This window comes from Hydrogenophaga sp. T66 (assembly GCF_057219855.1).
This window is the reverse complement of the sequence record NZ_JBXVVX010000001.1, coordinates 881,504-937,515: the sequence shown is the minus strand read 5'-3', so window position 1 is coordinate 937,515 and position 56,012 is coordinate 881,504. Positions and strand designations below refer to the sequence as shown.

The 56,012-nt window shown below is 68.8% G+C and carries 53 protein-coding genes and 1 other RNA gene (2 of these 54 running past the window's edge); 32 read left to right on the top strand and 22 right to left on the bottom strand.

What is annotated here, in order from left to right:
- Window positions 1-642: the 5' portion of a hypothetical protein gene (locus AC2D80_RS04390; protein ID WP_484631756.1), read on the bottom strand. It extends 87 nt beyond the left edge of the window; 642 of the gene's 729 nt are visible here — the first part of the coding sequence; its start codon is at window positions 640-642; its stop codon lies beyond the left edge, outside the window.
- Between the two features lie 41 nt (window positions 643-683).
- On the bottom strand, window positions 684-1,364 hold the full coding sequence (locus AC2D80_RS04385) for a DsbA family oxidoreductase (RefSeq protein ID WP_484631755.1): 681 nt from the start codon (window positions 1,362-1,364) through the stop codon (window positions 684-686).
- An 84-nt stretch (window positions 1,365-1,448) separates the two neighbouring features.
- Between AC2D80_RS04385 and aroE the strand changes: the two genes are divergently transcribed.
- The 4 genes from aroE to AC2D80_RS04365 all read left to right on the top strand — a co-directional run bounded on the left by aroE (window position 1,449) and on the right by AC2D80_RS04365 (window position 5,836).
- Complete coding sequence (gene aroE, locus AC2D80_RS04380; protein ID WP_484631754.1) at window positions 1,449-2,270, top strand: shikimate dehydrogenase; 822 nt, start codon at window positions 1,449-1,451, stop codon at window positions 2,268-2,270.
- A 25-nt stretch (window positions 2,271-2,295) separates the two neighbouring features.
- Window positions 2,296-2,745 carry a type II 3-dehydroquinate dehydratase gene (aroQ, locus tag AC2D80_RS04375; RefSeq protein WP_484631753.1) on the top strand — a complete coding sequence of 150 codons (450 nt, stop codon included), beginning with the start codon at window positions 2,296-2,298 and terminating at the stop codon, window positions 2,743-2,745.
- 102 nt (window positions 2,746-2,847) lie between these two features.
- The gene (locus tag AC2D80_RS04370; protein ID WP_484631752.1) at window positions 2,848-4,851 is read left to right on the top strand and encodes a hypothetical protein; all 2,004 of its coding nucleotides are present in this window, start codon (window positions 2,848-2,850) and stop codon (window positions 4,849-4,851) included.
- A 94-nt stretch (window positions 4,852-4,945) separates the two neighbouring features.
- The gene (locus tag AC2D80_RS04365; protein ID WP_484631751.1) at window positions 4,946-5,836 is read left to right on the top strand and encodes a DMT family transporter; all 891 of its coding nucleotides are present in this window, start codon (window positions 4,946-4,948) and stop codon (window positions 5,834-5,836) included.
- On the opposite strand, the gene AC2D80_RS04360 is transcribed toward AC2D80_RS04365, so the two are convergent.
- Genes AC2D80_RS04360 through AC2D80_RS04350 form a run of 3 tightly spaced genes read right to left on the bottom strand, consistent with a single transcriptional unit; the run spans window position 5,793 to window position 8,600 of the window.
- The gene (locus tag AC2D80_RS04360; protein WP_484631750.1) at window positions 5,793-6,971 is read right to left on the bottom strand and encodes an MFS transporter; all 1,179 of its coding nucleotides are present in this window, start codon (window positions 6,969-6,971) and stop codon (window positions 5,793-5,795) included. The two genes, AC2D80_RS04365 and AC2D80_RS04360, sit on opposite strands and share 44 nt — an antisense overlap.
- A gap of 45 nt (window positions 6,972-7,016) precedes the next feature.
- Window positions 7,017-8,117: a chorismate synthase gene (aroC, locus tag AC2D80_RS04355; protein ID WP_484631749.1), complete on the bottom strand. Its 1,101-nt coding sequence runs from the start codon at window positions 8,115-8,117 to the stop codon at window positions 7,017-7,019.
- Between the two features lie 9 nt (window positions 8,118-8,126).
- Window positions 8,127-8,600 carry a CBS domain-containing protein gene (locus AC2D80_RS04350; RefSeq protein WP_484631748.1) on the bottom strand — a complete coding sequence of 158 codons (474 nt, stop codon included), beginning with the start codon at window positions 8,598-8,600 and terminating at the stop codon, window positions 8,127-8,129.
- Window positions 8,601-8,696: 96 nt separating this feature from the next.
- On the opposite strand from AC2D80_RS04350, the gene AC2D80_RS04345 reads away from it, so the two are divergent.
- Genes AC2D80_RS04345 through AC2D80_RS04335 form a run of 3 tightly spaced genes read left to right on the top strand, consistent with a single transcriptional unit; the run spans window position 8,697 to window position 12,131 of the window.
- Window positions 8,697-10,007 carry an O-acetylhomoserine aminocarboxypropyltransferase gene (locus AC2D80_RS04345; protein ID WP_484631747.1) on the top strand — a complete coding sequence of 437 codons (1,311 nt, stop codon included), beginning with the start codon at window positions 8,697-8,699 and terminating at the stop codon, window positions 10,005-10,007.
- A complete protein-coding gene (locus AC2D80_RS04340) occupies window positions 10,007-10,828 on the top strand; it encodes an alpha/beta fold hydrolase (protein WP_484631746.1) in 822 nt (273 codons plus the stop codon). The genes AC2D80_RS04345 and AC2D80_RS04340 overlap by 1 nt, the downstream gene beginning before the upstream one ends.
- A gap of 58 nt (window positions 10,829-10,886) precedes the next feature.
- On the top strand, window positions 10,887-12,131 hold the full coding sequence (locus AC2D80_RS04335; protein WP_484631745.1) for a cytochrome P450: 1,245 nt from the start codon (window positions 10,887-10,889) through the stop codon (window positions 12,129-12,131).
- Here the strand turns inward: AC2D80_RS04335 and AC2D80_RS04330 are convergent.
- Complete coding sequence (locus tag AC2D80_RS04330; protein ID WP_484631744.1) at window positions 12,118-13,416, bottom strand: YihY family inner membrane protein; 1,299 nt, start codon at window positions 13,414-13,416, stop codon at window positions 12,118-12,120. The genes AC2D80_RS04335 and AC2D80_RS04330 overlap by 14 nt on opposite strands.
- A gap of 35 nt (window positions 13,417-13,451) precedes the next feature.
- On the opposite strand from AC2D80_RS04330, the gene AC2D80_RS04325 reads away from it, so the two are divergent.
- Genes AC2D80_RS04325 through AC2D80_RS04300 form a run of 6 tightly spaced genes read left to right on the top strand, consistent with a single transcriptional unit; the run spans window position 13,452 to window position 18,419 of the window.
- Window positions 13,452-13,904 carry a DUF2069 domain-containing protein gene (locus AC2D80_RS04325; protein ID WP_484631743.1) on the top strand — a complete coding sequence of 151 codons (453 nt, stop codon included), beginning with the start codon at window positions 13,452-13,454 and terminating at the stop codon, window positions 13,902-13,904.
- On the top strand, window positions 13,901-15,325 hold the full coding sequence (locus AC2D80_RS04320) for an FAD-binding oxidoreductase (RefSeq protein WP_484631742.1): 1,425 nt from the start codon (window positions 13,901-13,903) through the stop codon (window positions 15,323-15,325). Before AC2D80_RS04325 ends, AC2D80_RS04320 begins: the two co-directional genes overlap by 4 nt.
- 25 nt (window positions 15,326-15,350) lie before the next feature.
- Window positions 15,351-16,196, top strand: a complete 846-nt coding sequence (locus AC2D80_RS04315) for a thymidylate synthase (RefSeq protein WP_484631741.1) — start codon at window positions 15,351-15,353, stop codon at window positions 16,194-16,196.
- 9 nt (window positions 16,197-16,205) lie between these two features.
- Window positions 16,206-17,114, top strand: a complete 909-nt coding sequence (locus AC2D80_RS04310) for a DMT family transporter (protein ID WP_484631740.1) — start codon at window positions 16,206-16,208, stop codon at window positions 17,112-17,114.
- A 17-nt stretch (window positions 17,115-17,131) separates the two neighbouring features.
- Window positions 17,132-17,635 carry a dihydrofolate reductase gene (locus AC2D80_RS04305; RefSeq protein ID WP_484631739.1) on the top strand — a complete coding sequence of 168 codons (504 nt, stop codon included), beginning with the start codon at window positions 17,132-17,134 and terminating at the stop codon, window positions 17,633-17,635.
- 16 nt (window positions 17,636-17,651) lie between these two features.
- Window positions 17,652-18,419, top strand: a complete 768-nt coding sequence (locus tag AC2D80_RS04300; protein WP_484631738.1) for an exodeoxyribonuclease III — start codon at window positions 17,652-17,654, stop codon at window positions 18,417-18,419.
- A gap of 101 nt (window positions 18,420-18,520) precedes the next feature.
- Here AC2D80_RS04300 and ntrC read toward each other — a convergent pair whose 3' ends face one another.
- From ntrC to AC2D80_RS04270, 6 genes are all read right to left on the bottom strand, one after another.
- Complete coding sequence (gene ntrC, locus AC2D80_RS04295; RefSeq protein WP_484631737.1) at window positions 18,521-20,020, bottom strand: nitrogen regulation protein NR(I); 1,500 nt, start codon at window positions 20,018-20,020, stop codon at window positions 18,521-18,523.
- 49 nt (window positions 20,021-20,069) lie between these two features.
- Window positions 20,070-21,131, bottom strand: coding sequence for a nitrogen regulation protein NR(II) (gene glnL, locus AC2D80_RS04290; RefSeq protein ID WP_484631736.1), 1,062 nt, complete (start codon window positions 21,129-21,131; stop codon window positions 20,070-20,072).
- The gene (locus tag AC2D80_RS04285) at window positions 21,128-21,634 is read right to left on the bottom strand and encodes a hypothetical protein (RefSeq protein WP_484631735.1); all 507 of its coding nucleotides are present in this window, start codon (window positions 21,632-21,634) and stop codon (window positions 21,128-21,130) included. The genes glnL and AC2D80_RS04285 overlap by 4 nt, the downstream gene beginning before the upstream one ends.
- Window positions 21,635-21,794: 160 nt before the next feature.
- Window positions 21,795-23,210, bottom strand: coding sequence for a type I glutamate--ammonia ligase (gene glnA / locus AC2D80_RS04280; protein WP_484631734.1), 1,416 nt, complete (start codon window positions 23,208-23,210; stop codon window positions 21,795-21,797).
- Window positions 23,211-23,461: 251 nt separating this feature from the next.
- The gene (locus AC2D80_RS04275) at window positions 23,462-24,283 is read right to left on the bottom strand and encodes a competence/damage-inducible protein A (protein WP_484631733.1); all 822 of its coding nucleotides are present in this window, start codon (window positions 24,281-24,283) and stop codon (window positions 23,462-23,464) included.
- A gap of 5 nt (window positions 24,284-24,288) precedes the next feature.
- Window positions 24,289-25,185 carry an EI24 domain-containing protein gene (locus AC2D80_RS04270; RefSeq protein ID WP_484631732.1) on the bottom strand — a complete coding sequence of 299 codons (897 nt, stop codon included), beginning with the start codon at window positions 25,183-25,185 and terminating at the stop codon, window positions 24,289-24,291.
- 56 nt (window positions 25,186-25,241) lie between these two features.
- Here AC2D80_RS04270 and AC2D80_RS04265 point away from each other — a divergent pair, with 56 nt between their 5' ends.
- Window positions 25,242-26,045, top strand: a complete 804-nt coding sequence (locus AC2D80_RS04265) for an alpha/beta fold hydrolase (RefSeq protein ID WP_484631731.1) — start codon at window positions 25,242-25,244, stop codon at window positions 26,043-26,045.
- Window positions 26,046-26,182: 137 nt separating this feature from the next.
- The gene (locus AC2D80_RS04260) at window positions 26,183-26,920 is read left to right on the top strand and encodes a DUF2726 domain-containing protein (RefSeq protein ID WP_484631730.1); all 738 of its coding nucleotides are present in this window, start codon (window positions 26,183-26,185) and stop codon (window positions 26,918-26,920) included.
- Between the two features lie 52 nt (window positions 26,921-26,972).
- Here the strand turns inward: AC2D80_RS04260 and AC2D80_RS04255 are convergent, their stop codons facing one another.
- Window positions 26,973-27,701, bottom strand: coding sequence for a pseudouridine synthase (locus AC2D80_RS04255; RefSeq protein ID WP_484632643.1), 729 nt, complete (start codon window positions 27,699-27,701; stop codon window positions 26,973-26,975).
- Window positions 27,702-27,725: 24 nt separating this feature from the next.
- Here AC2D80_RS04255 and AC2D80_RS04250 point away from each other — a divergent pair, with 24 nt between their 5' ends.
- Window positions 27,726-28,340 carry a DUF2062 domain-containing protein gene (locus AC2D80_RS04250; RefSeq protein WP_484631729.1) on the top strand — a complete coding sequence of 205 codons (615 nt, stop codon included), beginning with the start codon at window positions 27,726-27,728 and terminating at the stop codon, window positions 28,338-28,340.
- Window positions 28,341-28,377: 37 nt separating this feature from the next.
- Here AC2D80_RS04250 and AC2D80_RS04245 read toward each other — a convergent pair whose 3' ends face one another.
- Window positions 28,378-29,586, bottom strand: coding sequence for a urate hydroxylase PuuD (locus AC2D80_RS04245; RefSeq protein WP_484631728.1), 1,209 nt, complete (start codon window positions 29,584-29,586; stop codon window positions 28,378-28,380).
- A 250-nt stretch (window positions 29,587-29,836) separates the two neighbouring features.
- Between AC2D80_RS04245 and AC2D80_RS04240 the strand changes: the two genes are divergently transcribed.
- Entirely contained in the window at window positions 29,837-30,916 is a 1,080-nt protein-coding gene (locus AC2D80_RS04240; RefSeq protein ID WP_484631727.1) for a calcium/sodium antiporter, read from the top strand.
- A 20-nt stretch (window positions 30,917-30,936) separates the two neighbouring features.
- Here the strand turns inward: AC2D80_RS04240 and AC2D80_RS04235 are convergent, their stop codons facing one another.
- The 5 genes from AC2D80_RS04235 to ompA form a co-directional block, all read right to left on the bottom strand.
- On the bottom strand, window positions 30,937-32,106 hold the full coding sequence (locus tag AC2D80_RS04235; RefSeq protein WP_484631726.1) for a nucleotide sugar dehydrogenase: 1,170 nt from the start codon (window positions 32,104-32,106) through the stop codon (window positions 30,937-30,939).
- Window positions 32,107-32,269: 163 nt separating this feature from the next.
- Window positions 32,270-32,646, bottom strand: a transfer-messenger RNA (tmRNA) gene (ssrA, locus tag AC2D80_RS04230).
- Window positions 32,647-32,660: 14 nt separating this feature from the next.
- Window positions 32,661-33,341 (bottom strand): HAD family hydrolase, encoded by a 681-nt coding sequence (locus AC2D80_RS04225; protein ID WP_484631725.1) that lies wholly within the window; start codon window positions 33,339-33,341, stop codon window positions 32,661-32,663.
- Window positions 33,338-34,048: a bifunctional 2-polyprenyl-6-hydroxyphenol methylase/3-demethylubiquinol 3-O-methyltransferase UbiG gene (ubiG, locus tag AC2D80_RS04220; protein ID WP_484631724.1), complete on the bottom strand. Its 711-nt coding sequence runs from the start codon at window positions 34,046-34,048 to the stop codon at window positions 33,338-33,340. Before ubiG ends, AC2D80_RS04225 begins: the two co-directional genes overlap by 4 nt.
- A gap of 70 nt (window positions 34,049-34,118) precedes the next feature.
- Window positions 34,119-34,760, bottom strand: coding sequence for an outer membrane protein OmpA (ompA, locus tag AC2D80_RS04215; protein ID WP_484631723.1), 642 nt, complete (start codon window positions 34,758-34,760; stop codon window positions 34,119-34,121).
- A 248-nt stretch (window positions 34,761-35,008) separates the two neighbouring features.
- Here ompA and gyrA point away from each other — a divergent pair, with 248 nt between their 5' ends.
- The 9 genes from gyrA (at window position 35,009) to lapB (ending at window position 46,578) form a co-directional block, all read left to right on the top strand.
- Window positions 35,009-37,654, top strand: coding sequence for a DNA gyrase subunit A (gene gyrA / locus AC2D80_RS04210; RefSeq protein ID WP_484631722.1), 2,646 nt, complete (start codon window positions 35,009-35,011; stop codon window positions 37,652-37,654).
- Window positions 37,654-38,745, top strand: a complete 1,092-nt coding sequence (gene serC / locus AC2D80_RS04205) for a 3-phosphoserine/phosphohydroxythreonine transaminase (RefSeq protein ID WP_484631721.1) — start codon at window positions 37,654-37,656, stop codon at window positions 38,743-38,745. The genes gyrA and serC overlap by 1 nt, the downstream gene beginning before the upstream one ends.
- A gap of 3 nt (window positions 38,746-38,748) precedes the next feature.
- Entirely contained in the window at window positions 38,749-39,852 is a 1,104-nt protein-coding gene (gene pheA, locus AC2D80_RS04200; RefSeq protein ID WP_484631720.1) for a prephenate dehydratase, read from the top strand.
- 36 nt (window positions 39,853-39,888) lie between these two features.
- Window positions 39,889-40,764: a prephenate dehydrogenase gene (locus tag AC2D80_RS04195; RefSeq protein ID WP_484632642.1), complete on the top strand. Its 876-nt coding sequence runs from the start codon at window positions 39,889-39,891 to the stop codon at window positions 40,762-40,764.
- Window positions 40,765-40,772: 8 nt separating this feature from the next.
- The gene (locus AC2D80_RS04190) at window positions 40,773-42,815 is read left to right on the top strand and encodes a bifunctional 3-phosphoshikimate 1-carboxyvinyltransferase/cytidylate kinase (protein WP_484631719.1); all 2,043 of its coding nucleotides are present in this window, start codon (window positions 40,773-40,775) and stop codon (window positions 42,813-42,815) included.
- A 172-nt stretch (window positions 42,816-42,987) separates the two neighbouring features.
- Window positions 42,988-44,673: a 30S ribosomal protein S1 gene (gene rpsA / locus AC2D80_RS04185; RefSeq protein WP_484631718.1), complete on the top strand. Its 1,686-nt coding sequence runs from the start codon at window positions 42,988-42,990 to the stop codon at window positions 44,671-44,673.
- Between the two features lie 75 nt (window positions 44,674-44,748).
- Window positions 44,749-45,075, top strand: a complete 327-nt coding sequence (locus AC2D80_RS04180; RefSeq protein ID WP_484631717.1) for an integration host factor subunit beta — start codon at window positions 44,749-44,751, stop codon at window positions 45,073-45,075.
- Between the two features lie 41 nt (window positions 45,076-45,116).
- Window positions 45,117-45,443 (top strand): lipopolysaccharide assembly protein LapA domain-containing protein, encoded by a 327-nt coding sequence (locus AC2D80_RS04175; RefSeq protein WP_484631716.1) that lies wholly within the window; start codon window positions 45,117-45,119, stop codon window positions 45,441-45,443.
- Window positions 45,433-46,578 carry a lipopolysaccharide assembly protein LapB gene (gene lapB, locus AC2D80_RS04170; protein ID WP_484631715.1) on the top strand — a complete coding sequence of 382 codons (1,146 nt, stop codon included), beginning with the start codon at window positions 45,433-45,435 and terminating at the stop codon, window positions 46,576-46,578. The genes AC2D80_RS04175 and lapB overlap by 11 nt, the downstream gene beginning before the upstream one ends.
- Before the next feature lie 103 nt (window positions 46,579-46,681).
- On the opposite strand, the gene AC2D80_RS04165 is transcribed toward lapB, so the two are convergent.
- Together AC2D80_RS04165 and AC2D80_RS04160 are read right to left on the bottom strand one after the other, a co-directional pair.
- Complete coding sequence (locus AC2D80_RS04165; RefSeq protein ID WP_484631714.1) at window positions 46,682-50,272, bottom strand: hydantoinase B/oxoprolinase family protein; 3,591 nt, start codon at window positions 50,270-50,272, stop codon at window positions 46,682-46,684.
- A gap of 5 nt (window positions 50,273-50,277) precedes the next feature.
- Window positions 50,278-50,832: a winged helix DNA-binding protein gene (locus AC2D80_RS04160; RefSeq protein WP_484631713.1), complete on the bottom strand. Its 555-nt coding sequence runs from the start codon at window positions 50,830-50,832 to the stop codon at window positions 50,278-50,280.
- A gap of 158 nt (window positions 50,833-50,990) precedes the next feature.
- Here AC2D80_RS04160 and AC2D80_RS04155 point away from each other — a divergent pair, with 158 nt between their 5' ends.
- The 5 genes from AC2D80_RS04155 to crcB all read left to right on the top strand — a co-directional run bounded on the left by AC2D80_RS04155 (window position 50,991) and on the right by crcB (window position 55,265).
- On the top strand, window positions 50,991-51,965 hold the full coding sequence (locus AC2D80_RS04155; protein ID WP_484631712.1) for a TRAP transporter substrate-binding protein: 975 nt from the start codon (window positions 50,991-50,993) through the stop codon (window positions 51,963-51,965).
- 100 nt (window positions 51,966-52,065) lie between these two features.
- Window positions 52,066-52,569, top strand: a complete 504-nt coding sequence (locus tag AC2D80_RS04150) for a TRAP transporter small permease (RefSeq protein WP_484631711.1) — start codon at window positions 52,066-52,068, stop codon at window positions 52,567-52,569.
- Window positions 52,562-53,857 carry a TRAP transporter large permease gene (locus tag AC2D80_RS04145; protein ID WP_484631710.1) on the top strand — a complete coding sequence of 432 codons (1,296 nt, stop codon included), beginning with the start codon at window positions 52,562-52,564 and terminating at the stop codon, window positions 53,855-53,857. The genes AC2D80_RS04150 and AC2D80_RS04145 overlap by 8 nt, the downstream gene beginning before the upstream one ends.
- Window positions 53,858-53,925: 68 nt before the next feature.
- Window positions 53,926-54,897: a recombination-associated protein RdgC gene (locus AC2D80_RS04140; RefSeq protein ID WP_484631709.1), complete on the top strand. Its 972-nt coding sequence runs from the start codon at window positions 53,926-53,928 to the stop codon at window positions 54,895-54,897.
- 2 nt (window positions 54,898-54,899) lie between these two features.
- On the top strand, window positions 54,900-55,265 hold the full coding sequence (gene crcB / locus AC2D80_RS04135; protein ID WP_484631708.1) for a fluoride efflux transporter CrcB: 366 nt from the start codon (window positions 54,900-54,902) through the stop codon (window positions 55,263-55,265).
- Between the two features lie 4 nt (window positions 55,266-55,269).
- Here the strand turns inward: crcB and AC2D80_RS04130 are convergent, their stop codons facing one another.
- Window positions 55,270-55,695, bottom strand: a complete 426-nt coding sequence (locus tag AC2D80_RS04130) for an OsmC family protein (protein ID WP_484631707.1) — start codon at window positions 55,693-55,695, stop codon at window positions 55,270-55,272.
- A gap of 160 nt (window positions 55,696-55,855) precedes the next feature.
- On the opposite strand from AC2D80_RS04130, the gene AC2D80_RS04125 reads away from it, so the two are divergent.
- Window positions 55,856-56,012 carry the beginning of a PRC-barrel domain-containing protein gene (locus AC2D80_RS04125; protein ID WP_484631706.1) on the top strand. 257 nt of this gene lie beyond the right edge of the window, so the window shows 157 of its 414 coding nt (coding positions 1-157); it begins with the start codon at window positions 55,856-55,858; the stop codon falls past the right edge of the window.

Genomic DNA, 56,012 nt, shown 5'->3' with positions numbered 1-56,012 from the left:
GCCGCGGGTTTCGCGCGCCACCCAGCGACCCAGCGCGGGCGCCCACCACAGCGTGTCGTCGCGGGTGGTGGTGGCACGGCTGTGGTCGTCGTGCTGCAGGCGGATCAGGCGGTCGACGCGCCAGGTGTCGAAGGTGCCGGCCGGCACGGACACGCGCTCACGGCCCGCCACGACCAGCGAGGACTGGATCCAGAAGGCGAACGAGCCGCCGTCCATGCGGTAGCGGGTGTGCTCGGTGGGGCGCCGGCCGGGGCGCTGCGGGTCGGTCACCCACAGCGCCAGCGGCTGCTCCAGGTTGAGCGGGTAATCCCACACGGCTTCGCGCTGCACGCGGCCCCAGCCAGCGTGGATCTCGGCAGGCAAAGCCTGGCCGCTGAGCGCGGAACGGCGGTCGATCACCGCGCGCTCATGCATGGCGCCCGCTGCACTCACCGTCTCGACGATCTCGTCGGTGACGGCGCTGTTGAACGCGTTGAGCCGCCGGTAGCGCCACCGCTGGCCAACGGCCGGCGCCCGCAGCACGGCATCGCCCGCCGCCGTGTCCAGCGGCCGGCGGTCCAGCGGTGGCAGGGGTTGCAGGGCGCAGCCGGCGGCGGGCAGCGCGGCGGTGGCGATCAGCAGGTGTCGGCGGGACACGGTCATGGCGTTCTCCCCGGGAAGGATGGTGGTGCGCCCGCGGGCGCTCAGGCAGCCCCGGCCGCGATCTGGCGCAGCGCCTGCTCAAACACGGCCGCGGGTTGTCCGCCGCTGATGAGATGGCGTTCGTTCACGATCACCGCCGGTACCGAATGGATGCCGTGGCTGGTGTAGAAGTTCTGCCGCTCACGCACGGCCTGCACGTATGCGCCGCTGGCCAGCACCCGCGCGGCCTCGTCGGCGTCCAGACCGGCCTCGCGCGCGCAGGCCACGAGCACGGCCGGGTCGGCCATGGGTTCGCGCCGCGTGTGGCAGGCCGCGAGCAACGCTTTCTTGAGCGCGCGCTGCTGACCGGGTGCGCCGGTCACGGCGGCCCAGTGCAACAGGCGGTGCGCGTCGAAGGTGTTCCAGATGCGACCGCGACCATCGGGGTGGAAGGCAAAGCCGACCTCGGCGCCGCGGGCCCGGATCGTGTCGCGGATCTGCGCCTGCTGGGCCGGGGTGGAGCCGTACTTGCGCGTGAGGTGCTCGCCAATGTCTTCGCCCGCAGGGCCCATGGCCGGATTCAGCTCGAAGGGCTGGAAGGTGAGGGTCGCGTCCACCTCACCGGCGAGCGACTGCAGCGCCTGCTCCAGCGCGCCCAGCCCGACCGCGCACCACGGGCAGGACACGTCGGAGACGAAATCGATGGTCAGGGAAACAGGCTCAGAGGGGGACGGCGTATTCATGCGCCGATTCTCGCGCTGCGGCGCGCCCGAGCGGTCCGTGGGGTCGGTGACAATCGACGCTCCCCCACCGATCCGCCCGCCCGCATGACCGACCGCTACGCCGTGATTGGCCACCCGATTGGCCACAGCAAATCGCCCCAGATCCACACCGCGTTCGCCGCGGCAACCGGACAAGACCTTCGTTACATCGCGGTCGAGGCGCCGGTCGACGGCTTTGCCGACACCGTGGCGCGGCTGCGGTCGGAAGGCTTCCGCGGCGTGAACGTGACCCTGCCCTTCAAGCTGGAGGCGCGGGAGCTGGCCACGTACCCGAGCGAGGCCGCCGTGCTGGCCGGCGCGGCGAACGCCCTGCGCTTCGAGGGAGGGCGCATCGAAGCGGAGAATTTCGACGGGGTGGGTCTGGTGCGGGACATCGGTGTCAACCTCGGCCACGCGATCGCCGGGCGTCGTGTGCTGCTGCTGGGCGCGGGTGGCGCCACGCGCGGCGCCATCCTGCCGCTGGCGGCGGCGCGCCCGGCGGTGCTGGCGGTGGCCAACCGCACCGCCGAGCGGGCCCACGCCCTGCGGGCCGACTTCGCGGGCCACGTCGCCCTGCGGACGGGTGGCTTCGACGACCTCGCCGGCCACGCCTACGACATCGTGATCAACGCCACTGCGGCCGGCCTCAGCGGCGACGCCCTCGCGCTGCCCGATGGCGTGTTCGCTCCCGGCGCGCTCGCCTACGACATGGTGTACGGCAAGGGCCTCACGCCCTTCCTGCGCCAGGCGCGGGCAGCGGGCGTGGCGGCGGTGGCCGACGGCGTGGGCATGCTGGTCGAGCAGGCGGCCGAGGCCTTCGCCTGGTGGCGCGGCGTGCGGCCCGCCACACCGGCGGTGATCGAGCAGATCCGCGTGCCGCTGGTTTAAGCTGTTTGACTTCGGAGATCCGCCCATGCCCGCCATCCTGTTGCTCAACGGCCCCAACCTCAACCTCCTCGGCACCCGAGAGCCCGCGGTGTATGGCGCCACCACGCTGGCCGACGTCGAGGCCCGCTGCCGCGACACCGCACAGCGGCTGGGCTTCACGCTGGAGGCCCTGCAGAGCAACCACGAAGGCGCGCTGATCGACGCGCTGCACGCCGCCGGGCGCCGGTTCCAGGCTGGGGAGCTGGCCGGCGTGGTGTTCAACCCCGGCGCCTTCACCCACACCTCGGTGGCCTTGTTCGACGCCATCAGCGGCGTCAAGCCGATGCCGGTGATCGAGGTCCACATCAGCAACGTGCACGCCCGCGAGGCCTTCCGCCACCATTCCTACGTGTCGCCGGCAGCCGCCGGCATCGTGGTGGGCTTCGGCGTCGATGGCTACCGGCTGGCCATCGAAGGGCTGGCGGCTCGCACCTGAGCCCCGGCTCGCGCCACGCGGCGCATCCGCCACTGGGCTCACGAACTGATGGCCGTCGGTGGGCGGTGGGCAGAGGATCGGGACCTCTGCCCCTCCACCATCATGTACGCCCAACTGACCTACGCCCCGCAGCAGCCGCTGCCCTGGATCGCCCAGTTCTTCGCGATCACCGACGTCACGACCCATCTCGACCAGGGTGCCGCCGGTTACCGGAAAAAGCTGATCCAGGTGATCCTCGCCACCGATTACCCGGGGCTCGATGCCGCGGAACGCACCCGCATCGACGGGGAGGCTGCGGCGTTGCTGTGCAGCCTGCCGGCGGAGGGCAAGAAGCCCGGCATGCGCGAAGCGCTGCAATTTGAGGCTTACCTGGCGCTGGCCCATTTCAGCGAACCGCCGGCGTTTCGCGCGCAGCGGGAGCAGGCCATCCAATCGATCGTGGATCGATACCTGGGATGGCAGGGCGACCAGGTGTTCTATCCCCGAGCGCCGCAGGCCGGCAGGGAAAGCCTGCTGACGCAGCTCCGGCAGCACATCGGCGCACTGGCCCGGCATGCGGTGCTGGTCCCCGATGCGCTGCAAGACATCATGCTGCAAACCGTGGTGCTCGAGGCGGGTTGCCAGAACGTGTGGATAAACGAAGCGCACGCCTTTCCCAGCCTGTTCGAGGTCATCGCGCCCCTCCAACGGCAACTCGGCTGGGGGATCAAGACACCGACCGGCCAGGTGCTGTACGAAACCGCCTTGTCGCTGGAACACGCGCCGTCGGCGGACTACCTGAACACGCTGCGCGCCCTGACGCCCGCCGTCATCAAGCGGATCGTGGAGGAGTCCATGACGCAACTGACCGCACGACTGGCCACCCACCTGCCCGCGACGCGCTGCGCGGTTGTCTGGCGCAGCCTGCAGGCGGTCAACGCCCTGGGCGCGGGCGCGGTCGCGCAGGCGGACGATCGGGAAGATGTCGTGAGGAAAGCGGTCGACGACGAGCTCAGCCTCGTGCAGCAGCGACTCAAGGCGGTCGCCAGCGCCAGCTTCGCGGCCCTGGCACGCGGTGTTCGCATGGACGCAACCACCCTCAAGGCCAACCGCCAGAGCGAACAGCGGTGGCGAAACGACATCGCACGCGCCGAGCGGGACGGCCCACCGCGCACCCAGGCATCGCCACACGCGCCAGCCGGCGCCTCCGGAGCCCCCACGCCGACGGCGCTGGCATCGTCCCCGTCGGATCCGGTTCACGCACGGTCTGTCGAATGGCTGGTGCGCTGGATCAGCCAGGATGACGCGCCAGACGGCGCGCGCAGGCCCCTGGACAGGCCGCGGATCGCGGCGGCGGTGAATGCCACGCGGCGGGCGCGGCGGACCGCGCCAGCGGCACGCGCCGAGCCCCAGGCCAACCCACCACAGGAAGCGGACAGCGCCGCCGATGACTGGACCGACGCCGACGTCGAGGAGGTGATCGATGAGGGACTGCGAGACACCGTCCGGTTCGTTCGGGATGAGCTGCGGGACACCCTCGAACGCGCCCAGCTGCTCGGCGCGGCTCCCGCTGCGCTGGCCGACTGCCAGGCGCACCTGGAACGCCTGAGCCCATCGATCGAACAGCCTCGCCTGGATGAAGTCAGTGCCCGGCACGATGTGGCCGCCGCCGAGGACGCGCTCAGGGCGCTGCGCGCCGACCTGCGGGCGATCGTCGTGGCCCAGCAGTTCCGTCAGCGCTTCGACCGCGCGCTGCGGGAGGCGCTGCGCTCCGAGGCTTTGATCTGCGGCAAACGGGTGGGCGGCGTGATCAAGTGCCGCGTACCCGACGAGGCCTGGGCCTGGGTGAAGGACACCTACGGCGCGACCTTCCTGCCCGTGGACAGACTCGACTTCGGCGACGGCCTGCCCGCGCCCCTGGGTGACGACCGGGCGCTGGCGCTGTATGTCACCGGCAGCAGCACCAGCGGCTATTCGTTCAACGTGTCGGTCCACCTGTGGATACGGCGGGCCGGACGACCAGGAAACGCCAGCGCGCAGGCGGTCTGGGGATCGCCGATGAACCACACCGACTGGGTGGACACCCGCGTCCCCTGCGCCGTGCTGCACGTCGAGCGGATGCACTGAGTTCACCGGCCCCCGGCCGGGCCGGCCGGCGCCGCGTCCGCCGCGCGACACCCCGGGGGACACGTGTCCCCCGACGCGCCGGGACAATCGGGCGGTGCACACCCGCCATTTCGTCCAGCTGCTCGGTCTGTCTGCCCTGTGGGGCGCGTCCTTCCTGTTCCTGCGCATCGCCAGCCCCGCGCTGGGGCCGTGGGTGCTGGCCGGCGGGCGCATCGCGCTGGCCACGCTCACGCTGGCGCTGATCATGCGCGCCTTGCGACACGACTGGCCCTGGGCCCAGTGGCGCGAACTCACGCTGCTCGGGCTGCTCTCGGTGGCCGCGCCGTTCCTGTTGTACGCCTGGGCCGCGCTGCGGCTGCCATCGGGCTACAGCGCGTTGCTCAACACCACGGTGGTGCTGTTTTCCTGCCTCGCCAGCGCGGCGCTGGGCGAAGACCGCCTGCGGCTGCGGCAAGTGCTGGGCTGCGCCTGCGGCTTTGCCGGCGTGGCGCTGATTGTGCGGCTGGGTCCGGTGCAGCCCGACACGCCCACGTTGCTGGCCGCACTGGCCTGCCTCGGCGCGGCCGCGTGCTACGGCCTGTCCACGCCGCTGATGAAACGCGCCACGACGCGCCTGGCCCCCCTGTCGATTGCGGCTGGCATCCATGCCGCGTCGCTGGTCGTGGTCACACCGGGTGCGCTGTGGATGCTGCCGGCCGCCCAGCCCACGCCACTGGCCCTGGGCGCGATGGCGGTGTTGGGCGTCGTGACCTCCGGTCTGGCGTACTGGATCCACCTGCGGCTGATCCGCCACGTCTCGCCGGTGGCAGCCGCCAGCCCGGCCTTCCTGATCCCGGTGTTCGGCGTGACCTGGGGACACTGGCTGCTGGGCGAGGCGGTGTCGCCGGGCATCTTTGCCGGTGGCGCGCTGGTGCTGCTGGCCACCGCGCTGGTGACCGGCTTCATCCCCTGGCGCCGAAGCGGCGCTGCAGCGCCCACAGCCTGAGCGCGCACATCGCCGCCACCACCGCGCAAGCCGCGGCCAGCCAGAAGACGCTGGCCAGCCCGGCGGCCGAACTCAGCAGTCCGCCGCCCACGCCGCCCACCACGCCCGGCAGGCCATAGCCCACCACCGTGTACAGCGCCTGCCCGCGGCCGCGCAGCGTGCCCGGGAAATGGGCGGTGATCCAGGCGATGCAGACCGTGTGGTGCGCGGCGAAGGTGATGGCGTGCAGCGCCTGCGCCAGCACCAGCACCCCCACCACCTGCGGCCAGCCCGCGGTCATGCCCATGCGCAGCGCCATCAGCGCCGCGGCCAACACCAGCCAGCCGGGCAGCGTGAGCCGCGGCAGCCAGCGGCCCTGCGTGAAGAACCACGCCACCTCGATCGCCACCGACAGCGCCCAGAGCAGGCCGATCACGGTCTTGCTGTAGCCCAGCGAGTCCAGGTAGAGCGACAAAAAAATGTAGATGAAGATGTGGGCGAGGATGTGGAAGAACACCGCCGCGAAGAACCAGCGCACCCGCCGCTGGCGCAGCACCGGCGCGATGCGCGCGCGCTCGTGCACCGGCACCACGGGTTCGCGCGCCGACGGCAGGGCCCAGGCGCTGAGCGCCACCGCCGCCAGCGTGGCCAGCGTCCAGCCCGGAAAGCCGCCCAGGCCGAAGTGCTCGAACCACGCACCTGCCAGCACCACCGTCACCAGAAACCCCAGCGATCCCCACACCCGCACGCGCCCGTAGCGGGCGGCGTCGAACGCGCCTTCGCGGCTGACCACGGCGGCCAGCGCGGCCTCGCTCATGGGCATCATGCCGCTGGTGTGGGCGAACATAAGCAGCAGCACGACGAACACCCCGGTCATGCCCAGGTCGAACCACAGGCCCAGCGACACCACCAGCGCCGCGGTGGCGCCGTACCGCAGCAGCCGCACGCGGTCGCCCGTGTGATCGCTCAGCCACCCCCAGCCGTAGGGCGCAAACAGGCGCGTGGCCGATTGCACCGAGGTCAGCACGCTGATGGCCAGCAGGCTGAAGCCCAGGTCCTTGAGCCACAACGGCAGGTAGGGATTGAAGAAACCGATGTGCGCGAAATAGCTCGCGCTCAGGGCCGAAAAGGCCAGCAGATGGTGACGCTGCGTCACGCGCGCTCCCGAGAAGCCCGACGGCGGTGTCGACGCGCCCGTGGCTCAGCCGCGGCCGCGGGCGGCGATGTCGGGTGTGGGCGGCGTCACATCGCCGCACTGCGCGCGGTGGCGCAGCGCGTGGTCCATGACCACCAGCGCCAGCAGCGCCTCGGCGATCGGCGTGGCGCGGATGCCCACACAAGGGTCGTGGCGACCCTTGGTGATGACCTCCGTGGCCGTGCCCCCGGTGTCGATGGTGTCGCGCGGCACCAGGATCGAGCTCGTGGGCTTGATGGCGATCGACACCTCCAGGTCCTGGCCGGTGCTGATGCCACCGAGCACACCGCCGGCCTTGTTGGCCGCGAAGCCATCGGGCGTGAGGCTGTCGCCGTGGGTGCTGCCGAGGTCGGTCACGCTGGCGAAACCGGCGCCGATCTCCACGCCCTTGACCGCGTTGAGACCCATCATCGCGTGGGCGATGTCCGCGTCGAGCCGGTCGTAGAGTGGCTCTCCGAGGCCCAGCGGCATGCCGGTGGCGGTCACGCGCAGGCGCGCGCCGCAGGAGTCGCCGCGCTTGCGCAGGGCGGTCATGTAGTCCTCCAGCGCCGACACGTCGGCCACCGGGGCAAAGAAGGGGTTGTTGGGCACGTGGTCCCACGACTCAAAGGGAATCGCCACCTCGCCGATCTGCGTCATGCAGCCGCGGATGTCGACACCGAAGCGCTCGCGCAACCACTTGCGCGCCACCGCGCCGGCCGCCACGGTGGGCGCGGTCAGCCGCGCCGAACTGCGTCCGCCGCCGCGCGGGTCGCGGATGCCGTATTTCTGCCAGTAGGTGTAGTCGGCGTGGCCCGGGCGGAAGGTGCGCAGGATGTCGCCGTAGTCCTTGCTGCGCTGATCCGTGTTGCGGATCAGCAGGGCGATGGGCGCGCCGGTGGTGAGCCCCTCGTAAACGCCGCTGAGGATCTCCACGGCATCGGGCTCGTTGCGCTGGGTGACGAACTTGCTGGTGCCGGGGCGGCGGCGGTCCAGATCGGTCTGGATGTCGGCCTCGGTCAGCGAGAGGCCCGGTGGGCAGCCGTCGATCACGCAACCGATGGCCGGGCCATGGGATTCACCGAAATTGGTGACGCAAAACAGGGTGCCGAGTGTGTTGCCGCTCATGCGGCCCGATTATCCCCGAGCGCCAGGTGCCGTCTCGCCCGCCGGCTCTTCCTCGGGCCAGTCGCGGATGTAGGCCTTGAGCATCTTGTTCTCGAAGTTCTGGCTGTCCACGACCGCCTTGGCCACGTCGTAGAAACTGATCACGCCCATCAGCATGCGGTTGTCCATGACCGGCATGTAGCGGGTGTGTTTCTCCAGCATCATGGGACGCACCTGCTCCAGCTCCGTGCCGGGCGTGCAGCTCATGGGGTGGTCGTCCATCACCGTACGCACCACCTTGCCGCCGAGCTGGCCGCCGTTGCGGGCCAGGGTGTGGATGACCTCGCGGAAGGTCAGCATGCCCACCAGCTCGCCGTGCTCCATCACGGCCAGCGAGCCGATGTCGTACTGGGCCATCGTCTCGACCGCCCGTTCCAGGGTTTCATCGGGGGACACGGTGTAGAGCGTGCCGCCCTTGACGCGCAGGATGTCGCTGACTTTCATGTGGTGCTCCTCGGGGCCGCGGTGTCGCCCGCGCAAACGATGGGGAGGCCAATATAGCCCACAATAAAACGCAAAACCACACCGAGGAACCCCGCCATGGCAGGCCACGCCGACCCCGGCTTTGACACGCTCGCGCTTCACGCGGGCGCCAGCCCCGACCCCACCACGGGCGCGCGCGCCGTGCCCATCCACCTCACCACCTCGTTCGTCTTCGAATCGAGCGACCATGCCGCGGCGCTGTTCAACCTGGAACGCGCCGGCCACGTCTACAGCCGCATCAGCAACCCGACCAACGCGGTCTTCGAGCAGCGCATGGCGGCCCTCGAAGGCGGCATCGGCGCCATCGCCACGGCCAGCGGCCAGGCGGCGCTGCACCTCGCGGTGGCCACGCTCATGGGCGCCGGCTCGCACATCGTGGCCAGCACCGCGCTGTATGGCGGCAGCCAGAACCTGCTGCACTACACGATGCGCCGCTTCGGCATCGAGACCACCTTCGTCAAGCCGGGCGACATCGACGGGTGGCGGGCGGCCGTGCGGCCCAACACCAAGCTGTTTTTCGGCGAGACGGTCGGCAACCCGGGACTGGACGTCCTGGACATCCCGACGGTCGCGCAGATCGCCCACGAAGCCCGGGTGCCGCTGCTGGTCGACTCGACCCTGACCACGCCCTACCTCGTCAAGCCGCTGGAGCTGGGCGCCGACCTCGTCTATCACTCGGCGACCAAGTTCCTCAGCGGCCACGGCACGGTCATTGGCGGCGTGCTGATCGACGGGGGCAGCTTCGACTGGGAAGCCGCCGGCCACTTCCCCGAACTCAGCCAGCCCTACGAAGGCTTCCACCACATGGTGTTCACCGAGGAATCCACGGTGGGCGCCTTTCTGCTGCGGGCCCGGCGCGAGGGCCTGCGCGACTTCGGCGCCTGCATGAGCCCCCACACCGCCTGGCTCATCCTGCAAGGCATCGAGACGCTGTCGCTGCGCATGGAGCGCCACATGAGCAACACCGAGAAGGTGGTGCAGTTCCTGGCGAGCCACCCGCTGGTCGGCCGCGTGGGCCACCCGCTGATCGAGTCGCACCCGAGCCACGCGCTGGCCAACCAGCTGCTGCGCTTCGGCGCGCGCGGCGCGGGCTCGGTGTTCAGCTTCGACATCCGGGGCTCGCGCGCTCAGGGCCGCGCCTTCATCGAAGCGCTGAAAATCTTCAGCCACCTGGCCAACGTCGGCGACTGCCGCTCGCTGGTGATCCACCCCGCCAGCACCACCCACTTCCGCATGAGCGACGAGGCCCTGGCCGGCGCCGGCATCGGCCCGGGCACCATCCGGCTGTCGATCGGGTTGGAAGACGCGGACGACCTGATCGACGACCTCAAACGCGCGCTCAAGGCGGCGGAAAAGGCAGGTGCGTGATGGAACTCACCGTCAATGGCGCCACCACCTACTGCTACACCGGCGGCAAGCCTTTCGACGCCGCCAAACCCACCGTGGTGTTCATCCACGGCGTGCTCAACGACCACAGCGTCTGGATTCTGCAAAGCCGCTACCTTGCCCACCACGGCTTCAACGTGCTGGCGGTGGATCTGCCGGGGCATTGCCGCAGTGGCGGCGAGGCGCCGGCGTCGGTGGAAGCCGCAGCGGATTTCATCGGCGCGCTGCTGGACGCCGCGGGCGTGGCGCGCGCGGCGCTCGTGGGCCACAGCTGGGGCTCGCTGATCGCGCTGGAAGCCGCCGCGCGGCTGGGCGAGCGCATCACCCATCTCGTGCTGGTGGGCACCGCCTTCCCGATGAAGGTATCTCCGGCGCTCATCGAGGCGTCGCTCCATGAGCCGGAGAAGGCGCTGCGCATGGTCAATGTGTTCAGTCGCAGCACACTGGCAGCGCCCCCCTCTGCCTTGGGTCCGGGCACCTGGGTCTTTGGCGCCGGCATGGCGCTGGGCCGGCGGGTGCTTCGCAGCAACCCGGTGGTCAACGTGTTCCACCGCGGCTTCGTCGCTTGCGACAGCTACGCCAATGGCGAAGCCGCGATCGCCGCCGTCGCCTGCCCGGTCCTGTTCGTGCTGGGCGAGCAGGACCAGATGACCCACCCCAAGGCCGCACAAAGCCTGATCCGTGCCGCGCAGTCCGCGGGACGGCGGTTCACCGTCGCCACGGTGCCGGTGGGTCACCACCAGATGACCGAGGCGCCGGACGCCACGCTGGCCGCGCTGCTGGCTTTCCTTCGGCAGGGTTGACGGGGTGGCAGACAGCGGCGACCGCGGGCCGGTGACCGCTGGCGCGATCACCCCGCCGATGAGCGCGCGCCGGGCCGCCGTCATCGCGCAAGACTTCGACCTGCGCGCCCTGCCGGCGGACTTCCTGGCCAACCCGTACCCCGTGTACGCCGCGCTGCGCGAGCGCAGCCCGGTGCGGACGCTGCCCGACGGCTCGGTGTTGCTGACGCGCTGGGCCGATCTCGTGGCCGTGTACCGCGACGCGGCCACCTTCGTGTCCGACAAGCGCGAGGAATTCGCGCCCAAGTACGGTGCCGGCTCGCCGCTCTACACCCACCACACCACCAGCCTGGTGTTCAACGATCCGCCGCTGCACACCCGCGTGCGCGGCCTGATCATGGGCGCCCTTACGCGCCGCGCGATCGCCGACATGGAGGACGGCCTGGTGGCGCTGGTCGACCGCCTGCTCGACCGCCTCGCGATGCAGGGCGGCGGCGACCTGATCGAAGACTTCGCGGCGGCCATCCCGGTGGACATCATCGGCAACCTGCTCGGGGTGCCGGTGGACGAGCGCGGCCCGCTGCGCGAATGGTCGCTGGCCATTCTGGGTGCGCTGGAGCCGACGCTCACACCCGCCCAGGCCGACCGGGGCCACCGCGCCGTCACCGACATGAGCGACTACCTGCGCACGCTGGTGGCGCGGCGCCGGCGCGCCCCGGGCGACCCGCGCCACGATGTGCTGACCCGCCTGATCGAGGGCGAGTCAGGCGGCGAGCGCCTGAGCGAGACCGAGCTGCTGCAGAACTGCATCTTCCTGCTCAACGCCGGGCACGAGACCACCACCAACCTCATCGGCAATGCCCTGGTGGCGCTGGCCGAACACCCCGCAGCGCAAGCCCGGTTGCAGCACACCCTCGCCGAGGCCGACCCCACCGCCGCCCTGGACCGGGCGGTCGACGAGTTCCTGCGTTTCGAGTCGTCGAACCAGCTGGGCAACCGCCGGGCGGCGCGCGACGCCGTGGTCGGTGGCGTGGCCTTGCCGGCGGGCACGCGGATCACGCTGGGCATTGGCGCGGCCAACCGGGACCCCGCGGTGTTTGACGAACCCGACACGCTGCGCCTGGACCGCGAGCCCAACCGGCACCTCGCGTTCGGTTTCGGCATCCACCAGTGCGCCGGCCTGAGCCTGGCGCGGCTGGAGGGGCGGGTAGCGATCGGGCGGTTCCTCGCCCGGTTCCCGGGCTGGCGGCTCACCGCCACGCCCACGCGCGGCGGCCGGGCGCGCTTCCGGGGCTTTCTGGCGGCGCCGTTCAGCGCGGGATGACCGGCGCCGCGGCAGCGTCAGCCTGCGCCCGTGGCGGCGCGTCCGGCGGCAGCAGGCCGGTGGTGATCGCCTCGGCCAGCGACAAACCGGTCCACTGGCTGCGATCCCAGAAGCGCAGGGTGCTCGGTTGTCGGGCCAGCAGCAGTCGTTCCACCAGCGGCGCCACCGGCGTGTCCACCGGGTCCACCAGCAACACATAACGCTCGCCCGGCTCATCCAGCCGGCCCAGCCAGTCCAGCGCCACCATCACCGCCACCGGCTCCTCGAGCTGCAGCGCGTCCACGCGCAGGGCCTGTGCCAGCGCGGCCAGACTGAGGCCGCGCGGCGCATCCGTGCCCCCCGGCCGGAGGCGCTCCACCACCTCCAGCGCCAGCTGAAAGCGCCAGCCCGGGGTGTCGCCGCGCCGCGCCACGCCGGTGAGCAGGCTGGGCAGGTAGGCCGAGACGACCGCACCCAGCAGCACGATCACCCACGCCACGTAAAACCACACCAGCAGGATCGGCACGGTCGCGAAGGTGCCGTACACCACCGAAAACGTGGGCACTTGTTTGATGTACCAGGTGAGCGCGCCCTTGGCAAACTCCAGCGCCACCGCCACAAACCCACCGCCGACCAGGGCGTGGGTCCATTGCACCCGCGTGTTGGGCACATAGCGGTACAACGCCGCCACGCCGCCGGCCACCAGCACAAACTGCAGCGAATCCAGCAACAGCCGCGCGGTGCCGGCAAAACTGCCATTCACGCTGCGCGAGGCCGTGAGCGCGTAAGAGGTGACCGCCACACTGCCGGCCAGCAGCAGCGGCCCCAGGGTGAGCACCGCCCAATACACCAGCACGCGCTGCGCCAGCGGCCGGGGCTGGCGCACGCGCCAGATGTCGTTGAGTTTGCGGTCGATCGTGAGCACGAGCGCCAGCGCGCTGATCAGCAGCACGATAGCGCCAGCCGACCCCATCTGCCCCGCCTTGGCCGCAAACTGGCTGAGGTAGGTGAGCACCTGCCGCGCGATGTTCTCCGGCACGAGGCTCTGCACCAGCCAGCGCTGCAGCGTGATCTGCAGCCGGTCAAACACCGGGAAAGCGCTGAACACGGCCAGCACCACGGTGAACAGCGGCACCAGCGCGATGGTGGTGGTGAAGGTCAGGCTGCTGGCGGTCACCCCCAGCTGGTCTTCGCGGAAGCGCTCGCGCAGCGTGAGCGCGGTGTTGCGCCACGGGAAATTCAGGGCATTGCGCCAGAAATCGCGCAGCAGGGATTCGGCCGCGGCGCGCCGCTCGGACAGGTTCATCCCGGTATCATGCCAGCCCACTTTACGAGGCTTTGATGACCGCCACGCCCGCCACCCCGCCCGCCGCGCCCCCCGCGTCTGTCCACACCACCCGCTGGCTCGCGGTGGGCAGCCTGCTGGGCCTCATCGCGGTGGGTCTGGCCTGGGAAATGTGGGTGGCGCCGCTGCGCCCGGGCGGCTCGTGGTGGGCGCTCAAGGTGCTGCCGCTGGCCATTCCGCTGGCCGGCCTGCTGAAGAACCGGATGTACACCTACCGCTGGGTCAGCCTGATCGTGTGGCTGTACTTCACGGAGGGTGTCGTGCGGGCCACCAGCGGCGAGAGCGCGCCGTCGGTGTTGATGGCGCTGCTGCAGACGGCGCTGTGCATCAGCCTGTTCGTGGCCTGCGCGCTGCACGTGCGCATCCGCCTGAAGGCCGCCGGGCGCGACGCGGTCGCTGCCGATGCGGCGGCCGCCGCCGAGGCCGCGGAGCGGGCGGTCCAGCGATGAGCACCCCTGGCGACCTGATCGACGCGCTGCGCGCCGCGCTCGGCGCCGATCACGTGCTGACCGCCGACCGCCACGACCTGACGGGCTTCGAGCAGGACTGGCGCCACCGCGCCCGCGGGCGCGCGCTGGCCGTGGCCCGGCCGGGCACCACGGACGAGGTGGCCGCGGTGGTGCGGGCCTGCGCCGCGGCCGGCGTGAGCCTGGTGCCGCAGGGCGGCAACACCGGGCTGGTGGTCGGCTCCGTGCCGGACGACAGCGGCCGGCAGGTGGTCCTGAGCCTGCAGCGGCTCAACCGCGTGCGGGCGCTGGACCGCGCCAACCTCACCCTCACGGTGGAGGCCGGCTGTGTGCTGCAGGCCGTGCAGGAAACCGCCGAGGCCGCCGGCCTGCTGTTCCCGCTCAGCCTGGCCGCCGAGGGCAGTTGCACCATCGGCGGCAACCTGGCCACCAACGCCGGCGGCACGCAGGTGCTGCGCTACGGCAACGCGCGCGACCTCTGCCTGGGGCTGGAGGTGGTGACGGCGTCGGGCGATATCTGGCACGGCCTGTCCGGCCTGCGCAAGGACAACACCGGCTACGACCTGCGCGACCTGTTCATCGGCAGCGAAGGCACGCTGGGCGTCATCACCGCCGCCACGCTCAAGCTCTTCCCGCGCCCCGCGGCCACGCTCACCGCCTGGGCCGCCGTGCCGTCGATGCAGGCCGCGGTCGATCTGCTGGGCCTGGCGCAGCAGCGTCTGGCCGCCGGGCTGACCGGCTTTGAGGTGATGGGCCGGTTTGCCCTCTCGCTGGTGGCGCGCCACCTGCCGCAGCTGCGTGTGCCGCTGTGGCAGGACCATCCTTATTGCGTGCTGCTGGAAAACAGCGACAGCGAGGGCGAGGCGCACGCGCGCGGCGCCTTCGAGGGCCTGCTTGAGGCGGCGCTGGAGCGCGGACTGGTGAGCGACGCCGTGGTCGCCGAATCGATGGCGCAGGCGCAGGCGCTCTGGCACATCCGCGAAGGCATCCCGCTGGCGCAGGCCGAGGAAGGCCTGAACATCAAACACGACATCAGCCTGCCGGTCTCGCGCATTCCGGCGTTCTGCGACGAGACCGACGCCCGGCTCTCGCGCGAGATCCCCGGCGTGCGCCTGGTGAACTTCGGCCACCTGGGCGACGGCAACCTGCACTACAACGTGCAGGCGCCGGCCGGTGGCGACGCGCGCGCCTTTCTCGCCGAACAGGAAGCCCGGGTCAACCAGCTGGTCTACGACGCCGTGGCTGCCCACGGGGGCTCGATCAGCGCCGAACACGGCGTGGGGAGCCTCAAGGCCGCCTGCCTGCCCCACTACAAAGACCCGGTCGCGCTCGACATGATGCGCGCCGTCAAGGCCGCGCTCGACCCGGCCGGTCGGCTCAACCCGGGCCGCGTGCTGGCCTGACCGGGCACCGTCCCCCCCCACCACCATGACCGACACCCTCGCCCACCGCCCCGTGCGCTCGCAGTACGAAGACTTCATGCGCCACGTCTACACGACCGGCGTCACCAAGACCGACCGCACCGGCACCGGCACGATCAGCGTGTTCGGCCACCAGATGCGCTTCGACCTGCGCGAGGGCTTCCCGCTGGTGACCACGAAGAAGGTCTTCACCAAGGCCATCATCGTGGAGCTGCTGTGGTTCTTGCGCGGCGACCGCAACGTCAAGTGGCTGCAGGAGCGCGGCTGCACCATCTGGGACGAGTGGGCCGGCCCGGACGGCGACCTTGGGCCCGTGTACGGCGTGCAGTGGCGCAGCTGGCCGACGCCCGAGGGCGGCCACATCGATCAGATCGCCGAGGTGGTCAAGCAGCTCCAGACCACACCCGACTCACGCCGCATCATCGTCAGCGCCTGGAACGTGGCCGACCTGGGCAAGATGGCGCTGATGCCCTGCCACGCGTTCTTCCAGTTCTACGTGGCGCCGCCGACCGCGCCGGGCGGCCGGGGCACGCTGAGCTGCCAGCTGTACCAGCGCAGCGCCGACATCTTTCTGGGCGTGCCGTTCAACATCGCCAGCTACGCGCTGCTGACCCACATGCTGGCGCAGCAGTGTGATCTCGACGTGGGTGAGTTCATCTGGACCGGCGGCGACTGCCACATCTACAGCAACCACCGCGAGCAGGTGGAGCTGCAGCTCTCGCGCACGCCGCACCCCTACCCCACGCTGCGCATCAAGCGCCGCCCGCCGTCGATCTTCGACTACGAGCTCGACGACTTCGAGATCCTCGACTACCAGCACCACCCCGTCATCAAGGCGCCGGTGGCGGTCTGAGGCGCGGCTGTGCTCAGTCGCCCGCAGCTGATCGGGCTGGTCGCGCTCACGCTGATGTGGGGCGTGAACTGGCCGATGATGAAGCTCTCGCTGCAGCAGATGACGCCACTCATGTTCCGGGCGAGCACCATGCTGCTCGGCGCGGCCTGGCTGTTTGTCTATGTGGCGCGGCGCGGTGAACGGATGTGGCCCACGCGCACCGAGTGGGCCACGATCGCCGCGCTCGGTCTGCCCAACGTGCTGGGCTGGCACACGCTGTCGATCTTCGGTGTGCAGGCGCTGGCCTCGGGTCGCGCCGCCATCCTGGGCTTCACCATGCCGATCTTCACCGTGCTGATCGGCGCGCTGTTCTTCGGTGAGCGCATCACACCGCGCGTGCGGCTGGCCGTGCTGGCCGCGGGCGCGGCAATCGGCCTGCTGCTGTGGCACGAACTGCAGCGCCTGAGCGGGCGTCCGGCCGGCGTGGCCTGGATGCTGGGGGCGGCGGTCTGCTGGGCCTGGGGCACGCTGCTGTTCCGCCGCGCGCGACTCACGCTGTCGGCCATGGTCGTCACGGTCTGGATGCTGTTGCTCGGCAGCGCGGTGCTGTGGGTGCTGGCGCTGGCGCTGGAGCCGCTGCCGGCGGTGTCGAGCTTCACCGCGCCGATGTGGCTGAGCCTGGCGTACGGCGTGCTCATCAACTACGGCGTGGCACAGTTGATCTGGTTCGGTCTGGCGCGCGACCTGCCACCGGCCACCAGTGCCATGAGCGTGATGGCCATCCCGCTGGTGGGCACGCTCAGCGCCGCCCTCATCGTCGGCGAGGTGCCGCACTGGCAGGACTGGGTGGCGGTGGGCTTTGTCATGCTGGCGATTGCGGCGGTGCTGTGGCCGGCGCGGGCCGCACAATCCGACCATCCGGCGCCTCCTCGCCCCTGACCTTCTGGCCCGACGCCATGACCACCCCCCGCCTGCACCTGATCCTCGCCCGCGCCGCCAATGGCGTGATCGGCCGCGACAACGCCCTGCCCTGGCACCTGCCCGAAGACCTGGCCCATTTCAAGCGCACCACACTGGGGCATCCGGTGCTGATGGGCCGGCGCACCTGGGACTCGTTGCCGCCGCGCTTTCGGCCACTGCCGGGCCGGCGCAACCTGGTGCTCACCCGCGACGCGGCCTGGGCCGCCGAGGGCGCGCACCGCGTGACCTCGATCGACGACGCGCTGGCAAAGGCTGGCGCCGACGGCGCAGCCGAGCTGTGGGTGATCGGCGGCGCGCAGGTGTATGCCGCCGCGCTGCCGCGCGCTCACCGAGCGGTCATCACCGAGATCGGCCGCGACTTCGATGGCGACGCCCACGCGCCGGCCTTTGGGCCCGACTGGGTGGAAACCGCGCGCGAGCCCCAGGTGGCCGCCAGCGGCCTGCCCTTTGCCTTCGTGACCCTGGAGCGCCGGCCCTGACCGGCGGAGAAACCGCATGACCACCTTCGCCACCTGGAACGTCAACTCCCTGTCCGTGCGACTGCCGCAGGTGCTGGACTGGCTCACCGCCCATCCGGTGGACGTGCTGGCGCTGCAGGAGCTCAAGCTCACCGACGACAAGTTCCCCGCCGCGGCCTTCGCCGAAGCGGGCTATCAGGCCCAGTGGTTCGGCCAGAAAACCTACAACGGGGTTGCCCTGATCAGCCGGGCGCCCGCGCTGGAGGTGGTGAAAAACATCCCCGGCTTTGCCGACGAGCAGTCGCGTGTGATCGCCGGCACCGTCGACGGCGTGCGCGTGATCGGCGCCTACTTCCCCAACGGACAGGCGCCGGGCAGCGACAAGTTCGCCTACAAGATGGCGTGGCTCACGGCCCTGCGCGAGTGGGTGCGCGCCGAGCTGGCGAGCCACCCGCGTCTGGTGCTGATGGGCGACTACAACATCACCTTCGACGACGCCGACGTGTGGGACCCCGAGGGTTTGCGGGAATCCATCCACTGCACCACCGAGGAGCGCACCCACCTGCGCGCGCTGATCGGGCTGGGCCTGCACGACGCGCACCGTCTCTTCCCGCAGCCGCCCAAAAGCTTCAGCTGGTGGGACTACCGGCAACTGGGCTTCCAGAAGAACCGCGGCCTGCGCATCGATCACATCCTCATCAGCGACGCGCTCAAGGCCGCGGCAAGTGCCTGCGTGATTGATCGGGCGCCGCGCAAGAACCCGCAGCCCAGCGATCACGCGCCCGTGGTGCTGACGATCACGTAACCCACGGGGCCACCCCCTCCAGAAGCACCGCTGAACCGGCTTCGCCGGGCCGCAGGCGCTGTCCCCCTCTCAGGGGGAAGGCGCGTCAGCGCCGCAGGGGGTCATTCCAAGTTGAGTTCCTGGATCTTGCGGGTGATCGTGTTGCGGCCAATGCCGAGCTTGTGGGCGGCCTCGATCCGCCGGCCGCGGGTGGTGGCCAGCGCGGTCTGGATCAGCCGCGTTTCAAAGCGGCGGGTCAACACGTCCCACACATCGGTGCGGCCGGTCTCCAGCAAGGCCTGCGCCTCGGCCTGCAGCGCCTGTTCCCAGCCGGGCGGGCCAGCGTCGTCGCCCGCGGCGTGATTCGGGGTGGCCGGCGTCGGCACGGGCTCGCCCGCGCGGGCTGCGTCAGGCGCGGCGGGCGGCGCCCAGGCCGGTGCAGCGGATGAACCCAGGGGCGCGCCCAGCACCTCGGGCGGCAGGTCTTTCACCTCGATCACCTGCGCCGGCGCCATCACGGTCAGCCAGTGGCACAGGTTCTCGAGCTGACGCACGTTGCCGGGGAAGTCGAAGGCGCTGAGCAGGCGCAACGCACCCTCGGCGATGCGTTTGGGCTCCACGCCGAGCTGCTTGGCGCTCTGCTGCAGGAAGAAGCGCGTGAGCATCGGGATGTCTTCGCGCCGCTCCCGCAGCGCCGGCAGGCGCAGGCGGATCACGTTGAGGCGGTGGAACAGGTCTTCGCGGAACCCGCCCTCGCGCACCCGCTGCTCCAGGTTCTGGTGGGTGGCGGCGATCACGCGCACGTTGGCACGCACCGCGCTGTGGCCACCGACGCGATAGAAATGCCCATCCGACAGCACGCGCAGCAGCCGGGTCTGCAGGTCAAACGGCATGTCCCCGATCTCGTCGAGGAACAGCGTGCCGCCCTCGGCCTGCTCGAAGCGACCACGGCGCATCGTCTGCGCGCCGGTGAAAGCGCCACGCTCGTGGCCAAACAGCTCGGATTCCAGCAAGTCTTTGGGGATGGCTGCGGTGTTGATGGCCACGAACGGGCCGCCGGCGCGCGGCGAGTGCTTGTGCAGCGCGCGCGCGACCAGCTCCTTGCCCGAGCCCGACTCGCCGGTGATCAGCACCGTCACCTGGCTCTGGCTCAGGCGGCCGATCGCGCGGAACACATCCTGCATGGCCGGCGCCTGGCCGAGCATCTCCGGCGCGGCGCTCAAGCGCTCCTCGGCCACTTCCTCACGCTGGCTTTCCTCCACCGCGCGGCGAATCAGCTCCACTGCCTTGGGCAGGTCAAAGGGCTTGGGCAGGTATTCGAAGGCGCCGCCCTGGAAGGCGCTGACCGCGCTGTCGAGGTCGGAGAAGGCGGTCATGATGATGACCGGCAGACCGGGGAAGCGCTGCTTGACCCGCTCGAGCAGATCGAGCCCGGAGCCACCCGGCATGCGGATGTCGCTGACCAGAATCTGCGGCCCCTCGGGGTCGCCGGCGTCGTCGAGCGCCTTGAGCACGTCCTGCGGGTTGGTGAAGCTGCGGGTGGGCAGGTTCTCGCGCAACAGCGCCTTCTCCAGCACGAAGCGGATGGATTGATCGTCGTCCACTATCCAGATCGGCTTCATGTATCGGTCGTCCCTTCGTGTGGCGCGTCGCTCGTGTCGGTGGGTGAACTCAGGGCAGCGGAATCAGGATCTTGAAGTCCGTCATCCCCGGCACGCTCTCACACTCGATCAGGCCATGGTGCTGTTGCACGAAGGTCTGGGCCAGGGTCAGTCCCAGTCCCGAACCACCTTCACGCCCCGACACCAGCGGGAAAAAGATGCGGTCCTTGATCGAGTCCGGCACGCCGGGCCCGTTGTCGATCACATGCAATTCCAGTGCCAGCCGATAGCGCTGTTTGCCGAAGGTGACCTGCCGGCCCACGCGGGTGCGAAAGACGATCTGTGCATCGCCCGCGGCGATGCGCTCGGCCAGCGCCTGCGCCGCGTTGTGGGCGATGTTGAGCACCGCCTGAATGAGCTGCTCGCGGTCTCCGCGAAACTCGGGGATCGAGGTGTCATAGTCGCGCACCACCCGCAAGCCGCGCGGAAACTCGGCCAGGATCAGCGCGCGCACACGCTCGCAGACCTCATGGATGTTCACATCGCCGACGACATGCGGCCGGCGGTGCGGGGCGAGCAGCCGGTCCACCAGCGACTGCAAACGGTCGGCTTCGTGGATGATGACCTGCGTGTACTCGATGAGCTCGCGCGAATCGAGCTCCATCTGCAGCAGCTGCGCCGCGCCGCGGATGCCACCCAGCGGGTTCTTGATCTCGTGGGCGAGGTTGCGGATCAGTTCCTTGTTGGCCTGCGCCTGGTCGAGCAACCGCTCTTCGCGCTCCTGCCGGGTTTGCTGCTCCAGCGGCAGCAGTTCCACGACCACTTCCTGCGGGTTGTCGGTCTGCGCCACCACCACGTGCACCGGCAGCGGGTCGTGGTTGAGGCGCCGCAGGTGCGCGTCGTAGCGCAGCGCGGCAAATTCGTTGCCGCGTGCGCCGGTGAGGGCGTTGTCCAGCAGCAGCGGGTCGGTGAAGCAGTCCTGCATGCGCGCGCCGGTGATGCTGCGCCGGGACATGCCCAGCGCATCTTCGAGCGCCGCATTGGCAAACTGCACACGCCCCTGCAGGTCCACCACGGCCACCAGCGTGGCCAGCAGGTCGAGCGAGTGGAATCGCCCGTGCGCGGCGCTCATTGGGGCGCCGGGCCGAGCCGGCCGAGCTCGCGCTGCAGGCCGGCCACGTCGGCCTCGGCGCGGCCGACCGCGGCCTTGAGTTCGGCCACACGGTCGAGGTAGCGCTGGTGATTGCGGCCCTCGATGCCCTCCTTCTCGGGCTGGCCGTTGGCGTAGGCCTTTTTCGCGTCGTCCAGCCGCTGCTGCGCCTTGCGCAGTTCGGCCTCGAGAATGGCCCGCGCATCGCTGTCGCGGGCGCGCTGGGCCGCGCTGTCGTTGCGCGGCGTGGCGGGCGGCGGCGAGCCCGCGGCGGGCGCGGGCCGGGGCGCGGCGGCACCGGACGGCCGCGTGCCCTCGATGATGGTGATGTTGCCGCCATCCATCACGGTGCAGCCTTTGGCCTTGGCGACCTGCGCGTTGTTGGTGTATTCGTTGCCGCAGCGGTAGATGCGTTCCTGGGCCTGCGCTGGCGCGGCAGCGGCCAGCAGGCCGGCGGCGATCAGGGGAATCGACAGGGGCAGCACGGTGTCTCCGGTGGCAAATGGACAAGGTGGCAGTATGACCCAAGCCGGGGCGCAAAGTGCCCACCGGCGCGTGGCGCCGACGGGCTCGCCCCTGGCCAAAAAAAAGGACGGCCGAGGCCGTCCTTTTCCGGAGTTGCTCCGGGTCTGAGCGCCGAAGCGATCAGAGCGAGTAGTACATGTCGTACTCGACCGGGTGCGGCGCCATGCGGAAGCGGGTGACTTCGCCCATCTTCAGCTCGATGTAGGCATCCAGCATGGAATCGGTGAACACGCCACCCTTGGTCAGGAACGCGCGGTCCTTGTCCAGGTACTCCAGCGCTTGGTCGAGGCTGTGGCACACGGTCGGCACCAGCTTGTCCTCTTCCGGCGGCAGGTGGTACAGGTCCTTCGTGGCGGCTTCGCCCGGGTGGATCTTGTTCTCCACGCCGTCCAGGCCGGCCATCATCAGGGCCGAGAAGCACAGGTACGGGTTGGCGGAAGGATCCGGGAAGCGCGCTTCGATGCGGCGGCCCTTCGGGTTGGCCACGTACGGGATGCGGATCGAGGCCGAGCGGTTGCGCGAGCTGTAGGCCAGCTTCACCGGGGCTTCGAAGCCGGGCACCAGGCGCTTGTAGCTGTTGGTGCCGGGGTTGGTGATGGCGTTGAGCGCGCGGGCGTGCTTGATGATGCCGCCGATGTAGTACAGGGCGAAATCGCTCAGGCCGGCGTAGCCGTCACCGGCGAACAGGTTTTTGCCGTCTTTCCAGATCGACTGGTGGACGTGCATGCCGGAGCCGTTGTCACCCGCGTAAGGCTTGGGCATGAAGGTCGCGGTCTTGCCGTAGGCGTTGGCCACGTTCCAGACCACGTACTTCAGGACCTGCGTCCAGTCGGCGCGCTCGACCAGGGTCGAGAACTTGGTGCCGATTTCGTTCTGGCCGGCGCCGGCCACTTCGTGGTGGAACACCTCGACCGGGATGCCCAGCGATTCGAGGATCAGCACCATCTCGGCGCGCATGTCCTGCGTGCTGTCGACCGGGGGCACGGGGAAGTAGCCGCCTTTGGTGGTCGGACGGTGGCCGCGGTTGCCGCCTTCGAGCTGCTTGCCGCTGTTCCACGGGGCTTCGTACTCGTCGATGGCGAACATGACGTTGCCGGGTTCGTTGCTCCAGCGCACGCCATCAAAAATGAAGAACTCGGGTTCCGGTCCGAAGTAGGCGGTATCGCCCAGGCCAGAAGCCTTCAGGTAGGCCTCGGCGCGCTTGGCGATCGAACGCGGGTCGCGGTCGTAGGCCTTGCCGTCGCTGGGCTCGACCACGTCGCACTGCAGGAACAGGGTGGTCTCTTCGAAGAACGGGTCGATGCGCGCCGTGTTCGGGTCGGGCATGAGTTGCATGTCCGAGGCTTCGATGCCCTTCCAGCCGGCGATGGACGAACCGTCGAAGGCGTGGCCGGAGGTGAACTTGTCTTCGCCAAAGGCGGAGATCGGCACGGTGACGTGCTGTTCTTTGCCACGGGTGTCGGTGAAGCGGAAGTCGACGAACTTGACGTCGTTGTCCTTCACCATTTGCAACACGTCTGCGACGGTCTTGGCCATCAAATGCTCCTGTACGGGGGGTTGGAATCGGAAAAACGGACGCCGGGGGTTTAGCAGCTTCCGTGCCACGACCGGGGCGGCGGGCCGGACCCTTCGGGCACAGCCGATCGATTATCACCCACCCCACCGACCCAGGGCGTGACCGTCCGTTTTGGGGCGCCTTCGGTCGCCACAATCGCCCCCGCCGCGCCGCCGCGGGGATCACATATCCGCGATGACGCATTATTTTGGTGCATTTGCACCGCAACAGCTCACTGATCTCGCACCATTTCGGGGCCCAGTGTCGCTCCATGGGCCCGCAAGCCCTCCAACAGGGCGGCAAAAGCCGTCTCGACCGGATCGACAGCGCCCTTCACGCCCAGTTCGATGTGGCGGCCCCAGGTGGGATGGTCCACGCTCGGCAGGCTGAAGACCTTGACCGGGTGGGTCGCCTCGATGCGCTCCATCAGCGGCGTGAGCGATGCCTCCATGGCGCCCTGAACGATCACAGAACGCTCGCGGCCGGCGTTCTGGCGGTGCAGGTGGGGGTAGAGCGTATCCAGTGCCCACTCGATCATCGGCCAGGCCATCACCGGGAAACCGGGCACGAAGTGCACCGTGGCGCCATTCGGACCGTCGCAGCTGAAGCCAGGGATCTTGTTGTAGGGGTTGGGGATGAGTCGGGCGCCGGCGGGAAAAACACCCATGTTGAGGCGGTGCACGTTGTCGGGCCGGTCGGGCTCAAAGGCCACGCCCTGCTCGGCCGCCACATCGCGCATGCGCTCTTCGATGAGGGCGCGGGCGCCCGGGTGCAGCGCGAGATCCTGCCCCAGGGCCGCTGCGGCGCACTGGCGCGTGTGGTCGTCCGGGGTGGCGCCGATGCCGCCACAGGAGAACACGATGTCGGTCCCGGCCAGGGCGTCGGCCAACGCTGCGGTGATGCGCTGCCGGTCGTCCCCGACCACGCGCGCCCAGGCCAGCGACAGGCCGCGGGCCTTGAGCAGCTCGATCACGCGCGGCAGGTGCTTGTCCTGGCGCTTGCCGGAGAGGATTTCGTCGCCGATGACGATGAGGCCGAAAGCGGGAGCGGTCATGACTTTCAGGGCGGGGGCAGGGTCGGGGTGGGTGGCGCCGCGGACGACGCGGTCGCTTCGGCCGGCGGCAGATCCAGCGCCGGCGCAGGGGACTCGGCCGGCGAAACCGCCGCCCGCCGCTGGGCGTCCAGCGCGGCCAGGCAGTAGTGGGCAAACCACAAGGACGCGAAGGCAAACACCAGCGTGTAGATCCAGATCGCCACGGGCACCAGCAGCGGCGCCAGCGCGACGAACATCGCGCCCGACGCCCACAGCAGGCTGGGCGCGGCGCCGAGATAACCGCTGAGCACGCCCATGGCGAGCAGGGCGCCGCGGTGCTCGCGCAGCAGCTGCCGACGCTCATCGGCGCTGGCGTGGCTGGCCAATGCGTCGTAGGCGAACACGCGGTAGGTCAGCCAGCCCCAGATCAGGGGCGGCAGGATCAGCACCAGCGGCGGGATCAGCCACAGCGGCAGCGACACGACCAACACCACCAGCGCCACGAACGTGGAGCCGAGCGACCAGAAGACGCTGGCCACCAGCGAGCCGCCTTCGCGCCGCTGCAGCGCGGCAAACCGGCGCTGGGCCACGAGCTCCACCATCGCTGGCGTCATGAATACCGCCACCAGCAGCAGACACAACAACACGATGGCCGGCGTGGCCAGCACCAGCACCACCAGCGGTGCGAACACGGTGCGCAAGGAGCCCATGCCGAGGCGTTCAAGCCAGCCCAGGAAGGCCTGCACCAGCTCAAAGGCTTCAAACCAGGCCGCCACGCCCGCCACCGCCGCGTCCCAGAAAAAGTAGCCGAGGGCGAAGGAAACCACCGCCATCAGGATCACCGGGAGGAACGACAGGCCGATCACGCGCGGGTGCAGGCAATAGCCCACCGCGCGCCAGAAGGCATCAAACATCAAACGCATCGGCCGAGAATACAACGCGACACGCGCGCGTTGCCGGGCGACGTAGCATGCCCCGCATGGACCGCATTTCCATTCATGGCGTGTCACTGGAAGTGGCGCGCATCGACGGCCCCGCCGAGCGCGCACCGCTGGTGTTTCTCCACGAAGGGCTGGGCAGCGTGGCCCTGTGGACCGCACGATCCCGCCACTGGCCGGCGGAGCTGTGCGCCGCCACCGGCCGGGCTGGCTGGGTCTATTCCCGCCGCGGTTATGGCCGGTCCGACCCGGTCAGCGACGTGCGCGGCCCGCCACGCGTGGACGGCTTCTGGCACGTGGGCCGCCACGAACCTGACTATATGCACCGCGAAGCCTGGGACGTGTTGCCGGCCTTGCTGGCGGCGCTCGCGGTGGAACGGCCGGTGCTGATTGGCCATTCGGACGGCGCCACCATCGCCCTGCTCCACGCCGCGCGCCATCCGGTGAGCGCCTGCGTGGCCATGGCGCCCCACGTGTTCGTGGAGCCGGAGTCCGTGGCGTCCATCGAACAGGCCCGCCAGGCCTGGACCCAGGGCCTGCGCGAGCGCCTGGCGCGTTACCACGACGATGTGGACGGCGCCTTCTGGCAGTGGAACGACGTGTGGTTGAGCGACGCCTTCCGCGGCTTCAACATCGAAGCGGCGTGCGCCGACATCCGCGCACCGCTGCTGCTGGTGCAAGGGCTGGACGATGAGTACGGCACGCTCGAACAACTGCGCCGCATCGAACGCGCCGCCCCGCACGCCCGCACACTCGAACTGCCCGCCTGCGGCCACAGCCCGCACCGCGACCAGCCGGATGCCGTGACGCGAGCGATCACTGACTTCCTGGCCGACGTGGCCTGAAACGTCGCGTTTCACGCGAATTTGCAGCGAAAATTCCCCAAGTAGTTCACAAGAACTCATTCTGGCGGGGAGGTGGGGACGCGGGCGCGAGGGCGTTTGTCTACACTTTGACACATCCCACGCTGCCGAATCCACCCATGAACTGGCAATCCCCCTGGCTGCTCGCCCTGATCGCTCCGGTGCTGATCGCACTGGGCGCCGGCGCGCACGCCTGGTGGCAGGCCCGCCAGGCCCGGCAGCGGCGCCGCATCCCGAAACACTGGCCGCTGACCCCCCGTCCGCTGGCCAACAGCGAGGAAGCCCGCGTCTGGCACTGGCTGGCCCGCGCGTTCTATGACCACCACGTCATGATCAAGCTGCCGGTCACGCGCTTCACCCTGCCGCGAGACCAGGAACAAGGCGCTGACTGGTACAAGCTGCTCGCCGGCGTGTACTGCACGTTCACGATTTGCAAGGCCGACGGTCGCGTGATCGGGTGTCTGGACGTGCCCGGCAAAGCGGGCATCCCGCGCAGCACCCGGACGTTGAAACACTCGCTGCTGAGCCAATGCGGCCTGCCGTACTGGGTGGTTCGCTCCAACAGCCTGCCCACGGTGGCCGAAATCCGCGCCGAGTTCCTGGGCGAGTCGGCGCTGAGCCAGTCGATGCGCGAGCGCGAACTGGAAGAGCGCGCCATCGTGGCCGCCCAGGCCAACCTGCGCAGCGCCCTGACCCGCCAGCGCAACACGCGCGGCCCCAACAGCGACTTCAGCCCCCTGTCGAACTGGCCCGCGAGCACCCAGGGCGAGACCCGCGCCAGTGACCTGCCGTCGCAGTGGCACGACAACAACTCGTTCCTGATGCCGCTGGACAGCCGCCGCGGCGACCTGCTGTAAAGGGCGGCCACGCCGCCCTGACGCCCGACCTGACTCCGGTCCGGACGCACCTTCAGCGCCGCCGAAGCGACGCCACCTCATCCGCCGACAACCACCGCCAGGCGCCAACCGGCAGATCGGCGGGCAGCACCACATCACCGATGGCACTGCGGTGAAGCGCCTCCACCCGGTTGCCGGCCGCGGCCACCATGCGCTTGACCTGGTGGTATTTGCCCTCGGTCAGCGTGAGTCGCAGGTGCGTGGGGGCGGGCAATTCGGCGCCCGCCGCCCGCACCGGCCGCGGTTCATCGTCGAGCACCACGCCGTCGATCAGGCGCTGCGCCAGCGTCGCATCGGCCGGATGCTTGAGGGTGACCTCATAGACCTTCGGCACGTGGTGTTTGGGTGAGGTCAGGCGGTGGATGAACGCGCCGTCGTCCGACAGCAGCAGCAGCCCGGTAGTGTCGTGGTCGAGCCGGCCCACCGCCTGGACGCCGGCCGCCGCGCCCCCGCCGCGGGCGCGCAAAGGCCCCGGCAGCAGCGTGTAGACACTGGGGTGGGCGCCCGGCTTGTGCGAACATTCGAACCCGGCCGGCTTGTGCAGCATCAGATACGCGCGCTCGTGGAACTCCCAGCGCTGGCCCTGCACCCGGAACACCAGGCCCGCCGCTTCCCAGCGCGAGGCCGGGTCGGTGCAGGGCTCGTCCTGCGGGCCGACCGCCACCCACCCCTGCTGAATGAGTCCGATACATACCCGCCGGGTGCCGAAGCCCTGGCTAAACAAGATGTCCTGCAACGTCAATATGCTCATGGCGGCGATTGTCGCGTGGCGCCACCCGGGGGCGCGGCCGTGCCGGGGCTGATGGAGCGCCTGCGGGCGCGCATCCCCGACGCGCACACGCTGCGCCAGCAACGCTGGGTGCGCTGGATGGGGCCGGTGCTGCAGGACCCCCGCCTGTGGCATTTCAGCCGCCGCGGCATCGCGCTGGGCGTGGCGCTGGGGGTGTTCTTCGGCTTGCTGATCCCGGTGGCCCAGGCGCCGGCGGCTGCCGCCCTGGCGGTGGCCATGCGGGCCAACCTGCCTATGGCCGTGGTCAGCACCCTGGTCACCAACCCGATCACCTTCGGCCCCGTCTACTACGGCGCCTACAAGCTGGGCCGCTGGGTGCTGCCGGCGTCGGCCGAATCCGCCACGCCGGTCATCACGCCCACGCAGGGCCTGCCCGAGGCGGCCCAGGACGAGAAACGGTCCTGGTCGGAGCGGCTGAGCGCCGCCGGTGAGTTCCTCACGGGCGTGGGAAAGCCGCTGGTGGTGGGCCTGGCCATCACGGCCACCGTCTCCGGGCTTCTCGTCTACGCGCTCATCAGCGCCGTCTGGGCCCTGCGCACCCGCCTGCAGCGCCGACGTCGCCTGCGCCAGCGGCAGACCCCTCCGCGCTGAAGGGTCATGCGAGGGCGCCGCGCCCCCGCAACGGCGGTCACTCGACCGGCGCGCCCGCCTCAAACCATCGCCGGATCAGGTCCCGCTCGGCCTCGGTGATCTGGGTGGCGTTGTTCATCGGCATCAGCTTGAGCACCGCTGTTTGCTGGTAGACCGCCTGCGCGTGCTGGCGCAGCAGCTCCGGCGTGTGCAAGGCCACGTTTTTCTGCTGCACCTGCGCGTTGTGGCACAGCACGCAGCGCTGCTCCACGACCGCCCGCACCGCCGCAGCGCTCACCGGGATGGCGGGGGCGACATCTGCCTTGGGCGCCGGCGCCGGAGCGCGCCACACCACCAGCGCCACGATCACCGCCACGCCCGCCAGCGCCACCTCCCACGGTGTGCGTCGCCCCTGGGCGTGTGCCCGGTGGCGGGCGACGAAGCTGTGGCGGATCAGGGCGCCTGCCAGCATCAGCGCGACCAGCACCAGCCAGTTGTGCGGCCCCTGCACCAGCCAGCCATAGTGGTTGGACAACATGGCCACGATCACCGGCAGCGTGAAGTAGGTGTTGTGCACGCTGCGCTGCTTGCCGCGCTGCCCGTACACCGGGTCCGGCGCCTCGCCCGCGCGCAGTTGGGCGACCACGCGCCGCTGCCCGGGAATGATGCAAAAAAACACATTCGCGCTCATCGCCGTGGCAAGCATGGCGCCCACCAGCAGGAAGGCCGCGCGCCCGGCAAACAGCTGACACGCCAGCCAGGTGGCCGCCACCACCACCAACGCCACCGCGACGCCCACGCGGCGGTCGCCACCCGGCCCACGGCCCAGCGTGCGGCACAGCGCGTCGTAGATCAGCCAGAAGCCCACCAGAAACCCCAGCGAGGCGGTGATCGCGGCCGCGGGGGACCAGTCGTGCACCGACTTGTCGATCAGGAAGGTGCTGGCGTTAAACAGGTACAGCACCGTGAACAGCGCAAAGCCAGTCAGCCAGGTGGAGTAACTCTCCCAGTACGACCAATGCAGCTTGTCCGGCAACGCCCGCCAGCGGGGCGCCACGAGGTACTTGTTCGAGTGGTAGAAGCCACCGCCGTGCACGGCCCACATCTCGCCGTCGACGCCCTTGGCCTTGAGCTCGTCGTGTTCGGGTGCGGTCAGGCTGTTGTCCAGCATGACGAAGTAGAACGACGAGCCAATCCAGGCGATCGCCGTGATGACATGCAGCCACCGCAACAGCAGGTTGGCCCAGTCCAACAGGTACGCATCCATTCCCATCTCCGGTCAGCGAAACACCGCCGGCGTGCGGCCAGCGGCGTCATCGCTCACCACGGCGGGTCCTGTGAGGCGTTGAAGGTCGCGTGTCTTGCCACCCGGCGCCAAGCCGGGCGCCACCCGCGGCGACCAGCCGCCACTGTAGCCCATTGCCACGCGGTTGCGGGGCGGTTGCGAAGCGGTTGTGCACAGCACCACGCCGGGCGACTATGCTGCGGGCTGCACAACCCCGTAGCACGGAGATTCCATGACGTTGTTGTTGTTTGTGGCGGGCCTGATCGGCCTGATCGCCGGCGCCGAGCTGCTGGTGCGCGGCGCGTCCAAACTGGCGCTGTCCTTCGGCATTTCCCCCCTCGTGGTGGGCTTGACCATCGTCGCGTTCGGCACCAGTTCGCCCGAGGTGGCCGTCTCCACCGGCGCGGTGCTCAACGGCCAGACAGACATCGCGCTGGGCAACGTCGTGGGGAGCAACATCTTCAACGTGCTGTTCATCCTGGGTATCTCCGCCCTCATCACGCCGCTGGTGGTCAACATCCAGCTGATCCGCCAGGAGGTGCCGATCATGATCGCGGCCTCGCTCATCCTGCTGCTGCTGTCCCTCGACGGCCGCGTGAGCTGGCTTGATGGCCTGCTGCTGCTGACGATGATGGTGGTCTACACCGTGTTCCTGGTCGTTCAGTCACGGCGGGAGACCCAAGCCGCCCGCGACGAATACGCCGCCGAGGTGAAACCCGCCAAGGCCGGCGCCTGGGACGATCGCCTGCCCGTGCAGCTGCTCCTGATCGCGGTGGGTCTGGGCCTGCTGGTGCTCGGATCCGACTGGCTGGTTCAGGCCGCGATCGCGATGGCCAAGGCGCTGGGCGTGAGTGACCTGGTCATTGGCCTGACCATCGTGGCGGCCGGGACCTCCATGCCGGAAGTGGCCACCTCGGTGATGGCCGCCATCAAGGGCGAGCGCGACATCGCCGTGGGCAACGTGGTCGGCAGCAACACCTTCAACATCCTCGGCTGCCTCGGCGTGGCCGGCCTGGCCAGCGGCAGCAGCGGCCTGGGCGTGCCCGCGGCGCTGATGGCCTTTGACATGTGGGTCATGCTCGCGGTGGCGCTGGCGTGTCTGCCGGTGTTTCTCACCGGCCGGGAAATCGCCCGGTGGGAAGGCGGCGTTTTCCTTGCCTACTACGCCGCCTACGTCGTCTGGCTGATTCTCCAGGCGCAACAACACGCCGCCCTCCAGCCCTACTCGGCGGTCATGCTCGGCTTCGTGGTGCCACTCACGGTGGTGACGCTGGTGGCGGTGATGATCCGTCGGGGCCACGCGACCCGCTGAGGCCTCGGCAAGAACCCGGCTCACTCGTCTTTGCCGAAAAGATCGCGGGTGTAGACCTTGCTCGCCACGTCGTGAAGCGCCGACGTGGCGCGATTGCACACAATCAGATCACAAGCGCTCTTGAACGCCGCGAGATCCGGCTCCACCGCGGCGCCGCGAAACGTGGACGCCTGCAAGGAAGGCTCATGGACGACGAGGGACACACCAGCCGCCGACAAGCGGTCCATCACATCCAACACCGATGAGCTGCGGAAATTGTCCGACCCGGCCTTCATGATCAACCGGTAGATGCCCACCACCCGGGGGCGCCGCGCCAGGATGTCCTGCGCCACAAAGTCCTTGCGGGTGGCATTGGACGCCACGATGGCCCGGATGAGCTGCTGGGGAACATCGCTGTAGTTGGCCAGCAGCTGCTGAGTGTCTTTGGGTAGGCAGTAGCCGCCGTAGCCGAAACTGGGATTGTTGTAATGGCGCCCGATGCGAGGGTCGAGACCGACACCGTCGATGATCTGGCGCGTGTCCAGGCCATGGGTAGCGGCATAGGTGTCGAGCTCATTGAAATAGGACACCCGCATGGCGAGGTAGGTGTTCGCAAACAGTTTGATCGCCTCGGCCTCGGTCGAGCCTGTGAGCAACACAGGAACCGACCGCTCCACGGCGCCCTGTCGCAGCAAATCAGCAAACGCCTGGCCCCGCGCCGATACCTCCCCCACGACAATCCGTGAAGGATGCAGGTTGTCGTGCAGCGCGTGCCCTTCGCGGAGGAACTCGGGCGAAAACATCACCTGGCCCCGCCCGATCCCCGCGTTGATCGAGCGGGTGTACCCAACGGGTATCGTCGACTTGATCACCACAGTGGCCTCGGGATTGATCGCGAGCACATCCCTCACCACCGACTCGATCGAACGGGTGTCGAAGCGGTTGGTCTCGGGGTTGTAGTCGGTGGGCGTGGCGATCACCACATAGGACGCACCCTCGTACGCCTCAACGGGATCGCACGTCGCACGCAGCGCCAAAGGCCGCTCGCGCAAAAACGCCGCCAACTCGGGATCATCGATGTGCGACACCCGCGCGTTGATCGCCTCCACCCGCTCAGGCGCGATATCAAGCGCCACCACGTCATGGTGCTGGGCCAGCAGGACGCCGTTGGACAAACCCACGTAGCCAGTGCCCGCCACCGCAATCTTCATGTTTCCGCTCCGGACCGGGCGCCCTGGAAGGACGTCCCCATGAACGGCGATGCTCAGCGGCAGCGTTGTCAGGCAGATGACGACAGCTTGACGGGACGGTGAAACGCCTCCAGAGGACCGACACAAAAAAGCCCCCAGACGTCGCCGCCTGGGGGCTGATGGATGGTGGAGCTGGGGGGATTTGAACCCCCGTCCGCAAGCCTTCTTCGCGCAGTTCTACATGTGTAGCCGTCTGGTTTGGATCTCGCCGTCCGGGTCGCGCAGCGGCACGCTACCCGGCAAGCCAGCAGCCTTGAATCTCGTTCCGGGACAAGCTGCCCGCCACAGAACCAGCCGATGTGAATGCCCTCACAGCCTGGACGCCTTGCGGCACCCTTGCCCAGCCCATCGGCCTGCTGTTGTGAGGCTCACCGGTGTTTAGGCGGCGAGTGCGAAACGTTCGTCGTTTGCAGTTACTTTTTTTCTGCGGTTTAACGAGGTGACAGAACCTCGACATGCCCTGCTGCGTGTCCGAACCCACGTCGAAACCAGTGCAGCCCCTGAGGTTGCGTAGTTTAGGGCAGTTCGAGCAGCTTCAAGAGGGCCGTCGGGCTGTGGATCGTCGCGTCGGCACCCCAGTCGTGCAACGGCACGCCCGCGCCGTGATAACCGTAGGCGGCGGCCACGGTGCGCATGCCGGCAGCGCGGCCGGCCTGGATGTCGCGCAGGTCATCGCCGACGTAGATGCACTCGCCGGGCTCGATCCTCAGGCGGCGCGCGGCCTCCAGCAAGGGAGCCGGGTGCGGTTTGGCGTGTGGTGTGGTGTCGCCGCACACGAAGGCCGAGGCGCCATTGAACAGCGGCATTGCCCGCGCCAGCGGGTCGGCGAAGCGGTGCGCTTTGTTCGTGACCACGCCCCACGGCAGCCCACCAGCGACCAGGCGGTCCAGCAGATCGCTGACCCCGTCAAAGGCGCGGGTCAGCCGGGTCAGACGGGCCTCGTAGGCACAGTAGAACAATTCCCGCTCCGCCTCGTACGCGGCATCGTCCGGCGTGAGGCCGAAGGCAACCTGCAACATGCCCCGCGCGCCGGCGCCGGCGTGGGGCCGGTACCGCTCGAAAGGCAGGGACTCCAGCCCCTTGGCCCGCCGCAGGTCGTCGGCGGCCCCACCCAGATCGGGCGCGCTGTCGATGAGCGTGCCGTCGAGGTCGAACAACACCGCGCGAACGCCGCGCCACGCGGTCCCGGCGGTCATGCCTTGCGGGTCGCGAACAGGTAGTTCACGCTCGTGTCGTCGCTGAGCCAGTAGCGCCGGGTCAACGGGTTGTATTCCATCCCCCGCGTGCGTTCCAGCAAAAGACCCGCCTGCCGGGCGTAGCCAGCGAGTTCGCTCGGGCGAATGAACTTGGCGTACTCGTGGGTTCCCCGCGGCAGCAGGTTAAGCACGTACTCGGCGCCGACGATGGCAAAAAGAAAGGACTTCGGGTTGCGGTTGAGCGTGGAGAAGAAGACCCAGCCGCCCGGCTTGACCAGGGTGGCGCAGGCCTGCACCACCGATGCGGGATCCGGCACGTGCTCGAGCATCTCCATGCAGGTCACCACATCGAAGCCGCCGGGCTGATCCGCGGCCAGCTGCTCGGCGCTGATCTCCTGGTAGCGCACGCCTTGCGTATTCGCCTCCAGGGCATGGAGCTGGGCGACCTTGAGGGCCTTGGTCGCCAGATCGATGCCCAGGACGTCGGCCCCGCGCCGCGCCATGGCATCCGCGAGGATGCCGCCGCCGCACCCCACATCCAGCGCCCGCAGCCCGCGCAGACCGCCGGTGAGCTCTTCGATCCAGCCCAGGCGCAAGGGGTTGATCTGGTGCAGGGGCCGGAACTCGCTCTCCGGATCCCACCAGCGGTGGGCCAGATCGGAAAATTTGGCCAGTTCGGCCGGGTCGGCGTTGAGCTTGTCTGTCATCGGCAAATTATCGTCATGGCAACAAAAAACCGCGCCGAAGCGCGGTTTTCTGGAGCCGATCGCAGGGCGATCAGTTCTTGCGGGTGCCCACCACTTCGATCTCGACGCGGCGGTTCTTGGCGCGGCCTTCGCGGGTGGCGTTGTCGGCCACCGGCTGGGTCAGGCCCTTGCCTTCGGTGTAGATGCGGTTGCTCTCGATGCCTTTGCTCACCAGGTAGGCCTTCACGGCTTCAGCGCGGCGAACCGACAGCTTCTGGTTGTAGGCGGCGGCGCCGGTGGAGTCGGTGTGGCCCACGGCGATCACGACTTCGAGGTTGATGCCTTTGACCTTGCCAGCCAGATCGTCGAGCTTGGCCTTGCCCTCGGGCTTCAGCACGGCCTTGTCGAAGTCGAAGAAGGCGTCAGCGGCGTAGGTCACCTTGGTGGCGGCCGGGGCAGCGGCGGCCGGAGCGGCAGCGGCCGGCTTCGGAGCAGCGGCCGGAGCGGGCGCCGGGGCCGGGGCCGGGGCGGCCTTCGGCACGATCGCGCCGTCGCAGCCTTGGGCGGCGGTGGCCGGGGTCCAGTTGGCATCGCGCCAGCACAGTTCGTTGGTGCCGTTCTTCCACACCAGCTCGTTGGTGCCGTTGCGCCAGTTGTCGATGGTTTGCGCACCGGCGGCCGTTGCCATGGCGGCGGTAGCGATCAGCATGGCCACTTTGTTGAGTTTTTTCATGGTTTTCCTCTGGGTAAGCCGCAGCCGGGCTGCGTAGACAACAGAAAAGGACGCCGGGCTGCCTTGCAATCCGACGGCCCGGGCATTGTGCCACAAGGCAATTGACGCCCCAGCGAGGGGCATGCCCAAGCCTGTGACTGCGGGGACCCCGGGCGGGTTCCGTTGTCGAATCACAACAGGAAGGCGGTCCGGGGCCCATCCACCCCTCACCGTAAAATGGCCGATTGCCCCAGTACCTGCCCGGCCCCATGTCCCAGTTCGCCAAAGAGACCCTGCCCATCAGCCTCGAAGAGGAGATGCGCCGCTCCTACCTCGACTACGCCATGAGCGTCATCGTGGGGCGGGCGCTGCCCGACGCCCGCGACGGCCTCAAACCGGTGCACCGGCGCGTGCTCTTCGCGATGCATGAGCTCAACAACGACTGGAACCGGCCGTACAAGAAGTCGGCCCGTATCGTGGGTGACGTGATCGGTAAGTACCACCCGCACGGCGACTCGGCGGTGTACGACACGATCGTGCGCATGGCGCAGGACTTCTCGCTGCGCCACATGCTGGTCGACGGTCAGGGCAACTTCGGTTCGGTGGACGGCGACAACGCCGCAGCCATGCGGTACACGGAGATTCGCCTGTCGAAGATCGCGCACGAAATGCTGGCCGATATCGACAAGGAAACCGTCGATTTCGGGCCGAACTACGACGGTTCGGAAAAGGAACCCCTGGTCCTGCCTACGCGGTTGCCGAACCTGCTGGTCAATGGCAGCGCCGGCATCGCGGTGGGCATGGCCACGAACATCCCGCCGCACAACCTCAACGAGGTGGTCGACGCGTGCCTGCACCTCCTCAAGAACCCTGAGGCCTCCATCGACGAATTGATGGAGATCATTCCGGCGCCCGACTTCCCCACCGCCGGCATCATTTACGGCATCCAGGGCGTCAAGGATGGCTATCGCACCGGCCGGGGCCGCGTCGTGATGCGGGCCAAGTGCCACTTTGAAGACATCGATCGCGGCCAACGCCAGGCGATCGTGGTCGACGAGTTGCCCTACCAGGTCAACAAAAAGACGCTGCAGGAGCGCATCGCCGAGCTGGTGCACGAGAAGAAGATCGAAGGCATCAGCCACATCCAGGACGAGTCTGACAAATCCGGCATGCGGCTGGTGATCGAGCTCAAGCGCGGTGAAGTGCCGGAGGTCGTGCTCAACAACCTCTACAAGCAGACGCAGCTCCAAGACACCTTCGGCATCAACATGGTCGCGCTGGTCGACGGCCAGCCGCGCCTGTGCAACCTCAAGGACCTGATCCAGGTGTTCCTGGAGCACCGCCGCGAGGTGGTGACCCGGCGCACGGTGTTCAACCTGCGCAAGGCACGCGAACGCGGGCACGTGCTGGAAGGCCTGGCCGTGGCGCTGGCCAACATCGACGAATTCATCCGGATCATCCGCGAGAGCCCCACGCCCCCGGTGGCCAAGGCCGAGCTGATGAACCGAGGCTGGGACAGCCAGCTGGTGCGCGAGATGCTGACGCGCGCCACGCAGGACGGCGGCACGGTGAACGCCGACGACTACCGGCCTGACGGTCTGGATCGGGCGTACGGCATGCAGGGCGACGGGCTGTATCGGCTGTCGGACACCCAGGCGCAGGAAATCCTCCAGATGCGCCTGCAGCGCCTGACCGGCTTGGAGCAGGACAAGATCGTCGCCGAGTACAAGGACGTGATGGCCGAGATCGACGACCTGCTCGACATCCTGGCCAAGCCGCAACGCGTGTCGGTGATCATTGCCGACGAGCTGACCGCGCTGCGGCAGGAATTCGGTCAGACGAAACTCGGCGCGCGGCGCAGCGAAATCGAGCACAACGCCCAGGATCTGGCCACCGAAGACCTGATCACGCCCACCGACATGGTGGTCACGCTCAGCCACGGCGGATACATCAAAAGCCAGCCGCTGTCGGAATACCGCGCGCAAAAGCGGGGTGGCCGGGGCAAGCAGGCCACCGCCACCAAGGAAGACGACTGGATCGACCAGCTCTTCATCGCGAACACGCACGACTACATCCTGTGTTTCTCCAACCGCGGCCGTCTTTATTGGCTCAAGGTGTGGGAAGTGCCGTCCGGTTCGCGCGGCTCGCGCGGACGGCCCATCGTCAACATGTTCCCGCTGCAGGACGGCGAGAAGATCACCGTGGTGCTGCCGCTGACCGGCGAATTCCGCAGTTTCCCGGCGGACCACTACGTCTTCATGGCCACGAGCATGGGCACGGTCAAGAAGACCGCGCTGGACGAGTTCAGCAACCCGCGCAAGGCCGGCATCATCGCCGTCGACCTGGATGACGGCGATTTCCTGATTGGCGCCGCGCTCACCGACGGCAAACACGACGTGATGCTGTTCAGCGACGGCGGCAAGGCGGTGCGGTTTGATGAGAACGACGTCCGTCCGATGGGTCGCAATGCCCGCGGGGTGAAAGGCATGTCGCTGGACGATGGGCAAAGCGTGATAGCGATGCTGGTGGCCGAAGACGAGCAGCAAAGCGTGCTGACCGCCACGGTCAACGGCTACGGCAAGCGCACCCCGATTGGTGAGTACACCCGCCACGGCCGGGGCACCAAGGGCATGATCGCCATCCAGCAAAGCGAGCGCAACGGCAAGGTGGTGGCCGCCACCCTGGTGCACACCGACGACGAGATCATGCTGATCACGGACAAGGGCGTGCTGGTGCGCACCCGGGTCGCCGAGATCCGCGAAATGGGCCGTGCCACGCAAGGCGTCACGCTGATCGCGCTGGACGAAGGCGCCAGCCTGTCCGGGCTGCAGCGCATCGTCGAAAACGATGCCAACGACCTGCCCAATGGCGACGCTCCGGAGGCAGACGCCGGCAGCGAAGGCGTTGGCGCGTGATGGCGCGTCCGTACAACTTCTCGGCTGGGCCGGCGGCCATGCCGGAGGCGGTGCTCGCCCAGGCCGCGCGCGAAATGCTCGACTGGCGCGGCACCGGCATGAGCGTCATGGAGATGAGCCACCGCGGCAAGGCCTTCGTGTCGATTTGCGAACAGGCCGAAGCTGACCTGCGCACGCTGCTGGCCATCCCGCCCGAGTTTCACGTGCTGTTCATGCAGGGTGGCGGGCTGGCGGAAAACGCGATCGTGCCGATGAACCTGTCGCGCGGTGGCGCGGTGGATGTGGTGGTCACCGGCGCGTGGAGCCAGAAGTCGCTCAAGGAAGCGGGCAAGTACGCCACCGCGCGCGCCGCAGCCAGCAACCAAGCCGATGGCCACACGCGACTGCCCGATCCCGCCAGCTGGCGCCTGGGTGCAGACAGCGCCTACGTGCACCTGTGCAGCAACGAAACCATCCACGGCATCGAGTTTCACGCCCTGCCCGACCTGAAGGCGCTGGGCTGCAACGCGCCCCTGGTGATCGACTTCTCGTCCAACGTGGCGTCCCGACCGGTGGACTGGTCGCGCGTGGGCTTGGCGTTTGGCGGTGCCCAGAAGAACCTCGGCCCGGCGGGCCTCACGCTGGTGGTGGTGCGAGATGACCTGCTCGGCCACGCCCTGCCGGTCTGCCCCAGCGCCTTCAACTACCGCACGGTGGCCGACAACCGGTCGATGTTCAACACGCCGCCGACCTACGCGATTTACATCGCGGGTCTGACCTTCCAGTGGTTGCTGGCCGAGGGCGGCGTGGCCGAAATGGAGCGGCGCAACATCGCCAAGGCGAAGCGGCTCTACGACTTCATCGATGCCTCTGGCTTCTACGAAAACCGCGTGGCACCGGACGCGCGCTCGCGCATGAACGTGCCGTTCTTCCTGAAGGACGAGTCGCGCAACGAGGCCTTCCTGGCGGGCGCCCAGGCGCGGGGGTTGCTGCAGCTCAAGGGCCACAAGTCGGTCGGGGGCATGCGCGCCAGCCTGTACAACGCGATGCCGATCGCTGGCGTCGAGGCGCTGGTGGACTACATGCACACCTTTGAACGGGAAATGGCCTGAGCCATGGCGGCAGCACAACCCCAGCAATCCGAGGCGCTTGGCGCCCTGCGTGTGCAGATCGACGCGCTCGACCGCCAGTTGCTCGAACTGCTCAATGAGCGCGCGCGCGTCGCCGAGCAGGTCGGTGAGCTCAAGCGACAGGAAGGTTCGCCCTTCTTTCGGCCCGATCGTGTGGCGCAGGTGATCGACAAGATCCAGGCCGCCAACCCGGGGCCCCTGCTCAACCAGCACGTGGCGGCCATCTGGCGTGAAATCATGTCGGCCTGCCTCGCGCTTGAAACGCCCCAGCGGGTCGCGGTGCTCGGCCCGCAAGGCACGTTCTGCGAGCAGGCCGCGGTGGAGTTTTTTGGCAGCGCGGCCAACCTGATCTACTGCGCCAGCTTCGACGAGGTGTTCCACGCCACGGCCGCCGGCACCGCGCAGTTCGGCGTGGTCGGCATGGAAAACTCCACCGAAGGCGTGGTCACGCGCTCGCTGGACTTGTTCCTGCGCTCGCCGGTTCACGTGGTCGGTGAGGTCAGTCTGCTGATCCGCCACAACCTCCTGCGCCGCGAGTCATCGCTGGACAACATCCAGGTGGTGATGGCCCACCCGCAGGCGCTCGCGCAGTGCCAGGGCTGGCTCAGCCAGCACCTGCCCCACGCGGAGCGGCGTGCAGTGGCCAGCAATGCCGAGGGCGCGCGGCTGGCCGCCGAGGACCCCAGCGCCGCCGCACTGGCCAGCGAACGGGCTGCCGCCCAGTTCGGACTGCACATCGTGGCCCACGCCGTGCAGGACGAGGCCTACAACCGCACCCGTTTCGCGGTGATCTGCCTGCCCCAGACGCTGGCCATGCCGCCCGCCTCGGGACGCGACTGCACCAGCCTGGTGGTGTCGGTGCCCAACCGGCCGGGCGCGGTGCACGACCTGCTCGTCCCACTCAAGCAACACGGCGTGTCAATGACGCGTTTCGAATCCCGTCCGGCCAAGTCCGGTCAGTGGGAGTACTACTTCTACATCGACATTGCCGGCCATCCGAGTCAGCCCCACGTGGCCGCCGCGCTCGACGAACTCAAGAGCCTGTGTGCCTTCTACAAGGTGCTGGGCGCGTACCCGGTCACCGACTGACCGGACCGACCCTCCGCCGGACTCCTTCACATGCCCATGTTTGAACAACTCGGACTGATCGGCTGCGGCCTGATGGGCGGCTCATTTGCCCTGGCCCTCAAACGCGCCGGCTTGGTCAAGCGCGTCGTTGGCTACAGCAAGTCGCCCTCCACCACTGAGCGCGCGCGCCAGATGGGGGTGATCGACATTGAAGCGCCGTCGGCGCTGCTGGCGGTGTCCGGCGCGGACATCGTGCTGCTCGCCGTGCCCGTGGCCGCCACCGAGCCCACGCTCAAGGCCATCCGCCATCTGGTCAACAAAGACGTGCTGATCATGGACGTCGGCTCGACCAAGCGCGACGTGATCGACGCCGCACGGCGCGTGCTGCGCGACCAGGTGGGCGTGTTCGTACCGGCGCACCCCATCGCCGGCAAGGAGCTGGCCGGCGTGGAACATGCCGACGCCGACCTGTACACCGGCCGGCAGGTGATCCTCACGCCGATTGAGCGCACACAGGTCACTCAGCTGGAACGCGCGCGCCAGCTGTGGACGGCGCTGGGTTGTCAGGTGAAGGAAATGTCCCCCGAGGCCCACGATGCGGCCTATGCGGCCGTGAGCCACTTGCCCCACATGATTGCCTTCGCGCTGATGAACGCGATCCAGGCACAGGCGCAAGCCGAGGACTTCCTGTCGCTGGCCGGCCCGGGCTTTCGCGACTTCACCCGGATCGCCGCCAGCGATCCGGCGGTGTGGCGCGACATCCTGTTGTCCAACCGGGAGGAGTTGCTGGCCCAGTCACGCCTGTTCCAGCGCTCCCTGCACGCGCTGGAAACCGCCCTGAACGCCGGCAACCCCGACGCGCTGGAAACCTTGATCGAACAGGCCAGCCACGCCCGCGCCCGATGGCGCATGGGCGCCAAGCCCCGCCCCTGACGCGCGCCATGTACGACATCGCCCACCTCGACCTGCCGCCGCTGCAGGCCGCCGGCGGCACGGTCCGCCTGCCCGGCTCCAAGAGCATCTCCAACCGCGTGCTGCTGCTTGCGGCGCTGAGTGAGGGCCACACCGACGTGGTGGACCTGCTCGATTCCGACGACACCCGTGTGATGTTGACCGCCCTGGCGGCCCTCGGCTGCCCGACCGAAACCCAGCCGGACGGCAGCCTGCGCGTGCACGGCCTGGGCCCCCGGTGGCCCGTGCGCGAAGCGTCGCTGTTTCTCGGCAACGCCGGCACCGCGATGCGGCCGTTGACAGCCGCCCTGGCGCTGATGGCAACACGCGACGGCGGCCGCTACGAACTCAGCGGTGTGGCGCGCATGCACGAGCGGCCGATCGGCGATCTGGTGGACGCGCTGCGGCAGCTGGGCTGTTCCGTGGACTGCCTGGGTCAGCCGGGCTTCCCGCCGCTGCGGGTGGGCGATGGCCTCGCACAACCGCTCGCGCTGGACGCCCCCATCCGGGTGCGCGGCGACGTGTCCAGCCAATTCCTCACCGCCCTGCTGCTTGCGCTGCCGCTGGTGGCCGTGGAGCGCGAGATCACGATCGAGGTGATCGGCGAGCTGATCTCCAGGCCGTACATCGAAATCACCCTGAACCTGCTGGCCCGGTTTGGCGTGACCGTGCAGCGTGAAGGCTGGTCGCGTTTCACCATCCCGGCGGGCAGCCGGTACCGGTCGCCCGGGCGCATCGCCGTCGAGGGTGATGCCTCGTCGGCCAGCTACTTCATTGCCCTCGGCGCCATCGCCCCGGCAGCGCCCGCGACCGACGGCATCGTCATCGAGGGCGTGGGCCTCTCCTCGATTCAGGGCGACATCCGCTTCGTCGAGGCCGCGCGCCAGATGGGGGCGGTGGTGGAAGGGGAAGACAACCGGCTGCGCATCCGCCGCGGCGCCTGGCCGCTCAAGGCCATCGACCTCGACTGCAACCACATCCCCGACGCGGCCATGACCCTGGCCGCGATGGCCTTGTTCGCCGACGGTCCGAGCACCCTGCGCAACATCGCGAGCTGGCGTGTGAAGGAGACCGACCGCATCGCGGCCATGGCCACCGAATGCCGCCGCCTGGGTGCGTCCGTCGACGAGGGACCCGACTGGCTGCGCATCCATCCACCGGCGCGCTGGACGTCGGCCCACATTCACACCTACGACGATCACCGGGTGGCGATGTGCTTCTCGCTGGCCGCCTTCAACCCGGCTGGCGTGACCGTGCGCATCGACGACCCCAAGTGCGTCGCCAAGACCTTCCCGGACTACTTCGAGACGCTGTTCCGCGTGTGCACGCCGGCGCCGGGCGCGGTACCGGTGATCTGCATCGACGGTCCCACCGCGTCCGGCAAAGGCACCCTGGCGGCCGAGCTTGCCGCGCGACTGGGCTACCACCTGCTCGACTCCGGCGCGTTGTACCGGCTCGTCGGCCTCGCCGCCGAGCGCGCCGGGCTGTCGACCGACGAAACCGCGTTGAGCGACCCGGACCACGCGGACCGCTTGGCCGCCCTGGCACGCGGACTGCCGGTTCGCTTCGCGCCCGGCCGGGTGTGGCTGGGCCCAGAAGACGTCACCGAGGCGCTGCGCACCGAGGCCGCCGGCATGGCGGCCTCGCGGGTGTCGGTGCTGGCCGGTGTCCGGCAGGCGCTGGTGGCCCTGCAACACGACTGCCGCCGCCTGCCCGGGCTGGTGGCAGACGGGCGCGACATGGGCACCGTGATCTTTCCCGATGCGCCCCTGAAGGTCTACCTCACCGCCAGCGCCGTGCAGCGGGCCGAACGGCGCTATAAGCAATTGATTTCAAAGGGAATCCCTGCTAGACTCGATGACCTTCTGGCGGACCTTCAGGCGCGGGATGCGCGCGACACGCAGCGCACCCATGCCCCCCTGAAACCCGCCGGAGACGCTCTTCTGCTCGACAACTCCGCGCTGGACATCGACGCTTCGGTGCAGCGGGTGCTGGCGTGGTGGAACGAGCGGCAGGCGGTGCCAGTTCGCTGACGCCGCGCCGGCCCCAACGACCCCGCCGGGCATCCCCGCCCGCAGGTCCGAGGGTTCTACCAACCAACCCCGCGGTGTTTCGCACCGCATTCGCAACACCGCCCGACCGTCCCTGCCGCGCCCAATGATTTGGGCACAGCCGCGCCGACGCCTGGCGGTATCAGGAAACCCCATGTCTGAATCTTTTGCCGCCCTGTTCGAAGAATCCCTCAAGCGCGCTGAAATGCGCTCGGGTGAAGTCATCACCGCCGAGGTCGTTCGCATCGAACACAACCACGTGGTGGTCAACGCCGGTCTGAAATCGGAAGCCTACGTGCCGCTGTCCGAATTCAAGAACGACCAGGGCGAGCTCGAAGTGCAGGTCGGCGACTTTGTGTCCGTCGCAATCGACTCGGTGGAAAACGGCTTCGGCGACACCCTGCTGTCGCGCGACAAGGCCAAGCGCCTGGCGTCGTGGATGGCGCTGGAAAAGGCGCTCGAGTCCGGGGAATTCGTGACCGGCACCACCGGCGCGAAGGTCAAGGGCGGCCTGAAGGTCATGGTCAACGGCATCAGCGCCTTCCTGCCGGGCTCGCTGGTCGACAGCCGTCCGACCAAGGACCTCACCCCGTACGAGAACAAGACCCTCGAATTCAAGGTCATCAAGCTTGACCGCAAGCGCAACAACGTGGTGCTGAGCCGCCGCGCCGTGGTGGAAGCCTCCATGGGCGAAGAGCGCGCCAAGCTGATGGACACGCTCAAAGAAGGCGCCATCGTCCACGGCGTGGTCAAGAACATCACCGAGTACGGCGCCTTCGTCGACCTGGGTGGCATCGACGGCCTGCTGCACATCACCGACATGGCCTGGCGCCGCGTGCGCCACCCCAGCGAGGTGGTCACCGCCGGTCAGGAAATCACCGCCAAGATCCTCAAGTTCGACACCGAAAAGCACCGCGTGTCGCTGGGCCTCAAGCAGATGGGCGACGACCCGTGGCTGGGCGTGAGCCGCCGCTACCCGCAGGGCACCCGCATGTTCGGCAAGGTCACGAACATCGCCGACTACGGCGCATTCGTGGAGTTGGAGCCGGGCATCGAAGGTCTGGTGCACGTCTCCGAAATGGACTGGACCAACAAGAACGTGGCCCCGAGCAAGCTGGTCTCGCTGGGGGACGAAGTCGAGGTCATGGTCCTCGACATCGACGAGGACAAGCGCCGCATTTCGCTGGGCATGAAGCAGTGCAAGGCCAATCCCTGGCACGAGTTTGCTGAAGGCACCAAGCGTGGCGACCGCGTGAAGGGCCCGATCAAGTCGATCACCGACTTCGGCGTGTTCGTCGGCCTGGCCGCTGGCATCGATGGCCTGGTGCACCTGTCCGACCTGTCCTGGAACGAGCCCGGCGAAACCGCCGTGCGCAACTACAAGAAGGGCCAGGAAGTCGAGGCCGTGGTGCTGGCGATCGACGTCGAACGCGAGCGCATCAGCCTGGGCATCAAGCAGCTCGACGGCGACCCGTTCACGACCTTTGTGTCGGTGAACGACAAGGGCTCCGTGGTGACCGGCAAGGTCAAGACCGTGGATGCCAAGGGCGCCGAAATCGATCTGGGCAATGACGTGCTGGGCTACCTGCGCGCCTCCGAGATCAGCCGCGACCGCGTGGAAGACGCCCGCAACGTGCTGAAAGAAGGCGACGAAGTCACCACCGTCGTGGTCAACGTGGATCGCAAGACCCGCAACATCCAGCTGTCGATCAAGGCGAAGGACGCGGCCGACCAGCAGGAAGCCATGGCCAGCCTGAGCCAGAACTCGGGCAACGCCGGCACCACCAGCCTGGGTGCCCTGCTGCGCGCCAAGCTCGACAACAGCAACAACGGCCGTTGATGACCGCCCTCCCCCAGCAGGCGCCGGCTTTCGCAGGCGCTTGCGGGGGCGTGTGACACCCCCCCCAGCTCGCCCATGACCCGCAGCGATCTCGTCGAAGCCCTGGCGGCCCGCTTCAGCCAGCTCACCCACCGCGACGCGGAGTACGCCGTCAAGGCGATTCTCGACGCGATGGGGGACGCGCTGGTCAAGGGCCACCGGATCGAAATCCGCGGGTTCGGCAGCTTTTCCGTCAATCGCCGCTCGCCGCGCGTGGGACGCAACCCGCGATCCGGCGAGAGCGTCATGATCCCGGAGAAGCGGGTGCCGCATTTCAAGCCGGGCAAGGCCCTGCGCGAGCAGGTGGACGCCCGCACGGCCCAGCTTCTGGCGGAGCCCGACGGCGAATCGCCCCGGCGCTGACCGCCCCCTCGCTACAATGCCCTTCGACCACGGAGGGCCCGTTGCGATACCTCATGTGGCTGCTCAACGCAGCCCTTTTTTTTGTGCTGTTCGCCTTCGCGCTGAACAACCAAGACCCGATCACGCTGCACTTTTTCTTTGGCGCGCGCTGGCAGGCGCCGCTGGTGCTGGTGGTGCTGCTGTCGGTGTTGGTCGGCGTGTGCCTCGGCGTGATCGTGATGCTGCCCTTGTGGCTCAAGGCCCGTCGCGCGCGTGCGGTGCGGCCGTCGGTGGCGGGCGAATCGACGCTGCAACCGCCGTCCAGCATGCTCAGCGGCGACAGCTCGATGCTCCCCCCCGACCGCGTCCCGCCCCGCCATGGATCTTGACCTGACCTGGCTCCTCTGGGGCCTCCCGCTGGCCTTCGCGGCCGGCTGGGCCGCGTCCCGCGTGGACCTGCGGCAATGGCGGATGGAGAGCCGCCAGGCCCCCAAGGCCTACTTCCGCGGCCTCAACCACCTGCTCAACGAACAGCAAGACCAGGCCATCGATGCATTCATCGAAGCGGTGCAGGGCGACCCGGACACGGCCGAACTGCACTTCGCGCTGGGCAACCTCTTCCGCCGGCGTGGCGACTACGACCGGGCTGTTCGTGTGCACGAGCACCTGATGGCGCGGGCCGACCTCAGCCGGCAGGAACGCGACCGCGCACAACACGCACTCGCGCTGGACTTTCTGAAGGCGGGTCTTCTCGACCGGGCCGAGGCCGCCCTGCATCGCCTGGAAGGCACCGCCTTCGAAGCCGAAGCCCGGCTGGCCTTGCTGGGCATTTACGAGCGTTCACGCGACTGGCCTCAGGCGCAGGCGGTGGCGGAGAAACTGGATCAGGCGCAGCCCGGCAGTTTCACCGCCCGCCTGGCGCACTACCTGTGCGAACAGGCCGATGCTGCCCTGCGGGATGGCCAAGGCGATCGCACCAGGGCGCTGCTGGACGAGGCCGTGCACCGCGCCCCCAGCCTGCCACGTCCCTGGGTGGCTCGGGCGGCGCTGCGCGCGCAGCGCGACGACGCCACGGGCGCCCTCGATGATCTGCTGGCGCTGGCTCGGCACGCGCCGCAGGCGCTTCCGCTGGCCGCCGCCCACCTGGCAGACCTCGCCAGCAAAACCGGACGTTCAAACGAGGCCCGGCAAGTGCTGCAAGCCGCCCAGGCCCGCGCGCCCTCGCTCGACGTCACTGAGGCCCTGGCACGGCTGGCGCCGGACCCCGCTGCGGCCCGGGACACGCTGATGGCGCACCTGCAGAGCGAACCGTCGCTGGTGATCGCCGCCCAGTGGCTGGCGGGCGAGCCCTCCTTGTCCGGCGACGCAGCGCCGGCGGTCCGGCGCGCGCTGGATCAGGCCTGCGGCCCGCTGCGCCGCTACCGCTGCGCCGCGTGCGGCTTCGAAGCACGTCAGCACTTCTGGCAATGTCCCGGGTGCCAGGCCTGGGACAGCTACCCCGCGCGGCGCGTCGAAGAGATCTGATCTATTCGCCGTGGGACGGGTCCCCCGGGCCCCGAAGGAAAGGCCACGCGGTGTCCGGTAGACCGGACACCGCGGGCCCGTGGGCCCATCGGCGGGGCAGGCGTCAAGGATTGCCGTAACCGCCACCGCCCGGCGTGTGGATCTCAAAAATGTCACCGGGCGCCATCTCGGTTTGGCCGATGTGTGCCAAGGTCTCTTCGCGACCGTCCGAGCGGACCACCCGGTTGACGCCCGGAGCGCCGGCCTGACCGCCCGCCATGCCGAAAGCCGGATGCACGCGCCCGTTGGACAGGATGCTGGCCGTCATGGGCTTCAGGAAACGGACGCGGCGCACCCCACCATCGCCACCGCGCCAACGGCCTGCGCCCCCGGAGCCTCGACGAATCTCGTAACTCTCCAGGCGCACCGGAAAACGGAACTCCAGGATCTCCGGGTCCGTCAGGCGCGAGTTGGTCATGTGGGTCTGCACCACCGCCGTGCCATCGAATCCTTCGCCGGCGCCGCTGCCGCCGGAGATGGTTTCGTAGTACTGGTGGGTGGCGTCGCCGAAGGTGAAGTTGTTCATCGTCGGCTGGCTGCCCGCCATCACGCCCAGCGCGCCGTACAGCGCGTTGGTGATGCAGGTCGACGTTTCCACGTTGCCCGCCACCACCGAGGCCGGCGGGTTGGGGTTGAGCATGCACCCCGGCGGAATGATCACCTCCAGTGGCTTCAGACAGCCGGCGTTGAGCGGGATGTCGTCGTCCACCAGCGTGCGGAACACGTACAACACCGCCGCCATGCAGACCGCGCGCGGCGCGTTGAAGTTGTTGGTCTGCTGCGGGCTTGTGCCCGTGAAATCGATCGTCGCCCCACGCTGCGCCGCGTTCACCCGCACCGCCACACGGATCTGGGCGCCGTTGTCCAGCGGCAGGGTGAATTCACCGTCCTTCAAGCGCGTGATCACGCGCCGCACCGACTCTTCGGCGTTGTCCTGCACGTGGCGCATGTAGGCCTGCACCACGTCCAGCCCGAACTGATCGACCATGCGGCGCAGTTCCTGCACGCCCTTCTCGTTGGCGGCGATCTGGGCCTTCAGGTCGGCCATGTTTTGCTGCGGGTTGCGGCTGGGGTATTCGCCGCTCTGCAGAAGCGCAACCATCTCGGCCTCACGCAGCCGACCGCCCTCGACCAGCTTCACGTTGTTGATCTGCACGCCCTCTTCCTCGATGCGTGTGGAGAACGGCGGCATCGAGCCCGGCGTGGTGCCGCCGATGTCGGCGTGGTGGCCGCGTGAACCGACATAGAACGTCGGCTGGGCGCCGTCGCCGACATACACCGGCGTGATCACGGTGACATCGGGCAGGTGCGTGCCGCCGTGGTACGGGTCGTTGAGCACGTACACATCACCGGGCTGCATGCGCCCCTCGTTCTCGCGGATCACCGTCTTGATGCTCTCGCCCATCGAACCGAGGTGGACCGGCATGTGCGGTGCGTTGGCGATCAGGTTGCCCTCTGCGTCGAACAAGGCGCAGGAGAAATCGAGACGCTCCTTGATGTTGACCGAGTAAGCGGTGTTCTGCAGCTGCAACCCCATCTGCTCGGCGATGTTCATGAACAGGTTGTTGAACACCTCCAGCAGCACCGGGTCCACGGTGGTGCCCGCCGCGTGGCGCACGGTGCGGGGCACGCGACGCTCGAGCACGATGTGGTCGAGCGCGGTGAGCTGCGCCTCCCAGCCGGGCTCCACCACCGTGGTGGCATTCTTCTCCGCGATGATGGCCGGGCCCGGCACCACATCGCCCGGCCGGAGATCCTCGCGGACCACCAGCGCGGCATCCAGCCAGCGCCCTTCGGCGTACATCTGCACCGTGTCGCGCCGTGGCACCTCGCGAGGCTCATGCAGGCTGTGGCGCGGTTCGGCCGGTGCATCACCTGGCACCACGGCCTCCACCGACACCGCCTCCACGATCAAGCGTTTGCCCGGCATCAGGAACGCAAAGCGCTGCCGGTACGCGGCTTCAAAAGCCGCCTCGACCGCGTCGGGCGGGCCGAAAGGCACGACGAGCGCCGCGTCGCTGCCCTCGTACCGCACATGCACCCGGCGATGCACCGTCACTTCACCATCGCTCACGCGCTGACGACGCAACTCATCGCCCGCCTGCAGGGCCAGCGCATCAAGCGCGGCCCCGAGCGCCGCCATCGACGATGGGCCCAGGGCCTGCTCGATGGCCCGCTCGCGAATGACGTTCTGATCAGCCAGGCCCATGCCGTAGGCGCTGAGCACACCGGCCAGCGGGTGCACAAACACCCGCGTCATGCCCAGCTCGTCGGCCACCAGGCACGCGTGCTGCCCACCGGCGCCACCAAAGCACTGGAGGGTGTAGCGCGTGACGTCGTAACCGCGGGCCACGGAGATTTTCTTGATGGCGTTCGCCATCTGTTGCACCGCGATACGGATGAATCCCTCGGCGACGTCTTCGGCGGTGCGCCCGGTCTGCTGCGCCAGCTCGGCGAAGCGCTCACGCACCACGGCCGCGCTCAGGGGCTCATTGGCAAGAGGTCCGAACACGCGCGGAAAGTGGGCCGGCTGGATCTTGCCCAGCATCACATTGGCATCGGTCACCGCCAGCGGGCCGCCACGGCGGTAACTCGCGGGTCCGGGGTTGGCGCCGGCGCTTTCGGGGCCGACGCGAAAACGGGAGCCGTCAAAGCTCAGGATGGAGCCGCCACCCGCGGCCACGGTGTGGATGCTCATCATCGGCGCCCGCATGCGCACGCCGGCCACCTGCGTCTCAAACTCGCGCTCGAACGCGCCCGCGTAGTGCGACACGTCGGTCGAGGTGCCGCCCATGTCGAAGCCGATCACCTTGTCGTGACCGGCGAGCGTCGCCGTCCGCGCCATGCCCACGATGCCGCCCGCCGGGCCGGACAGGATGGCGTCCTTGCCCTGGAACCGGTGCGCGTCGGTCAAGCCGCCGCTGCTCTGCATGAAGAACAGCGGCACGCCCGGCATCTCGCTGGCGACCTGCTCCACATAGCGACGCAGGATCGGCGAGAGGTAGGCATCGACCACCGTGGTGTCGCCACGGCTGACGAACTTCATCATCGGACTGGTTTCGTGCGAGGTGCTGACCTGGGTGAAGCCGATCTCCCGCGCCAGCCGGGCGGCGGCGGCCTCGTGGGCGGTGAAACGGTAGCCATGCATGAACACGATGGCCACGCTGCGTAGGCCCGCGTCGAAAGCCGCCCACAGCCGCTCGCGCAGATGGGCCTCATCAAGCGGCTGGACGACGCTGCCGTCGGCCTCCAGCCGCTCCTGCGCCTCGATCACGCGGCTGTAGAGCAACTCAGGCAGCTGGATGCGGCGGTCAAACAGCCGCGGGCGGTTCTGGTAGGCGATGCGCAGCGCGTCGCGAAAGCCGCGGGTGGTGACCAGCAGCGTGGGCTCCCCTTTGCGCTCCAGCAGCGCATTGGTCGCCACCGTGGTGCCCATCTTCACGCAGGCCACCTGCACCGGCGTCACCGGCTCACCGGCCTTCAGGCCGAGCAGATGGCGAATGCCGGCGACCGCGGCGTCGCGGTATTGCTCCGGGTTTTCGGACAGCAGCTTGTGGGTGGTCAGGGTGCCATCGGGCCGCTTGGCCACGATGTCGGTGAAGGTGCCGCCGCGGTCGATCCAGAACTGCCAGCGGTTGTCGGGAGAGTGATTCATGGTGGTCAGAGCGATGCGGCGCTGCGCGCAGCTTGGTCATAGATGCCGGAGAGCACACGCAGCAGCCGCGCGAGTTCGCCGATGTCGTGGTTGAGCGCGTCGTCCGCCTTCAGCGCATTGATCAGGCAGCCCTCGCGGATCTCCCGGTACCGGGTGACGAAGGCTTTGCCGGCCTCGGTGGGGCCGTAGGTGACTTCCTTGCCGTTTTTGCTGGACACCACCACGCCCAGCCCCTGCAGCTTCTTGAGCGAGTAGTTGATGAGGTGCGTGTCCTCGACGTTCATGATGAAGGCGATATCGGCCAGCCGCTTGTCCCGCGCGCGGTGCGTCACGTGGTGCAGCACCAGGACGTCGAGCGCGGTGAGGTCCTTCAGGCCCGCGGCGCTCATGCAGTGAACGATCCAGCGGTGAAAGGCGTTGCCGGCCACGATCAGGCCGAACTCGAACTCGCTCATCTCGGCGCTGTGGGGCGACACCAGGTGTGCCGACGAGACGATGGGCGCATCGACCGGGCCGGTCGACGGCGTGACGGGGGTGGGAGGGGCTTTGCCGCGCACCATGGTGGGCTCCTCGTGGTCTGGAATGGGGCGCAGTGTAGGGTCTGTTCTGACAATTTGCCAACATTTTGTTGACGTTAAGGGAAAACCCCGATCACACTTTATCGCCACATCATTAGAGTCCGCTCACCCCTTCCGCCCCAACCACAGGAGCTCTCCCCATGAAACGACGCCTGTTCAGTCTCACCCTGGCCGCCGGTGCCCTGGCAGCCTCCTTGCCTGCCGCCGCCCAGACCACCTGGGACCTGCCGTCCGCCTACCCGGCGACCAACTTCCACACCGTCAACCTCGCCACCTTCGCCAGCGACGTCGAGAAAGCCACCGGCGGCAAGCTGAAGATCACGGTGCACGCCAACGCCGCGCTGTTCAAGGCGCCCGAGATCAAGCGGGCGGTGCAGGGTGGGCAGGCCCAGATCGGTGAAATCCTGCTGGCCGCGTACCAGAACGAATGGCCCATGTTCGGCGCCGACGGCATCCCCTTCCTGGCCACCAGCTACGACGAGTCCCGCAAGCTCTATGCCGCGCAAAAGCCGATCCTGCAAAAGAAGCTCGCCGAGCAGGGCCTGATGCTGCTGTACTCGGTGGCCTGGCCGCCGCAGGGCATCTACAGCAAGAAGCCGCTGGCCAGCGCCGCCGATCTCAAGGGCAGCAAATGGCGCGCCTACAGCCCGGCGACCTCGCGCATCGCCCAGCTCGTGGGAGCACAGCCGGTGACGGTGCAGGCCGCCGAGCTCTCGCAGGCGCTGGCGACCGGCGTGGTCGAGACCAACATGACCTCCGGCGCCACCGGCGTGGACAGCAAGCTGTTCGAGCACCTGAAGTTCTATTACGACGTGCAGGCCTGGCTGCCGAAGAACGCGGTCATCGTCAACAAACGCGCCTTCGACGCGCTGGACAAGGCCAGCCAGGACGCGCTGCTGAAGGCCGCCGCCGAGGCCGAGACCCGCGGCTGGGCTGCCTCGCAGAAGGTGAACACGGATTCGCTGGCCACGCTGCGGGCCAACGGCATGAGCGTCGAGCCGGGCAGCGCCGCGCTGCGCTCTGACATGCAAAAGGTCGGCGCCACGATGCTGCAGGAGTGGCTCTCGCAGGCCGGCGCCGAAGGTCAGCAACTGATGGACGCCTACAAGAAGTAAGCCCCACCGCCTGAGCCCCGTCCGGTCAACCGGCGGTACCGGACGCCCGCCGGTACCGCCGGGGCCGGGCGTCGCGACGGGCGCTCCACCGGACGCTTCCATGCGCAAAACCCTTGACGCCCTTTACCTCGGCGCTGGCTGGCTGGCCGCGCTGTTCATGATCGGTGTGCTGGTGATGGTCCTCGTGTCCATCGTCAGTCGCCTGGCGGGCGTGTACGTGCCCGGCACCGATTCGTACGCCGGCTACGCCATGGCCGGCGCCGGCTTCCTCGCCCTGTCCCACACGCTCAAGCACGGCGAACACATCCGCGTGACGCTGATCATCGGACGCCTCACCGGCAGCGCGCGGCGCGCGCTGGAGCTCTGGTCGCTGGCGGTGGGCACGCTGCTGGCGGGCCTGCTCTGCTTCTACAGCTGGCGCCTGGTGTACCAGTCGCGCCTGTTCCACGACATCTCCACCGGCACCGACGCGACCCCGCTGTGGATTCCGCAGCTGCTGATGGGCGTGGGCGCCACCATCCTGCTGATCGCCCTGATCGACGAGACCGTGCTGGAATGGCGCGGGCAGCGCCAGCAACACAGCGGAGACACCCGCCATGAATGACCTCCTGATCACTGGCTTGCTGGTTGTCTCGCTGTTCCTGCTGCTGGGCAGCGGGGTGTGGATCGGCCTCACGCTGACCGGCGTGGCCTGGATCGGCATGGAGCTGTTCTCCAGCCGCCCGGCCGGCGACGCCATGGCCCTGACCATCTGGGGCTCGGCCAGCAGCTGGACGCTGACCGCGCTGCCGCTGTTCATCTGGATGGGCGAGATCCTGTTCCGCACCAAGCTGTCGGAGAGCATGTTCCGGGGCCTCGCGCCCTGGGTGAACGCCCTGCCCGGCCGCCTGCTGCACACCAACATCGTGGGCAGCACGATCTTTGCCGCGGTATCGGGCTCCTCGGCCGCCACCTGCGCCACCATCGGCAAGATGACCATCCCGGAGCTGACGCGCCGCGGCTACCCGCCGGAAAAGATCGTCGGCTCGCTGGGGGGCGCCAGCACGCTGGGCCTGCTGATTCCGCCCTCGATCATCATGATCGTCTACGGCGTGGCCGCCGAGGTGTCGATTGCCAAGCTGTTCGTGGCCGGCGTGATCCCTGGCCTGCTGCTGGCCGCGCTGTTCAGCGGCGCCATCGTGGTCTGGGCGCTGCTCAACCCGACGGCCGTGCCGCGCAGCGACGAGCGCCTGGGCTTCGTGGACAAACTGCGCGAGAGCCGTCACCTGATTCCGGTGGTGCTGCTGATCGGCGGCGTGATCGGCACCATCTACACCGGCATCGCCACCGCCACCGAAGCAGCGGGCGTGGGTGTGGTGGGGGCGCTGATCCTGTCGGCCTCGCAGGGTTCGCTGTCGTGGCAGAGCTTTCGCGACTCGCTGCTGGGCGCCACGCGGCTGTACTGCATGATCGCGCTGATCCTCGCCGGCGCGGCCTTCCTCACGCTGGCCATGGGCTACATCGGTCTGCCGCGGCACCTCGCCGAATGGGTGGGCGGCCTCGGTCTCACCCCGGGGATGCTGCTGATCGCACTGGCGCTGTTCTACATCCTGCTCGGCTGCTTCCTGGACGGCATCTCGATGATCGTGCTGACCATGGGCGTGATCCTTCCCACCGTCACGGCCGCGGGCATCGACCTGATCTGGTTCGGCATCTTCATCGTGATCGTGGTGGAGATGGCGCAGATCACGCCGCCGGTGGGCTTCAACCTGTTCGTGCTGCAAGGCATGACCAAGCGCGATATCGACTGGATCGCCAAGGCCTGCCTGCCCTACTTCTTCCTGATGGTGCTGGCGATCCTGCTGCTCTACTGGTTCCCGGGTCTGGTGACCTGGCTGCCATCGAGGATGTGAGTCCGCCCGCCGGCTAAGATCACGACCCCGCCTCGCGCGGGGTCTGTGTTTTCTGGAGTGCCTCTTTCGTGTTCAAGAACCTCACGCTCTACCGCCTCGCCCCCGGCTGGTCGCCCACGCCCGATGCCATGGAGCGCGCGCTGGACGACCACCGCTTCGCGCCCTGCAGCGCCACGCAGGACAAGGCGGTGGGCTGGGTGGAGCCGCGCGGCGAGGCCCACGGCCCGCTGGTGGAGGCGGTCGCGGGACAACGCATCCTCAGGCTGCAGATCGAGACCAAGGCCGTGCCCGGGGCCGTGGTGCGCCGCAAGGCGCAGGAAGCGGCCGACCACATCGAAGCCACGACCGGCCGCAAGCCCGGCAAGAAGGAAACCAAGGCGCTGCGGGAGGACGCCCGCCAGGCCCTGCTTCCGCAGGCCTTCGCACGGCAACAGTCGGTGTGGGTCTGGATCGACCCCGAACGCGGCTGGCTGGCCACCGACGCCAGCAGCAGCGGCAAGAACGACGAAGTGATCACCGCGCTCGTGCGCGCCTTCGACGGCCTGGCGGTCTCGCTGTTCAACACCCAGGTCACGCCGCAGAGCGCCATGACGCAGTGGCTCAGTGCCACCGACCCGGCCGACTGGCCTGAGGGCCTGGCGGTGGAGCGCGAGTGCGAACTGCGCTCCAGCGACGAGGAACGCTCGGTCGTGCGCTTCACGCGCCACCACCTGTTCAACGACGAGGTGCGCCGCCACGTCGCCGAGGGCAAGTTGCCGACGCGGCTGGCCATGAGCTGGGAGGGCCGGGTCGGCTTCGTGCTGACCGAGAGCATGGCGCTGAAGAAGATCGCGTTTCTGGAGGGTGTGTTTGAAGAACGCACCGGCGGCGACGAGGAGACCTTCGACAGCAACGTGGCCATCGGCACCGGGGAACTGCGGCAGGTGCTGGACGCGCTCATCGCCGCGCTGGGCGGCGAACTGCTGCCGGGACAGGCCCCGCTTGCCGCCGCAGCGTCTGCCACGGGCCTGGCCACTGACGACGACGGCCCGCCGTTCTGACCATGGCGTCTGTCCTGGCCCTGTGTCTGGGCGCCTGCGCCGGCGCGCTGCTGCGCTGGCGTCTGGGTCTGTGGCTCAACACGCCGGGCGCCCTGCTGCCCTGGGGCACGCTGGCGGCCAACTGGATCGGCGCCTACGCCATCGGCCTGTGCATGGCTTTCTTTCAGGCCCAGCCGCAACTCGACCCGGCGTGGAAGCTCGCCATCGTGACCGGTCTGCTGGGCGCCCTCACCACCTTTTCGACGTTCTCCATCGAGGTTGTCACCTTGCTGCAGCAAGGGCGCCTCGCGCTGGCCACAGGCGTGGCCACGCTGCACCTCGCCGGGTCGCTGCTGCTGACCTGGCTGGGTCTCAAGACCCTGGCCTGAAGCGTCAGCCGGTGGTCACGGCCACCGACACTGACACGCCACTGCGCACACTTTCCGTCACCGTGCAGAAGGCCTCGAACTGGGCCAGCACGCGATCAAGGTGCTCCATGCCGGCGCCTGGTTTTTCCAGGTGGATGTCGACCGCGATCTGCGTGACGCGCACGCGCCCTTCGGCATTGCGGCCTTGGGTCAGCGTGGCGCGGGCCGTCACGAGGCCGGGGTCCTGCTTGAACTTCGCGAGTGAAAACAGCAGGCTGGAGCACAGGCAATTGGCGACAGCGGCGCCCAGCAGATGCTCCGGAGACGGTCCGGCGCCCTGGCCGAGCGGCTCAGGCAGATCGCCCGTCACCGGGCCGAGTCCGTCGCCAAAATCGACCAGGAACTGGTATCCCTGCTGGCGGGTGACGGTGAGGCTGAGGGACTGACTCATGGTCTGCTCCGATGCAAAGCATCGAGCGTAACGCCTGCGGACGGCCGCTCTGTGCGCCACCGCACCGATGCGGCGGCGCGAATGCCCCACGCTGCGAGATCAGCACGGCCACAGGCGTCTCCGCCGGGCGGCTCTTCGCCGATCACCAGAGGGCTTCCCCATGAACTATCAGGAACGCGACACCCACGGGATGTACGCCTCACACACCTCAGGCAGCGACGGGCCACAACTGATGGGAGCCCACACACTGCAGGGCAACCCCGTGCTCAACCGACGCGGCGAAGCACTCACCGAGCTGAAGGACATCGTGCTCGACA

Coding starts and splice junctions, on each gene's coding strand:
- AC2D80_RS04155 (WP_484631712.1), top strand. CDS start 50,991: ATGAAACGACGCCTGTTCAGTCTCACCCTGGCCGCCGGTGCCCTGGCA.
- aroE (WP_484631754.1), top strand. CDS start 1,449: ATGACCGACCGCTACGCCGTGATTGGCCACCCGATTGGCCACAGCAAA.
- lapB (WP_484631715.1), top strand. CDS start 45,433: ATGGATCTTGACCTGACCTGGCTCCTCTGGGGCCTCCCGCTGGCCTTC.
- AC2D80_RS04245 (WP_484631728.1), bottom strand. CDS start 29,586: ATGGATGCGTACCTGTTGGACTGGGCCAACCTGCTGTTGCGGTGGCTG.
- AC2D80_RS04270 (WP_484631732.1), bottom strand. CDS start 25,185: ATGCGTTTGATGTTTGATGCCTTCTGGCGCGCGGTGGGCTATTGCCTG.
- AC2D80_RS04350 (WP_484631748.1), bottom strand. CDS start 8,600: ATGAAAGTCAGCGACATCCTGCGCGTCAAGGGCGGCACGCTCTACACC.
- AC2D80_RS04330 (WP_484631744.1), bottom strand. CDS start 13,416: ATGAACCTGTCCGAGCGGCGCGCCGCGGCCGAATCCCTGCTGCGCGAT.
- AC2D80_RS04145 (WP_484631710.1), top strand. CDS start 52,562: ATGAATGACCTCCTGATCACTGGCTTGCTGGTTGTCTCGCTGTTCCTG.
- AC2D80_RS04275 (WP_484631733.1), bottom strand. CDS start 24,283: ATGACCGCTCCCGCTTTCGGCCTCATCGTCATCGGCGACGAAATCCTC.
- AC2D80_RS04320 (WP_484631742.1), top strand. CDS start 13,901: ATGAGCACCCCTGGCGACCTGATCGACGCGCTGCGCGCCGCGCTCGGC.
- AC2D80_RS04160 (WP_484631713.1), bottom strand. CDS start 50,832: ATGGTGCGCGGCAAAGCCCCTCCCACCCCCGTCACGCCGTCGACCGGC.
- AC2D80_RS04260 (WP_484631730.1), top strand. CDS start 26,183: ATGAACTGGCAATCCCCCTGGCTGCTCGCCCTGATCGCTCCGGTGCTG.
- glnL (WP_484631736.1), bottom strand. CDS start 21,131: ATGAGCGCCGCGCACGGGCGATTCCACTCGCTCGACCTGCTGGCCACG.
- pheA (WP_484631720.1), top strand. CDS start 38,749: ATGGCGGCAGCACAACCCCAGCAATCCGAGGCGCTTGGCGCCCTGCGT.
- ompA (WP_484631723.1), bottom strand. CDS start 34,760: ATGAAAAAACTCAACAAAGTGGCCATGCTGATCGCTACCGCCGCCATG.
- AC2D80_RS04265 (WP_484631731.1), top strand. CDS start 25,242: ATGGACCGCATTTCCATTCATGGCGTGTCACTGGAAGTGGCGCGCATC.
- aroC (WP_484631749.1), bottom strand. CDS start 8,117: ATGAGCGGCAACACACTCGGCACCCTGTTTTGCGTCACCAATTTCGGT.
- AC2D80_RS04195 (WP_484632642.1), top strand. CDS start 39,889: ATGTTTGAACAACTCGGACTGATCGGCTGCGGCCTGATGGGCGGCTCA.
- AC2D80_RS04180 (WP_484631717.1), top strand. CDS start 44,749: ATGACCCGCAGCGATCTCGTCGAAGCCCTGGCGGCCCGCTTCAGCCAG.
- AC2D80_RS04235 (WP_484631726.1), bottom strand. CDS start 32,106: ATGAAGATTGCGGTGGCGGGCACTGGCTACGTGGGTTTGTCCAACGGC.
- AC2D80_RS04315 (WP_484631741.1), top strand. CDS start 15,351: ATGACCGACACCCTCGCCCACCGCCCCGTGCGCTCGCAGTACGAAGAC.
- glnA (WP_484631734.1), bottom strand. CDS start 23,210: ATGGCCAAGACCGTCGCAGACGTGTTGCAAATGGTGAAGGACAACGAC.
- AC2D80_RS04150 (WP_484631711.1), top strand. CDS start 52,066: ATGCGCAAAACCCTTGACGCCCTTTACCTCGGCGCTGGCTGGCTGGCC.
- AC2D80_RS04370 (WP_484631752.1), top strand. CDS start 2,848: ATGTACGCCCAACTGACCTACGCCCCGCAGCAGCCGCTGCCCTGGATC.
- AC2D80_RS04130 (WP_484631707.1), bottom strand. CDS start 55,695: ATGAGTCAGTCCCTCAGCCTCACCGTCACCCGCCAGCAGGGATACCAG.
- AC2D80_RS04300 (WP_484631738.1), top strand. CDS start 17,652: ATGACCACCTTCGCCACCTGGAACGTCAACTCCCTGTCCGTGCGACTG.
- AC2D80_RS04165 (WP_484631714.1), bottom strand. CDS start 50,272: ATGAATCACTCTCCCGACAACCGCTGGCAGTTCTGGATCGACCGCGGC.
- gyrA (WP_484631722.1), top strand. CDS start 35,009: ATGTCCCAGTTCGCCAAAGAGACCCTGCCCATCAGCCTCGAAGAGGAG.
- AC2D80_RS04340 (WP_484631746.1), top strand. CDS start 10,007: ATGGAACTCACCGTCAATGGCGCCACCACCTACTGCTACACCGGCGGC.
- AC2D80_RS04385 (WP_484631755.1), bottom strand. CDS start 1,364: ATGAATACGCCGTCCCCCTCTGAGCCTGTTTCCCTGACCATCGATTTC.
- aroQ (WP_484631753.1), top strand. CDS start 2,296: ATGCCCGCCATCCTGTTGCTCAACGGCCCCAACCTCAACCTCCTCGGC.
- AC2D80_RS04305 (WP_484631739.1), top strand. CDS start 17,132: ATGACCACCCCCCGCCTGCACCTGATCCTCGCCCGCGCCGCCAATGGC.
- serC (WP_484631721.1), top strand. CDS start 37,654: ATGGCGCGTCCGTACAACTTCTCGGCTGGGCCGGCGGCCATGCCGGAG.
- ntrC (WP_484631737.1), bottom strand. CDS start 20,020: ATGAAGCCGATCTGGATAGTGGACGACGATCAATCCATCCGCTTCGTG.
- crcB (WP_484631708.1), top strand. CDS start 54,900: ATGGCGTCTGTCCTGGCCCTGTGTCTGGGCGCCTGCGCCGGCGCGCTG.
- AC2D80_RS04325 (WP_484631743.1), top strand. CDS start 13,452: ATGACCGCCACGCCCGCCACCCCGCCCGCCGCGCCCCCCGCGTCTGTC.
- AC2D80_RS04225 (WP_484631725.1), bottom strand. CDS start 33,341: ATGACCGCCGGGACCGCGTGGCGCGGCGTTCGCGCGGTGTTGTTCGAC.
- rpsA (WP_484631718.1), top strand. CDS start 42,988: ATGTCTGAATCTTTTGCCGCCCTGTTCGAAGAATCCCTCAAGCGCGCT.
- ubiG (WP_484631724.1), bottom strand. CDS start 34,048: ATGACAGACAAGCTCAACGCCGACCCGGCCGAACTGGCCAAATTTTCC.
- AC2D80_RS04335 (WP_484631745.1), top strand. CDS start 10,887: ATGAGCGCGCGCCGGGCCGCCGTCATCGCGCAAGACTTCGACCTGCGC.
- AC2D80_RS04190 (WP_484631719.1), top strand. CDS start 40,773: ATGTACGACATCGCCCACCTCGACCTGCCGCCGCTGCAGGCCGCCGGC.
- AC2D80_RS04345 (WP_484631747.1), top strand. CDS start 8,697: ATGGCAGGCCACGCCGACCCCGGCTTTGACACGCTCGCGCTTCACGCG.
- AC2D80_RS04240 (WP_484631727.1), top strand. CDS start 29,837: ATGACGTTGTTGTTGTTTGTGGCGGGCCTGATCGGCCTGATCGCCGGC.